At 66.0% G+C, this 55980-nt stretch carries 53 protein-coding genes, 1 tRNA gene, 1 pseudogene and 1 riboswitch (1 of these 56 cut by a window edge); of the genes and pseudogenes, 32 read left to right on the plus strand and 23 right to left on the minus strand.

What is annotated here, in order from left to right; translation table 11 throughout:
• The 3 genes in view from tkt to I6N89_RS00855 are tightly spaced (at most 31 nt apart) and all read right to left on the minus strand, a layout consistent with a single transcriptional unit that may run on beyond the window.
• Positions 1–480, minus strand: the 5' portion of a protein-coding gene (gene tkt / locus I6N89_RS00845) for a transketolase (protein ID WP_207016342.1). It extends 1506 nt beyond the left edge of the window; the window shows 480 of its 1986 coding nt (coding positions 1–480); its start codon is at positions 478–480; its stop codon lies beyond the left edge, outside the window.
• An 11-nt stretch (positions 481–491) separates the two neighbouring features.
• Positions 492–1364, minus strand: coding sequence for a phosphoribulokinase (locus I6N89_RS00850; protein WP_207016343.1), 873 nt, complete (start codon positions 1362–1364; stop codon positions 492–494).
• 31 nt (positions 1365–1395) lie between these two features.
• Complete coding sequence (locus I6N89_RS00855; protein ID WP_207016344.1) at positions 1396–2403, minus strand: class 1 fructose-bisphosphatase; 1008 nt, start codon at positions 2401–2403, stop codon at positions 1396–1398.
• A 100-nt stretch (positions 2404–2503) separates the two neighbouring features.
• Here I6N89_RS00855 and cbbR point away from each other — a divergent pair, with 100 nt between their 5' ends.
• On the plus strand, positions 2504–3436 hold the full coding sequence (gene cbbR / locus I6N89_RS00860) for a LysR family regulator CbbR (RefSeq protein WP_207016345.1): 933 nt from the start codon (positions 2504–2506) through the stop codon (positions 3434–3436).
• A gap of 40 nt (positions 3437–3476) precedes the next feature.
• On the opposite strand, the gene I6N89_RS00865 is transcribed toward cbbR, so the two are convergent.
• Complete coding sequence (locus tag I6N89_RS00865; RefSeq protein WP_207016346.1) at positions 3477–4718, minus strand: NAD(P)/FAD-dependent oxidoreductase; 1242 nt, start codon at positions 4716–4718, stop codon at positions 3477–3479.
• A gap of 241 nt (positions 4719–4959) precedes the next feature.
• Here I6N89_RS00865 and I6N89_RS00870 point away from each other — a divergent pair, with 241 nt between their 5' ends.
• The 8 genes from I6N89_RS00870 to I6N89_RS00905 all read left to right on the plus strand — a co-directional run bounded on the left by I6N89_RS00870 (position 4960) and on the right by I6N89_RS00905 (position 12425).
• Positions 4960–6210, plus strand: a complete 1251-nt coding sequence (locus I6N89_RS00870; protein WP_207016347.1) for an efflux RND transporter periplasmic adaptor subunit — start codon at positions 4960–4962, stop codon at positions 6208–6210.
• Between the two features lies 1 nt (position 6211).
• Positions 6212–6931, plus strand: coding sequence for an ABC transporter ATP-binding protein (locus tag I6N89_RS00875; protein ID WP_328805825.1), 720 nt, complete (start codon positions 6212–6214; stop codon positions 6929–6931).
• A 3-nt stretch (positions 6932–6934) separates the two neighbouring features.
• A complete protein-coding gene (locus I6N89_RS00880) occupies positions 6935–8140 on the plus strand; it encodes an ABC transporter permease (RefSeq protein ID WP_207016348.1) in 1206 nt (401 codons plus the stop codon).
• Positions 8141–8445: 305 nt separating this feature from the next.
• Entirely contained in the window at positions 8446–8784 is a 339-nt protein-coding gene (locus tag I6N89_RS00885) for a DUF883 family protein (protein WP_207016349.1), read from the plus strand.
• Positions 8785–8792: 8 nt separating this feature from the next.
• Positions 8793–9113 (plus strand): hypothetical protein, encoded by a 321-nt coding sequence (locus I6N89_RS00890; RefSeq protein WP_207016350.1) that lies wholly within the window; start codon positions 8793–8795, stop codon positions 9111–9113.
• Positions 9114–9251: 138 nt separating this feature from the next.
• Positions 9252–9902, plus strand: coding sequence for a protein-L-isoaspartate O-methyltransferase family protein (locus I6N89_RS00895; RefSeq protein WP_207016351.1), 651 nt, complete (start codon positions 9252–9254; stop codon positions 9900–9902).
• A gap of 38 nt (positions 9903–9940) precedes the next feature.
• Positions 9941–11353: a TolC family outer membrane protein gene (locus tag I6N89_RS00900; RefSeq protein ID WP_207016352.1), complete on the plus strand. Its 1413-nt coding sequence runs from the start codon at positions 9941–9943 to the stop codon at positions 11351–11353.
• 70 nt (positions 11354–11423) lie between these two features.
• Complete coding sequence (locus I6N89_RS00905) at positions 11424–12425, plus strand: hypothetical protein (protein WP_207016353.1); 1002 nt, start codon at positions 11424–11426, stop codon at positions 12423–12425.
• 124 nt (positions 12426–12549) lie between these two features.
• Here I6N89_RS00905 and I6N89_RS00910 read toward each other — a convergent pair whose 3' ends face one another.
• Positions 12550–12876 (minus strand): DUF6280 family protein, encoded by a 327-nt coding sequence (locus I6N89_RS00910; protein ID WP_076702781.1) that lies wholly within the window; start codon positions 12874–12876, stop codon positions 12550–12552.
• A 216-nt stretch (positions 12877–13092) separates the two neighbouring features.
• On the opposite strand from I6N89_RS00910, the gene efp reads away from it, so the two are divergent.
• Positions 13093–13656, plus strand: a complete 564-nt coding sequence (gene efp / locus I6N89_RS00915) for an elongation factor P (protein WP_207016354.1) — start codon at positions 13093–13095, stop codon at positions 13654–13656.
• A gap of 96 nt (positions 13657–13752) precedes the next feature.
• Positions 13753–14220, plus strand: a complete 468-nt coding sequence (locus I6N89_RS00920; protein ID WP_207016355.1) for a GNAT family N-acetyltransferase — start codon at positions 13753–13755, stop codon at positions 14218–14220.
• A gap of 52 nt (positions 14221–14272) precedes the next feature.
• Here the strand turns inward: I6N89_RS00920 and I6N89_RS00925 are convergent, their stop codons facing one another.
• From I6N89_RS00925 to I6N89_RS00940, 4 genes are all read right to left on the minus strand, one after another.
• Entirely contained in the window at positions 14273–15070 is a 798-nt protein-coding gene (locus I6N89_RS00925; RefSeq protein WP_207016356.1) for a fructosamine kinase family protein, read from the minus strand.
• Positions 15067–15801: a YgfZ/GcvT domain-containing protein gene (locus I6N89_RS00930; protein WP_207016357.1), complete on the minus strand. Its 735-nt coding sequence runs from the start codon at positions 15799–15801 to the stop codon at positions 15067–15069. The genes I6N89_RS00925 and I6N89_RS00930 overlap by 4 nt, the downstream gene beginning before the upstream one ends.
• A gap of 63 nt (positions 15802–15864) precedes the next feature.
• Complete coding sequence (locus I6N89_RS00935) at positions 15865–17613, minus strand: ABC transporter ATP-binding protein (RefSeq protein ID WP_207016358.1); 1749 nt, start codon at positions 17611–17613, stop codon at positions 15865–15867.
• Positions 17610–18305, minus strand: coding sequence for a fused DSP-PTPase phosphatase/NAD kinase-like protein (locus tag I6N89_RS00940; protein WP_207016359.1), 696 nt, complete (start codon positions 18303–18305; stop codon positions 17610–17612). The genes I6N89_RS00935 and I6N89_RS00940 overlap by 4 nt, the downstream gene beginning before the upstream one ends.
• 141 nt (positions 18306–18446) lie before the next feature.
• On the opposite strand from I6N89_RS00940, the gene I6N89_RS00945 reads away from it, so the two are divergent.
• Positions 18447–19643 carry a pyridoxal-phosphate-dependent aminotransferase family protein gene (locus I6N89_RS00945; RefSeq protein ID WP_207016360.1) on the plus strand — a complete coding sequence of 399 codons (1197 nt, stop codon included), beginning with the start codon at positions 18447–18449 and terminating at the stop codon, positions 19641–19643.
• 285 nt (positions 19644–19928) lie between these two features.
• Here I6N89_RS00945 and I6N89_RS00950 read toward each other — a convergent pair whose 3' ends face one another.
• From I6N89_RS00950 to I6N89_RS00960, 3 genes are all read right to left on the minus strand, one after another.
• Positions 19929–20117, minus strand: a complete 189-nt coding sequence (locus tag I6N89_RS00950) for a histidinol phosphate aminotransferase (protein WP_207016361.1) — start codon at positions 20115–20117, stop codon at positions 19929–19931.
• A 96-nt stretch (positions 20118–20213) separates the two neighbouring features.
• Complete coding sequence (locus tag I6N89_RS00955) at positions 20214–21329, minus strand: pyridoxal phosphate-dependent aminotransferase (protein WP_207016362.1); 1116 nt, start codon at positions 21327–21329, stop codon at positions 20214–20216.
• 63 nt (positions 21330–21392) lie between these two features.
• Entirely contained in the window at positions 21393–21722 is a 330-nt protein-coding gene (locus tag I6N89_RS00960; protein WP_207016363.1) for a DUF1992 domain-containing protein, read from the minus strand.
• A gap of 459 nt (positions 21723–22181) precedes the next feature.
• Here I6N89_RS00960 and I6N89_RS00965 point away from each other — a divergent pair, with 459 nt between their 5' ends.
• From I6N89_RS00965 to I6N89_RS00985, 5 genes are all read left to right on the plus strand, one after another.
• On the plus strand, positions 22182–23468 hold the full coding sequence (locus I6N89_RS00965; RefSeq protein ID WP_207016364.1) for a lipoprotein-releasing ABC transporter permease subunit: 1287 nt from the start codon (positions 22182–22184) through the stop codon (positions 23466–23468).
• A complete protein-coding gene (locus tag I6N89_RS00970) occupies positions 23461–24144 on the plus strand; it encodes an ABC transporter ATP-binding protein (protein ID WP_207016365.1) in 684 nt (227 codons plus the stop codon). The genes I6N89_RS00965 and I6N89_RS00970 overlap by 8 nt, the downstream gene beginning before the upstream one ends.
• Before the next feature lie 133 nt (positions 24145–24277).
• Positions 24278–24694, plus strand: coding sequence for a c-type cytochrome (locus I6N89_RS00975; RefSeq protein ID WP_207016366.1), 417 nt, complete (start codon positions 24278–24280; stop codon positions 24692–24694).
• 176 nt (positions 24695–24870) lie between these two features.
• On the plus strand, positions 24871–25566 hold the full coding sequence (locus tag I6N89_RS00980) for a GntR family transcriptional regulator (protein ID WP_207016367.1): 696 nt from the start codon (positions 24871–24873) through the stop codon (positions 25564–25566).
• A gap of 39 nt (positions 25567–25605) precedes the next feature.
• Positions 25606–26343, plus strand: coding sequence for an SDR family NAD(P)-dependent oxidoreductase (locus I6N89_RS00985; protein ID WP_207016368.1), 738 nt, complete (start codon positions 25606–25608; stop codon positions 26341–26343).
• 83 nt (positions 26344–26426) lie between these two features.
• Here the strand turns inward: I6N89_RS00985 and I6N89_RS00990 are convergent, their stop codons facing one another.
• Complete coding sequence (locus I6N89_RS00990) at positions 26427–28154, minus strand: thiamine pyrophosphate-binding protein (RefSeq protein ID WP_207016369.1); 1728 nt, start codon at positions 28152–28154, stop codon at positions 26427–26429.
• 217 nt (positions 28155–28371) lie between these two features.
• On the opposite strand from I6N89_RS00990, the gene I6N89_RS00995 reads away from it, so the two are divergent.
• From I6N89_RS00995 to thiC, 12 genes and pseudogenes are all read left to right on the plus strand, one after another.
• Positions 28372–29748: an acyclic terpene utilization AtuA family protein gene (locus I6N89_RS00995; protein WP_207016370.1), complete on the plus strand. Its 1377-nt coding sequence runs from the start codon at positions 28372–28374 to the stop codon at positions 29746–29748.
• Complete coding sequence (locus I6N89_RS01000; RefSeq protein WP_207016371.1) at positions 29745–30059, plus strand: DUF4387 domain-containing protein; 315 nt, start codon at positions 29745–29747, stop codon at positions 30057–30059. The genes I6N89_RS00995 and I6N89_RS01000 overlap by 4 nt, the downstream gene beginning before the upstream one ends.
• Before the next feature lie 54 nt (positions 30060–30113).
• The gene (locus I6N89_RS01005; RefSeq protein ID WP_207016372.1) at positions 30114–31109 is read left to right on the plus strand and encodes a TRAP transporter substrate-binding protein; all 996 of its coding nucleotides are present in this window, start codon (positions 30114–30116) and stop codon (positions 31107–31109) included.
• A gap of 33 nt (positions 31110–31142) precedes the next feature.
• Positions 31143–31724 (plus strand): TRAP transporter small permease, encoded by a 582-nt coding sequence (locus I6N89_RS01010; RefSeq protein WP_207016373.1) that lies wholly within the window; start codon positions 31143–31145, stop codon positions 31722–31724.
• A 5-nt stretch (positions 31725–31729) separates the two neighbouring features.
• Positions 31730–33007 carry a TRAP transporter large permease gene (locus I6N89_RS01015; RefSeq protein WP_207016374.1) on the plus strand — a complete coding sequence of 426 codons (1278 nt, stop codon included), beginning with the start codon at positions 31730–31732 and terminating at the stop codon, positions 33005–33007.
• 55 nt (positions 33008–33062) lie between these two features.
• A complete protein-coding gene (locus I6N89_RS01020; protein WP_207016375.1) occupies positions 33063–34472 on the plus strand; it encodes an MmgE/PrpD family protein in 1410 nt (469 codons plus the stop codon).
• Positions 34472–35623, plus strand: a complete 1152-nt coding sequence (locus I6N89_RS01025) for a thiolase family protein (protein WP_207016376.1) — start codon at positions 34472–34474, stop codon at positions 35621–35623. The genes I6N89_RS01020 and I6N89_RS01025 overlap by 1 nt, the downstream gene beginning before the upstream one ends.
• A complete protein-coding gene (locus I6N89_RS01030) occupies positions 35620–36042 on the plus strand; it encodes a Zn-ribbon domain-containing OB-fold protein (protein ID WP_207016377.1) in 423 nt (140 codons plus the stop codon). Before I6N89_RS01025 ends, I6N89_RS01030 begins: the two co-directional genes overlap by 4 nt.
• Positions 36039–37658: a class I adenylate-forming enzyme family protein gene (locus tag I6N89_RS01035; RefSeq protein ID WP_207016378.1), complete on the plus strand. Its 1620-nt coding sequence runs from the start codon at positions 36039–36041 to the stop codon at positions 37656–37658. Before I6N89_RS01030 ends, I6N89_RS01035 begins: the two co-directional genes overlap by 4 nt.
• Positions 37655–38377 carry an enoyl-CoA hydratase/isomerase family protein gene (locus tag I6N89_RS01040; RefSeq protein WP_207016379.1) on the plus strand — a complete coding sequence of 241 codons (723 nt, stop codon included), beginning with the start codon at positions 37655–37657 and terminating at the stop codon, positions 38375–38377. Before I6N89_RS01035 ends, I6N89_RS01040 begins: the two co-directional genes overlap by 4 nt.
• Positions 38378–38688: 311 nt before the next feature.
• A pseudogene (locus I6N89_RS25380) lies at positions 38689–38814 on the plus strand (IS5/IS1182 family transposase); the annotation flags it as partial.
• 554 nt (positions 38815–39368) lie between these two features.
• Positions 39369–39485, plus strand: a riboswitch (TPP riboswitch).
• A 101-nt stretch (positions 39486–39586) separates the two neighbouring features.
• The gene (gene thiC / locus I6N89_RS01045; protein WP_207016380.1) at positions 39587–41407 is read left to right on the plus strand and encodes a phosphomethylpyrimidine synthase ThiC; all 1821 of its coding nucleotides are present in this window, start codon (positions 39587–39589) and stop codon (positions 41405–41407) included.
• A gap of 93 nt (positions 41408–41500) precedes the next feature.
• Here the strand turns inward: thiC and I6N89_RS01050 are convergent, their stop codons facing one another.
• Positions 41501–41959, minus strand: a complete 459-nt coding sequence (locus I6N89_RS01050; RefSeq protein ID WP_328805826.1) for an NUDIX hydrolase — start codon at positions 41957–41959, stop codon at positions 41501–41503.
• A gap of 244 nt (positions 41960–42203) precedes the next feature.
• Between I6N89_RS01050 and I6N89_RS01055 the strand changes: the two genes are divergently transcribed.
• On the plus strand, positions 42204–42539 hold the full coding sequence (locus I6N89_RS01055; protein ID WP_207016381.1) for a tyrosine-type recombinase/integrase: 336 nt from the start codon (positions 42204–42206) through the stop codon (positions 42537–42539).
• Positions 42540–42608: 69 nt separating this feature from the next.
• Here the strand turns inward: I6N89_RS01055 and I6N89_RS01060 are convergent.
• The 9 genes from I6N89_RS01060 to I6N89_RS01100 form a co-directional block, all read right to left on the minus strand.
• A tRNA-Cys gene (locus tag I6N89_RS01060) sits at positions 42609–42682 on the minus strand.
• Between the two features lie 571 nt (positions 42683–43253).
• Positions 43254–44279 carry an IS110 family transposase gene (locus tag I6N89_RS01065; protein WP_007793130.1) on the minus strand — a complete coding sequence of 342 codons (1026 nt, stop codon included), beginning with the start codon at positions 44277–44279 and terminating at the stop codon, positions 43254–43256.
• 34 nt (positions 44280–44313) lie between these two features.
• Complete coding sequence (locus tag I6N89_RS01070; protein ID WP_207016382.1) at positions 44314–45423, minus strand: hypothetical protein; 1110 nt, start codon at positions 45421–45423, stop codon at positions 44314–44316.
• A 24-nt stretch (positions 45424–45447) separates the two neighbouring features.
• Positions 45448–46989, minus strand: coding sequence for a hydantoinase B/oxoprolinase family protein (locus tag I6N89_RS01075; protein ID WP_207016383.1), 1542 nt, complete (start codon positions 46987–46989; stop codon positions 45448–45450).
• On the minus strand, positions 46986–49085 hold the full coding sequence (locus I6N89_RS01080) for a hydantoinase/oxoprolinase family protein (protein ID WP_207016384.1): 2100 nt from the start codon (positions 49083–49085) through the stop codon (positions 46986–46988). Before I6N89_RS01080 ends, I6N89_RS01075 begins: the two co-directional genes overlap by 4 nt.
• 39 nt (positions 49086–49124) lie before the next feature.
• Positions 49125–51065, minus strand: a complete 1941-nt coding sequence (locus I6N89_RS01085) for a TRAP transporter permease (protein WP_207016385.1) — start codon at positions 51063–51065, stop codon at positions 49125–49127.
• A gap of 98 nt (positions 51066–51163) precedes the next feature.
• A complete protein-coding gene (locus I6N89_RS01090) occupies positions 51164–52117 on the minus strand; it encodes a TAXI family TRAP transporter solute-binding subunit (RefSeq protein WP_207016386.1) in 954 nt (317 codons plus the stop codon).
• 86 nt (positions 52118–52203) lie between these two features.
• On the minus strand, positions 52204–52782 hold the full coding sequence (locus I6N89_RS01095; RefSeq protein WP_207016387.1) for a thiamine pyrophosphate-dependent enzyme: 579 nt from the start codon (positions 52780–52782) through the stop codon (positions 52204–52206).
• Positions 52783–52784: 2 nt separating this feature from the next.
• Positions 52785–53330 (minus strand): thiamine pyrophosphate-binding protein, encoded by a 546-nt coding sequence (locus tag I6N89_RS01100; protein ID WP_207016388.1) that lies wholly within the window; start codon positions 53328–53330, stop codon positions 52785–52787.
• A 346-nt stretch (positions 53331–53676) separates the two neighbouring features.
• Here I6N89_RS01100 and I6N89_RS01105 point away from each other — a divergent pair, with 346 nt between their 5' ends.
• Positions 53677–54345, plus strand: coding sequence for a GntR family transcriptional regulator (locus I6N89_RS01105; protein ID WP_207016389.1), 669 nt, complete (start codon positions 53677–53679; stop codon positions 54343–54345).
• Between the two features lie 118 nt (positions 54346–54463).
• A complete protein-coding gene (locus tag I6N89_RS01110; RefSeq protein ID WP_207016390.1) occupies positions 54464–55939 on the plus strand; it encodes an aldehyde dehydrogenase in 1476 nt (491 codons plus the stop codon).
• The last annotated feature ends 41 nt before the right edge of the window (positions 55940–55980 follow it).

Here is a 55980-nt window from a genome sequence, read left to right on the forward strand (position 1 = left end):
GCCGGCGATCACATAGGTGAAGTGATCGACGAGATCGGTGCCGAACCGCGCGTTCATCATGCGCTCGGCCAGCGCCATGCCGACGGCGGTGGAGATGCCCTGACCGAGCGGCCCGGTGGTGGTCTCGATCCCCTTGGCGTGGCCGTATTCCGGATGACCGGCGGTGCGGCTCCCGAGCTGGCGGAAGCGCTTGAGCTGCTCCATCGGCATGTCGTCATAGCCCAGCAGGTGGTTGATCGCATAGACCAGCATCGAGCCATGGCCCGCGCTCATCACGAACCGGTCGCGGTCGGGCCAGTTGTCGTGTTTCGGATCGACCGTCATGAAGCGGTTGAAAAGCACGGTGGCGACATCCGCCATGCCCATGGGCGCGCCGGGATGGCCGGAATTCGCGGCCTGCACCGCGTCCATGGCGAGCGCGCGGATGGCATTGGCCATGAGGTCTTCGGTGGTCGAGGCGATGGGTTGCTGAATGGTCATGATGCTCTCCTTCACGCGCGCTTGGAGTCGTTGACGAGCCGCTGCACCATCGGGGTGAAGATCAGCTGCATGGCGAGGTCCATCTTGCCGCCGGGGATCACGATGGAATTGGCCCGGCTCATCCAGGAGTTCTGGATCATCGAGGTGAGATAGGGGAAATCGATGCCGCGCGGGTTCTTGAAGCGGATCACCACGAGGCTTTCATCGGCGGTGGGGATCCAGCGGGCAATGAACGGGTCGGAGGTATCGACCACCGGCACGCGCTGGAAATTCACATCCGTTTCAACGAATTGCGGGCAGATGCAGTGCACATAGGCGTGCATCCGGCGCAGGATCGTGTCGGTGACCGCCTCGGTGGTGTAGCCGCGCGAGGCCTTGTCGCGGTGGATCTTCTGGATCCATTCGAGATTGATCACCGGCACCACGCCGATCTTGAGATCGGCCAGCGCCGAGAGATTGACCTCGTCGTTCTTCACCGCGCCGTGCAGCCCTTCGTAGAACAGCAGGTCGCTGTCATCGGCAAAGGGCTTCCAGTCGGTGAAATGGCCGGGCGGCGTGCCGTGGCGCTCGGCCTCGGCATCGTCATGCACATAGTGGCGGGTGCGCCCGGTGCCGGTCTCGCCATAAGTGCGAAAGATCTCTTCCAGTTCGCCCAGCTCGTTGGCGTCATAGGAGAAATGCGAGAAGGTCTCGTCGCCGGCCGCCTTGCGGCTGTCCAGCTCGGCCTTCATGTCGGCGCGGTTGTAGCGGTGAAAGGCGTCGCCCTCGATGCTCACCGCCGAGATGCCCTCGCGGCGAAAGATCTGGTCGAAGGTCGCCTTGACCGTGGTCGTGCCCGCGCCGGAGGAACCGGTGACAGAGATGATCGGGTGTTTCTTGCTCATGGAAGGTACAGTCTTTCTGTCCGGAGGCGGGTCAGACGCGGAACAGGCCGCGATTGCCGAAGAGGGCGGAGACTTCCTGTTCGGGAAGGTCGAAATAGGCGCCGACGCGGTCGACCTTGGTGGCCGAGCCGAAGACGAAGGGCGTGCGCGCGTGCAGGCTGTCGGGGATCTTGTCGAGAATGCGCGTGGTGCCGTCGGTGGCATGGCCCTGCGCCTGCTCCACCAGCATGGCGATGGGGGCGCATTCATAGACCATGCGCAGCCGGCCCATGGCATAGCCGGGGCGGGCGTCGCCGGGATAGAGAAAGAGCCCGCCGCGCGCCAGGATGCGGTGGGTTTCGGCCACCAGCGAGGCGATCCAGCGCATGTTGAAATTGCGGGCGCGCGGGCCTTCGGCGCCAGCGAGGCAATCGTCGATATAGGCGCGCACCGGTTGCGGCCAGTGGCGGTAATTCGAGGCGTTGATGGCGAATTCCGTGCTTTCCTGCGAAATCGTCAGGGCGCTGTTCACCAGGGTGAAGAGGCCGGTCTCGGGGTCGAGGATGTAATCCTGCACGCCGTCGCCGAAGGTGACGAGCATCATGCATTGCGGCCCGTAGATGATGTAGCCGGCGGCGATCTGTTCGTGACCGGGGCGCAGGAAGCTGGCGGCGCCGTCCTCTCCCGCCTCGCGGATGGAAAAGATCGTGCCGATGGAGACATTGGTCTCGATATTGGACGAGCCGTCCAGCGGGTCGATGGCCAGCGCCAGCGGGCCGTCCGGGTCGATCTCGGCCACGGTCTCCTGTTCCTCGGAGGCGTACCAGCGCACGCCGCTGCCTTTCAGCTCGGTCGCGAAGGCCTCGTCGGCCATCACGTCGAGCGCCTTTTGCCGGTCGCCATCGGCATTGTCGCCGACGGTCGCGGCAAGCTGGCCCCCGAGCGGGCCGCGGGCGATGCGGCGGGACAGATCGCGGCCGACCCGACCGAGCGCCTCCATGGCGGGGCGCAGACGGGCCGGGATCGGCGCATCCGGGGAATAGGGGTTGCGGTCGGTCATCAAGGCCTCCTCCTCCTCGACGGGTGACTTCGGCTTGATCATGAGGATCGCGGCTTGTAAGAAAATTTAAAAATTCTGACCCGTGTTTTGGAAAAATTGAATGCGCCGACTGGCCTCGCTGACCTTCAAACAGCTTCGCGCGCTGGAAGCCGTTGAAAGAACGGGCTCAATTTCCCGCGCGGCGGAAGAGCTCGGTCTCACGGCGCCGGCGGTGCACAGCCAGCTCAAGGCGCTGGATGCGACTTTCGGATGCGCCATGCTGTCGCGGGAGGGGGCGGGGCCGTTTGTTGCGACGCCGGAGGGCAGGGTGCTTTTGCAGGCCCATGAAAGGGCCGATGCCGGGTTTCGTCTGGCGCTGCGCCGAATCGATGCGCTCCAGACCGGGCTGGCCGGCACGGTGGTGCTGGGCGTGGTCTCGACGGGAAAATATTTCGCGCCCGGCATCGTGGCGCGGCTGCGCAAGAGCTGCCCCGAGATCGAGGTGCTGTTGCAGATCGGCAATCGCGACACGATCATTTCGGCGCTTCAGGACGGGGCGCTGGATCTGGCGATCATGGGGCGACCGCCGCGCGATCCGCCGCTTCAGGCGATTTCGCTGGGCGATCACCCGCATGTGCTGATCGCGCCGCCGGATCATCCGCTGGCCCACGCGCCGCGCATCACCCCCGAGGACGTGCTGAAAGAGACCATCCTGATGCGCGAGCCGGGATCGGGTACGCGGATCCTGGCAACGCGGTTTCTCGACCGGATCGGCGAGGGCAAGACCTATGAGCGCTCCGAGATGGGCACCAACGAGACCATCAAGCAGGCGGTGATCGCCGGGCTGGGGCTGGCGCTGATCTCTTATCACACGGTGGTGGAGGAACTGCGCAGCGGGCGGCTGGTGGCACTGGATCTGCCGGGGCTGCCGATCGTGCGGCACTGGTTCCTGCTGCATCCGGAGGACGCGCCGCTCAGCGGGGCAGCGCGCACGGTCTGGGACTTCATCGCAGCCGAGAAGGACAGTTTCCTGCCGCGCTGGCCCCCGGCCTGAGGCCCAAGATTTTTCGTACGAAAAATCTCGCGCGCGGGGGTCAGTGGAATCGGCCAGGGGCGTAGGGCGCGAGGTCGATATTGGGCGTGCGGCCAGAGATGAGCTGTGCCAGCAGCCGCCCGGTCTTCGGCCCGCCGGTCAGCCCGACATGATCGTGGCCGAACCCCATATAGGCGCCTTTCAGCGCCGGCGCCTCGCCGATCACCGGCAGCGAATCCGCCATGGACGGCCTGTGTCCCATCCAGCGCACGGTGTTCTTCCAGCTCAGTCCCGGGATCGCCGCCCGGATCTGACGTTCGAGCAGCGCGAAGGGGGCCTCGGAGGCCGGCAGATCCAGCCCGCCGAGCTCGACGATCCCCGCAAGTCGCAGCCGCCCCTCCATCGGCGTCGCGACGAATTTCCCGCTGGCGACCATCACCGGCGCGCGTGGCATGACCGAAGGTTCGCAAAGCTCCAGGTGATAGCCGCGTTCCGATTGCAGCGGCGGCCTGACACCGAGCTTTGCCGCCAGCGGGCCGGACCAGACCCCCGCCGTCAGAACGGCGGCATCGCAGGCCACGCTCTCGCCGCCGATCCGGACGCCGCTGACGGCGCCGCCCGCCTGCGCGATGTCGGTCACCTCGCCCGTGATCATTCGCGCGCCCAGCGTCTGCGCATGGGCGGCCAGCGCCTTTACATAGCGGCCCGGATCGGAGATCCGCCCGTGTCCGGGAAAACGTGCGGCACAGGTGAGCGCCGGGCTGAAGATCGGATCGTAGTCGCGCAGCGCCTGACCTTCCAGGAGTTCGCATTCGAAGCCGTTGTCGCGCTGTACCGAGCGGCCAAAGCCGGTGTCCTCGAAGGCGGCGCGGCTCTTGTAGAGATGGATGTAATCCGCCGCGTGCAGCCAGCGCTCGGCGCCGGTGCCGGTGGCCAGCGCGACGTGGTCGTTGTAGCTGTCGCCGATGATCGGCCGGATCGCCGCCGCGCGTTTGCGCACCGCGTCGGCGTTGGCATGGGACATGTAGCGCCAGAGCCAGGGCAACAGCCTGGGCAGATAGGACCATTTCAGAAACAGCGGTTCGTTCGGATCGAGCAGCATCCTGGGCGCTTTCAGCCAAAGCCCCGGCCCTGTCACCGGCAGCACCGAGGACGAGGCCAGCACGCCGGCGTTGCCGTGGCTGGTGCCTTCGCCGGGGCCGGCCTTGTCGATCAGGATCACCCGATGCCCGTCGCGCAATAGCCAGAGCGCCGCCGAAACCCCGACAATTCCCGCGCCGATCACTGCCACTGTCTTTGTCATTCTGCCCTCTCGCCGGCTCGTCTCGGCTTTCCGGGGCGGATCAAGCGCGTAAATCCACGGCCTGTCAACGGATCGCGGGCCCCGCGGCTGTGGTGGCGCCTCGTTTTGCCGCCAAGCTGTGCGACTGCGGCATTCCGCCTCGCTTGCGGCGGATGTGTTTTGCTGCTGCGTAAGAAAGAACGCGGTGCCTGGCTCCTCCGGAGTGGAGAGGCTGCACCGGGAAATGTCGAGGAACGGAACCATGGGACGCAGCAGCACGGAAATCGCGGAGAGGCTTCAACAGGCGAAACAGCGGCGCAATCCGCTCTGGATCGGGATCGCCGTGGCGATTGCGTTGGCGGCGGGCGCGTGGCTCTGGCTTGGTCGTGCGCAATCGCAGGACGGGCTGCGCTATGTCAGCGAGCCGGTGCGCCGGGGCAGCTTTCAGGTCGATGTGACCGCCACCGGCACCGTGCAACCCACCACCGAGGTCACCGTTTCCTCGGAGATGTCGGGCACGCTGGCCAGTGTCGAGGTCGATTACAACGACCGGGTGAGCGTGGGGCAGGTGCTTGCGCGGCTCGACGACACCAAGCTGCGCGCGCAACTGACCAATGCCGAGGCCTCGCTGGCCTCCGCCACGGCCAAACTCGTGCAGGCGCAGGCCAGCGCCCGCGAGGCACAATCGAATTACGACACGCAGAAGCGGCTGGACGAGCGCGGTGTCACCACCCACACTGATCTCATCGCCTTCGAGGCGGCGCATGACCGCGCCCAGGCCGCCGTCGAGATGGCGGCGGCGGATCTCAAGCTCGCCGAGGCCAATCTGGTGCTGGCGCAGGCGGATCTGGAGGACGCGGCCATTGTCTCGCCCATCGACGGCATCGTGCTCGACCGCCTGGCAGAGGCGGGCCAGACCGTCGCCGCCAGCCTTTCGGCGCCCGAGCTCTTCACCCTGGCCGAGGATCTGCGGCGGATGGAGGTGCAGGTGGATATCGACGAGGCCGATATCGGTCGCGTCTCCGAGGGCAATCCCGCCACCTTCACCGTCGATGCCTATTCCGGCCGCCGTTTCGAGGCGCAGCTTGCGCAGCTACGCTATGCGCCGGAGGAGACCGACGGCGTGGTTACCTACAAGGGGGTGCTGACCGTCGACAATGACGAGCTGCTGCTGCGCCCGGGGATGACGGCCACGGCCACCATCGCCGTGGCACAGGTGGAGGACGCGCTGATCGTGTCGAACTCGGCGCTGCGCTATGTGCCGCCGCAGACTGCCAGTGCCGAGAGTGGCGGCGGTGGTGGCGGGCTTGTCGGGCTGGTCATGCCGTCACGCTCGATGCTGGACAGCGCCGCCGGCCGTGCCGATGCCTCCACGGTCTGGGTGCTGCGCGATGGCGCGGCCACCGAGATCGCCGTCGAGACCGGGCAGAGCGACGGCCGCAGCACCGAGATCCGTTCCGGCGACCTGGCCGAGGGCGATCTCGTGATCATCGACCAGACAGAGGCGCAATGACATGGGCGAGGAGACAACCGGCCCGCTGATCGCCCTGCGCGATGTCAGCCGCGTCTATGGCGAGGGCGAGGCCGAGGTGCGGGCGCTCGACGGGGTCGATCTGACCATCGGTGAGGGCGAGTTCATCGCCATCATGGGGCCTTCGGGCTCGGGCAAATCCACCGCGATGAACATCATTGGCTGCCTGGACCGGCCCACCGGCGGCAGCTACCTGTTCCACGATGTGGAGGTGGGCCGGCTCGACCGCGACCAACGCGCGATCCTGCGGCGCGAATATCTCGGCTTCGTCTTTCAGGGCTTCAACCTGCTGCCGCGCTCGACGGCGCTGGAGAATGTCGAGCTGCCGCTGATCTACAAGGGCGTGCCGCCCGCCGAGCGCGCCGCGCGGGCACGCTCGGCACTGGAGAAGGTCGGGCTTGCGGGCCGCGAGCATCACCAGCCCTCGCAGCTATCGGGCGGCCAGCAGCAGCGCGTCGCCATTGCGCGGGCCATTGTCGACAACCCGATGGTGCTGCTCGCCGACGAGCCGACGGGCAATCTCGACACCCACCGCTCGCGCGAGATCATGGAACTGCTGGTGGCGCTCAACCGCGATGACGGCATCACGATCATCATGGTGACCCATGAGGAAGACATGGCGGAATATGCTCACCGCATCGTGCTGTTTGTCGACGGGCGGGTGCAGAGCGAAGATTACCGGCCGGCGGAACGGGAGGGTTAGATCATGCTTTGGGAAACCGTGCGCCTGGCGCTTCTGGCGATCACGCGCAACGCGCTGCGCTCCTTTTTGACGGTGCTGGGCGTGGTGATCGGCGTCGCCGCCGTTATCGCCATGGTGACCATCGGGCAGGGCTCTTCGGAACAGGTGACCTCGGATGTGGAGAGCCTCGGCAGCGACGTTTTGATGCTGCGCCCCGGCAGCAGCTTCGGCGGCCCCGGCGTGTCGGAGACCGTCGCCGAGTTCACCCTGCGCGATGCCGATGCGCTGCGCGAACTGAGTGTGCTCTCGGCGGTGGCCCCGGTGGTCAACAGCCCCGCCACCGCCGTCTACGGCAATGCCAACAGCAGCACCACGGTGACCGGCAGCAGCAACGATTATCTCGACGTGGCGAATTGGACGATCCTGCGCGGGCGCGGCTTCAGCCCCGCCGAGGAAAGCTCGGGCGCGGCGGTCTGCATCCTCGGCGAAAGCGTGAGGCAGGAGCTTTTCGGCAATGCCGATCCCACCGGCGAGACGATCCGGATCAAGACCGTCTCCTGCGACGTGATCGGCTATCTCGAAGCCAAGGGCGCGGGCATGATGGGGCAGGATCAGGACGACCTGATCCTGATGCCGATCCGCGCCGTGCAGCGGCGGCTGGTGGGTTCCACCGACGTGTCGAGCTTTCAGCTGGCGCTGGCGCCCGGGGTTTCGGCGGATCGCGGCACCCGCGAGATCGAAGCGCTGATGCGCGAGCGCCGGCGGATCCAGATCGACGAGGCCGACGATTTCCGCGTCATGGACATGGCGCAGATCGCCTCCATGCTGACCTCGGTGAACTCCGTGCTGACCGGGCTTTTGTCGGCGGTGGCGGCGGTGAGCCTGCTGGTCGGCGGCATCGGCATCATGAACATCATGCTGGTCTCGGTCACCGAGCGCACGCGCGAGATCGGCATTCGGCTCGCGATCGGAGCCACGGCGCGGCAGGTGCTGACGCAGTTTCTGGTCGAGGCGATTGTGCTTTCGGTGCTGGGCGGGGTGATCGGCATCCTGCTAGGCTTTGCCATCGCCTTCGCGGCGGCGCGGTTGATGGCGATCCCCTTTACCCCGAGCATCGAGATCGTTGGCCTGGCCTTCGTTTTTTCGGGGCTGGTGGGGGTGGTCTTCGGCTATTTCCCCGCCCGCCGTGCGGCCCGGCTCGATCCGATAGAGGCGCTGCGGCACCAATAACTAAGCCCGGTTCCTAGTTCAGCTTTTGCTGTCGAATTTCGAAATCAACGGGCGACGGCATGCCGTTGTTCGTGTGCTTGCGCTTGGTGTTGAAGAAAAGGCCGATCTATTCGAACACGTCGCGCCTGACGTGGTCTCGTGTCGGATATGTCCGTCGCCTGATCCTTGCCGGTTTCAGAATCTGGAAGACGCTCTCTGCGACGGCATTGCGGCACATGGCGGGCAGGAGCCTCGCGATATCCGGAACCTTGTGTCGCGCCGCCGCGTTAAACGGTTGACGATGTTCCAGCGATGGAGATGGACCAATGGCACAGACCGCCGCAAGCAATGGAAAAAGCGCCACAACGGAGCGCGATATCGACGCGCTGAGTGAGCAGATCGCGACGCTTCGGAGCGATATTTCGAGCCTTACCGAACTGGTCGGGGAAATCGGCACACGCCGTGGCCGCGACGCGAAACACCGGGTGGAGGCGAAGGCAGAGGCGCTGCGCGGGCAGGGCGAGGATGCGCTGCGCGAGGCCGGGCGCAAGGCGGCGGAGTTCGAGCACGAAGCCGCCGACCGTATTCGCACGACGCCCTTTCAGGCTGTCGGGCTGGCCGCTGCCGCAGGCTTTTTGATCGGCTATCTCGGCGCGCGTCGATAGGAGCCGAAATGCTGTTTGCACTCGAAGCAAGACTGCGCGCGGGCCTGTCGCGGCTCGCGCGTTCGCTGGCCGGCGCATTGTGCCTGCTCGTCGCGGCGGCGTTTCTGACCGCTGCGGCATGGATGGCGCTATCTGCTGCACACGGGGCACAGATCGCTGCGCTGGTGATCGGCGGCGCCTATCTGCTTTTCGGTGCCGTCTTGATCGCGTCAGCGGCGCGTCGGCGCCCGGCCGCTCCGCCTCCGGCGTCGGTCGGTTCGCTTGCAGAGGCATTTTTGGCCGGGCGCGCGGCCGGTCAGGCCATGGGACGCGGCAGCGACCGCGGGTAACCCGTTTATTGCATAACGGGCAAATTCAAGTGTGACTCTCTTGTGCCGGTCGAAATTTGTCTGGTTTAGGGTCATTGCGGCATTCGGAAGAGTGTGGCACAACCGTTCGTGTCGATACTGAACGGAAGAGTTTAGCTCATGACCGACTTTGCCACGCGCCGCCGTATGATGGTGGATACGCAGGTTCGGCCCTCGGATGTCACGAAGTTTCCGATTATCGAGGCCATGCTGAAAATCCCCCGCGAGGCTTTTGTGCCGGACGGCCGCCAGGAGGCCGCCTATGCGGGCCGCAATGTTCCGTTGGCCGACGGGCGCGTGGTTCTGGAGCCGCGCACGCTGGCCAAGATGCTGGACGCGCTCAATCTCGATAACGATGACCTGGTGCTCGATATCGGCGCAGGCATGGGTTATTCCTCAGCCGTGATCGCGCGGATCGCCGAGGCCGTGGTCGCCGTCGAAGAGGACGAGACGCTTGCCGAAGAGGCGCAGGGGCTTCTCAGCGAACATTCCGACAATGTGATCCTGCATACCGGCGCGCTGGTGGACGGTGCCGCCGAACACGGGCCGTATGACGCCATCGTGATCGAGGGCGGCGTCGAGGAGCTTCCCGCGACACTGACCGAACAGCTCAAGGATGGCGGTCGTATCGCGTGTCTGTTCATGGAGGGTGCGCTTGGGACTGTCAGGATCGGCTGGAAAGTCGATGGGGCGATCACCTGGCGCTTTGCGTTCAACGCGACGGCGCCGGTGCTTCCGGGATTCAAAAAACAAGTGGCCTTCGCGCTATAATAGGCGACCAGGCGATAAGCGGGCAGAAGGAGACACTCATGGCGCGCAGAACAGTGTTCGGAATGGTGGCGGGGCTATGCCTCGCAGCGACAAACACGGTCCCGGCAGCAGCCGAGACGCTGGCAAGCGCGCTATCGAGCGCCTATGTCACCAGCGGATTGCTTGATCAGAACCGTGCCGTGTTGCGTGCCGCCGATGAAGATGTGGCGCAGGCAGTTGCCGCGCTGCGGCCGGTGCTGAGCTGGTCGGGCAGCGTGGCGCGCAGCTACGGATCCTCGCGCAGCCAGCCCGTCGGTGGCAGTTGGCAGTGGCGGGCGGCGTCGACCACGACCGCGAGCATCGACCTGATCGCCTCCATGACGCTCTATGCCGGCGGCTCGCGGGTCATGAGCTTCAACGCCGCGCGCGAGGCGGTGCTGGCGACCCGCGCTTCGCTCGTCTCCGTCGAGCAGGATGTTCTCTACAATGGCGTTTCCGCCTTCATGGAGGTGCGTCGCGCCACCGAGACGGTCATGCTGCGCCGCAACAACGTGCGGGTGATCGGCGAAGAGCTGCGCGCCGCGCGCGACCGGTTCGAAGTGGGCGAAGTCACCCGCACCGACGTGGCCGCAGCCGAGGCCCGCCTGGCCGAGGCGCGCAGCGCACTGGCCGGTGCCGAGGGCGATCTGGCGATCAGCCGCGAGACCTATAAATCCGTGATCGGCCACTATCCCGACGCGCTGGTACCCCCGACTGGTCTGCCGCGGCTGCCGGGCGCGGTGGAGACCGCGAAAACGCTGGCGATGCGCAATCATCCGGATCTGATCCAGCTGCGGCACACGGTGGCGGCAAACGACATCTCCGTCGAGATCGCCGAAGCCCGTATGGAGCCCACCGTGTCGCTGCGTGGTACCTGGGGTGTGGACGAGACTTTCGATTCGCGGTCTGCGTCGCGCGGGGGATCGGTGTCCATCGGCGTTGACGGCCCGATCTATCAGGGTGGCGCGCTGTCGTCCGGCGTGCGCAAGGCGATGGCGAACCGCGATGCGTCGCGCGCGCGGCTCTATACCGCCGGCAAGAACGTCGAGCGCACGGTGGGCAGCACCTACGCCTCCTTGCGCATCGCTCAGGCCTCGCTGGTGTCGACCCGCGAGCAGGTGCGCGCCGCGCGCGTCGCCTTCAACGGCATCCGCGAAGAGGCGACGCTCGGTGCGCGCACCACGCTGGATGTGCTTGACGCTGAGCAGGAGCTGCTCGACGCCCGCGCCGCGCTGATCTCGGCCGAGGTCGATCAGACCGTCGCTGCTTACGCGGTGCTGGCATCGGTGGGGCAGCTCACCGCCGAGTCGCTGGCGCTCAGCGTGCCGCGCTATGATCCGGCGGAATATTACAATCTGGTCAAGACCGCGCCGGTGCGCTCGCAGCAGGGCGAAGATCTCAACCGTGTCCTGCGTGCCCTCGGCAAAAACTAGGGTTTTCCACATCTGTTGTCTGGAATCGCGCCTCGCGCTACAGTTTGCGCGAGGCAAGAGTGGAACATAAATGTCAGATCCCGTGACGAATGTGGAAATCGAGGACGTGCTGTCCTCCATACGGCGCTTGGTGTCTGAGGATACGCGGCCCAAGGCACCACCGTCCGCGCCCGAAAAGCCGGAGCGGCTTGTGCTGACGCCGTCGCAGCGGGTGCCGGACGCGGAGGAGGCGGCCGCTACACCGTCCGAGGAAACGGCGGTGTTGCTGACAGAGCCGACACTTGTTCCTGAACCCGCCCCGGTTGTTCCTGAGCCCGACGCAGTGTCCGGGCTCTCGTCCGATAACGCCGACGAGCCAGAGGCGGCGGAACCGGCCCAGGCTGCGGCGTGCGAAGAGCGAAACGAGGAGCTTTCCGCCATTGGCCGGCTGGTCGAGGCGCAGGTGGCCCGTGTCTTTGCCGAAACCCAAGAAGAGGACGGCGCGCTGGCCGCGCCCGAGGCGGTCGAGGTCACCGCGCCGGCGCTTGCCGAGGCGGGGGCCGGCGAAAATGCTGAAAACGCCGCGGAGATAGCGGCGGAGGAGACCGAAGAGCCGAGCTCGCAGGCCGGATCCGCTGACGATGATGGCGGGCTCGCCCGCAAGATCGCCGAGCTTGAAGCGATGATCTCGCGCGGGTTCGGCAACTTCGACGCGGACGAGCCGGAGGAAGAGGGGGCCAATGCCGCCTTCGTGCATCACCCGCGCGAGCCGCTGGCTTGGGAGGATCACTTTGCCGATGCCTTCGAGCCGGCGGAGCCCGAACCGTCTGAAGCGACCGTTCTGCGCGGTCCGCCTTGGCGGGGTGAGCCGGAGCGCGCTCCGCGCGCGCAGGCGCCCGTATCCACACCGGAGCCCGAGCGCGGCGCGACGGATCTGCCGACAACGATCGACGAAGACATGCTGCGTGAGATGGTGGCGGGAATCGTCCGGCAGGAATTGCAGGGCGCTCTGGGCGAGCGCATCACCCGCAATGTGCGAAAACTCGTGCGCCGCGAGATCCACCGCATGCTGGAAAGCAAGGGGTTCGACTGATCGCGCAGCCGTCGGCCAACCCGGCCCGGGGGCGGGGCGTTGTCATCTCTCTTCAAAGTTCGAAAGGCGCGCCCTGATCGGGACGCGCCTTTCTTTTGTCCAGCAATGGCTTGCGGGGCGAAGCTCAGGCGGCTTCGCGCTCCGCGGCAGCGGCTGCATTGCGGCGTTCGCTTTCTTCGCGCGATAGCGCGACCGAGGTGCGCACACCTTTGCCCACGAATTCCATCAGGCCGGCGACGACACGCTCGTTGGGGTCGATGCCGGCACAGCTGAGCACCTCACGGCCATCGCGCGAGCGTGCCCAGCGGGCAATCTGTTCGGGACCATTGCCATATTTCTTGTCATCGGCGATGGCGTCGTCGAGCGCAGCCAGAACCACAGCGGCAAAGAGCTTGCGCGCGCGGTTGCCTTGTTCGGCATTAAAGGCTGTGCTGTCCACGAAATCCTTCATAATTCGACCTTTGATTATTGCTCTTGTCTTTTCCGGCGTGTGAGGCGTTATGAACCATTCCGTTCGATTCGGATACACCTCAAACGCATGACACCTATGCGTTGATCGCATGGGTTTGTTTGAGCGCACACGATATATCGTTGTCTTGCACGGGCACGACTGGCCAGATATAGGAGCGGCCAGACAATCATCAACCTTTTGCCAAAGATTAGTCCCATGCCCAAGATCAACGGTAACGAGATCCGCCCCGGCAACGTGCTGGAGCACAATGACGGCCTCTGGGCCGCCGTGAAGGTGGACCATGTGAAGCCCGGCAAGGGCGGGGCGTTCGCGCAGGTCGAGCTGCGCAACCTTCGCAACGGTTCCAAGCTGAACGAGCGCTTCCGCTCCGCCGACAAGGTCGAGCGCGTGCGGCTCGAACAGAAGGACATGCAGTTCCTCTTCGAGAGCGACGGCATGCTGACCTTCATGGATACCGAAACCTACGACCAGGTCGCGCTGCCGGCGGAAATCCTCGGTGAGCGTCGCCCGTTCCTTCAGGACGGCATGACCATCGTGGTGGAGTTCTACGACGCAGAGGCGCTGAACGCGACGCTGCCGCAGAAGGTGACTTGCAAGGTCGTGGAGACCGAGCCGGTGGTCAAAGGCCAGACGGCGGCGAACAGCTTCAAGCCCGCGACGCTGGACAATGGCGTCAAGGTCATGGTGCCGCCCTTTGTCGGGCAGGACGAGGATATCGTCGTGAACACCGAAACCATGGAATATTCGGAACGCGCATAACCCGCGCGCCGATGTTCTTCCGTCCCCGTGCGATCCGGGGGCGTATATCGAGACAGTGACCAGGGCCTCCGGCGCAAAGCCAAGGAGGCCCTTTTCATGATCGACCATTTCACCGAGACCGACCTGCCGGATATGGCGGTGCTGCTGCGCGGGCTGAACGCGCAGCACGCGGCACGTCTGCCGCAGCGGTTCCACGAGCGTGCCGACGCGACGGCGCTCGGCGGTTTCCTGCAGGAGCGCATGGGGCAGGGGGCGCGGGCGCTGGTCTACCGCGCCGGGGGCGTGGCGCGCGGCTACCTGCTCTGGCATCCGCGCGATGTGCCGGCGAGCGCGGTGGACTGCGCGCGGCGCGTGGCGGTGCTGGAGCATATCGCGGTGGCGCCCTCCTGGCGGCGGCGCGGTATCGGGCGGCGGTTGGTGACGCGGTTCGAGGCGGAGGCGGCGGGCAGCGGCTGCGACGCCTGGGTGACGGCGGTGCACGACTTCAACGCCGCCTCCGCCGCGCTGATGCGGCAGGCGGGAGCGGCGCGGGCCATCGACATTCTGGAAAAGCCGCTGGCATAGGCGCAAGATCCTTCGAAGGATCTTGCAAATCTCTTCGAAGAGATTTGGGCGCTCAGACCCCGGTGGCGCTCAGCAGCCGTGCCACCATGCCCTGATAGCTCGCGCCGAAGAGCCGGAAATGCACCAGCGCCGGGAAGAGCTGATAGATCGCCCGCCGCTCGGCCCGGCCCGGTTCCTGCGGCCCGTAGCCTTGCCAGAACGCGTCCGGCGGGCTGCCGAAGAGCTCCAGCATGGCCAGATCCACCTCAGCATGACCGTGATAGCAGGCCGGGTCGATCATCCAGGCGGTACCGTCGCCGAAGAGCGCGTTGCCGGTCCAGAGATCGCCATGCAGCAGCGCCGGCGTCGGGCTGGCGGGCAGACGTTCGGGCAGCGCCCGGGCCAGCGCCTCGAGCCGCCGCGCCTGCGCCATGGGCAGCACCGGCAGGAAGGGCAGCAGCCGCCGCCGCGCCCAGAAATCCGGCCAGTTGTCGGCATGGCCGTTGGGGATCGGCTGCGGCCCGAAGGCGTAGTCCTCCGGCCAGCCATATTGCGCGCCACGGCAATTGTGCAGCCGCCGCAGCCCTTGCCCCAGCGCCTGCCAGCCGGCGGGGGCGGCCGGCGCTTCGTCCAGCCATTGCAGGCAGAGCAACGATCCGGCCTGATGCAGCACCTCGGGCACCGGCGCCTCTGCGGTGGCCATGGCGGCGAGCATGCGCGCCTCGCTGTCGACCCGCTCGCCGCGCTTCACAGCCATCACCCGCCCGTCCTCGAGCGTGACCTTCAGCACCTCGGAGAGATCGCCGCCATGCAATGGGCGCGCAGAGGCGATCCCGGTGCCGAAAACCTGTGCGAGCCCGTCCAGGCTCATGGCGCGTAGCGCACCACGGCGCCATCCGCCCGCATCTCGTCGCTCGCTCGGTCAAAGCGCAGATGCGCGATTCCCTTGCCTCCGGCCTGGGTGAAGAGCGTGCCCGCGAGTTTCTCGCCGGCGACGATCTCGGTGCCCGGCGCGGCGCTGCCCTCGACACCGACCGTGACCAGCCCCTTGCGCAGGGAAGTCTTGTGCTTCATCCGCGCGGTCACTTCCTGACCGACGAAACAGCCCTTGTGGAAATCCACCCCGTGCAGGCGCTCGAACCCGGCCTCCAGAATGAAGGTGTCGGGGGTCAGCTCCACGCCGCTTTCGGGCACGCAGGCGGCGACGCGCAGCGCCTCCCAGTCGGCGGCATCGCCGGGTTGCCCGTCATAGCCGCGCCAGCCGAGCGACGGGTCGCGCGGATCGGCAAAGGCGCCCTCGGGCGGGGTGCCGGTGCCCCGGGTGACCTCGATATCTGTCTCGGCAATCTCGACCTTGCTGCGCAGCTTGTAGAGCGACAGTGCGCGCATCAGATCATCGGCCAGATCCGCCGCCACGTCGATCAGGATATCCTCGCCCGCCGGCACCAGCAGGAAATCCGAGCGGTACTTGCCCTGCGGCGTCAGCAGCGCTGCATAGACCATGCCGTTTTTCAGCTGCGTGACGTCATTGGTCACCAGACCTTGCAGAAACTGTTCGGAGTCCGGGCCGCTCAGTCGCAGCACCTTGCGTTTGCCAGTCATCGCGTTCTCCCGTCTGTCTCCCGCTATGTAACGGCAAGGGCGCGGGGTTGCGAGGGGCCGGGATCAGCTTTCGGTGAACTGCATGGCATGAAGCCGCGCATAGGCGCCGTTTCGGGCAAGCAGGTCGTCATGCGTGCCTTCTTCGACGACGCGGCCCTGATCCATCACCATGATCTTGTCCGCATGGCGCACGGTCGACAGCCGGTGCGCGATGACCAGCGTGGTGCGGCCTTCGGCGAGGCGTTCCAGCGCCTGCTGCACCACCGCCTCGGATTGCGCATCAAGCGCCGAAGTCGCCTCGTCGAGCAGCAGAATCGGGGTGTCGCGCAGCAGCGCGCGGGCAATGGCGACGCGCTGGCGCTGCCCGCCCGAAAGCGCCGAGCCGCGCGGCCCCACCGGCGCGTCGAGCCCGCCTTCGAGCCGGGGCAGGAAATCCGCCACATGCGCGGCTTTCAGCACCTTGTCCAACTGCTCTTCCGAGACATCTTTCCGCCCCAGCAGGATGTTCTCTCGCAGCGATTCGTCGAAGAGCAGCGCCTCCTGACTGACCACTGAAAACAGCCCGCGCAGATCGCCAAGCCGCATCGTCGCCACCGGCACGCCGCCGATCTCGACGCGACCGCTTTCGGGCTCGGCAAGCCGGGTCAGCACGTTGAACACGGTGGATTTGCCCGCACCCGAGGCGCCCACCAGCGCAGTGGTCTTGCCGGGCTCGGCGACAAGGCTGGCGCCGCGCAGCACCGGCGCCTCGCCATAGGCCAGATGCACGTCGTCCAGCACCACGCCGGGCACGCCCTGCGGCGCCGGCTGCGGCGTCTCGGGATCGCGCAGCGCCGGCACCATGTCGAGCAGCTCCTTCAGCCGCTCGATGGAGGCGGCGGCGATCTGCCAGTTGCCGCTAACGGCACCCAGCCGGCGCAGCGGCTCGAAGGCCAGCGCGATGGCGGTGAAGAAGGCCATGAAATCGCCCACGGTCTTGGATCCGGCGAGGATCTCGCCGCCGCCATAGAACAGCACCCCCATAAAGCCGATGCCCGACATGATGTCGATCAGCCCGGGGATAGAGCTTTGCCCAAGCGCGGCGCGGGTCTCGGCATTGATGCGCTTGTCGGTGAGCTTGCGGTAGCGCGCCGCCTGATACTCCTCCAGCCGGTTGAGCTTGACCGGCACGATGCCGTGGAACACCTCGTTGAGCCGGGTGGAGAGCCTGGCGGCGATATCGCGGGCGTGGCGGGCATTGCCTCGCACATAGCGCTGCACCAGGATCGACGGCAGCACCATCAGCGGCGCGCCGACCAGCGCCACCAGCGTCCAGCGCCAGTCGATCCCCAGCGCCACGCCGAAGAGCGAGATGAGCGCAATCACGTCGCGCCCGGCGCCGGTGATGATGATGCGCCAGACCTTGCTGATCTGGCCGACATCGCCCTCGACCCGCTGCATCAGATAGCCCGGCCCGTAGGCCTGGTGGAAACTGCCGTCGAGCGTCATCAGATGCCTGAGCAGGTCGTTGCGGATATCGCCCACGGTGCGCTCTGAGACCTGCGTCATCAGAACCTTCTGCGCGACGCTGGCCAGCGCCCGGATCATGAAGCTGGCAAAGATCACCAGCCCGACCCACCACAGCGCATCCGCGTTGCCGCCGACAAAGACATTGTCGAACATCGGCTTCATCATGTAGCTGAGCAGCCCGAACATGGCGCCTTCGACGCTCATGAAGATCAGCGCCACCACCAGCAACAGCCGGTAGGGCCAGAGATAGGTCCACCAGAGCCAGAGAAACAGCCCGCGGGGTTTCTTGGGCGTGTCGGTCACGCCAGCTCCTCCGGCGGGCGGCGGGCGTCGAAACCGGCCTGAACCGGTTTGCTGTCGTATTCGGTGGCGATCCACTGCTCGAAGGGGATCGGATCGCGGCGGTTGCGCGCCGCGTAGACGTCGAGAATATAGCCCTGAATGCCGGTGCGGGTGAATTCCAGATGGATGTATTTCAGCCCGAGCTGCTTGCGCGCCTCTTCCACCGGCACGCCCTCGAACACCATCAGATAGACGGCAGAGGCGAACCCGGCGCGGTCGGCGCCGGATTTGCAGTGGAACATCATCGGGCGTTCCGCCGTGCGCATGGTCTCGATCAGGGTGAGGATGCGCTCGCGCTTGGGCGCCATGCGCGCCCAGAGCTTGGCATGCAGCAGCGTCAGCCCGAGTTTCTCGCAGCTCTCCTTTTCAAAGAGGTAATGCGAGTATTTCTCTTCGCCGCGCAGGGTGATCACCGTCTTGATGCCCATGCGGGCGTATTTCTCGAACCGGCGATGCGTGGGCTGGTTGGAGCGCCATACCCCCGGCGCGATCTGCCAGAAATTTGTCCAGACGCTGCGCAGCCAGGCGTGATCGAAGAGATTGTAATGCAGGGTCGATAGCGCCCGGGCCCCGGGCGACGAGATGTCCTTGCCGAAGGACCGGCGAAACCGCCGTTCGGCCGTTTCGATCTTTTCCCAGAGCTGCGCGAGCATTGTGCCGTCCCGTTGATCTGGCGGGGGTTTAGTGGGCCTGTTCCGTCAAGGCAAGCATAGCGCCGCATTGACGCCACCGCATCGCTGGTTAGGTTGGCCGCCGTGCCGCCATTTCAAGGGGCGCATTCACGGAGAAAATCGATGTCGCTTGCCCATGGTCGCCCGTATCTGGCCATTCCCGGCCCCTCTGTCATGCCCGACGCGGTGCTGCGCGCCATGCACCGCGCCTCGCCCAATATCTACGAGGGCGAGCTGGTCGAGATGGTGCGCGGGCTGGTGCCGGATCTGAAATACGTGGCGCAGACCGAGGGGTATGCGACGATCTATACCACAAACGGTCACGGCGCCTGGGAGGCGTCGCTGTCGAACGTGGCGAGCGAGGGCGACACCGTTCTGGTGGCGGCCACGGGGCGCTTTGGCCATGGCTGGGCGGATGTCGCCACGGGGCTTGGTCTCGAGGTGCAGCTTATTGATTTCGGGCGGAAATCGCCGCTCGATCCGGCGCGGGTGGAGGAGGCGCTCACCGCCGACAAGGCGCATCGGATCAAGGCGGTGCTGATGAGCCATGTGGACACCGCGACCTCGGTGCGCAACGACGTGGCGGCGGTGCGCGCGGCGATCGACGCGGCGGGTCACCCGGCGCTGCTGATGGCCGATTGCATCGCCTCCATGGGCTGCGACCGGTTCCTGATGGACGAGTGGGGGGCCGATGTGGCGGTGACCGGCTCGCAGAAGGGGCTGATGGTGCCGCCGGGAATGAGTTTCGTGTTCTTCAACGACCGCGCGGCGGCGCGGCGGGCAGAGGTGAAGCGGGTCAGCCGCTACTGGGACTGGGTGCCGCGCGCCGAGCCGGAATTCTTCTACCAGTATTTCGGCGGGACGGCGCCGACGCATCATCTCTACGGGCTGCGGGCCTCGCTCGACATGATCCGTGCCGAGGGGATCGAGGCGATCTGGGCGCGCCACGCGACGCTGGCCCGGGCGATCTGGGCGGCGGCGGATGTCTGGGGCGCGGAGGGCCCGATGGAGATGAACATCTCTGATCCGGCGCAGCGCTCGCACGCGGTCACCGCGCTGCGGCTGGGCGCGCCCTATGGCGCGCAGCTTCGGGAATGGACGGACAAGCGGGCGGGGGTGACGCTGGGCATCGGGCTCGGCATGTCGGAGCCCGAGGATCCGATGGGCACCGGGTTTTTCCGCATCGGCCATATGGGCCATGTGAATGCGCATATGGTGCTGGGGTTGCTGGGCGTGGTGGAGGCGGGTTTGAAGTCGCTGGGCATCCCGCATGGGCGCGGCGGTGTCGCGGCGGCGGCGGAGGTGATCGGCGCGGCCTGAGCTTTGCGCGGTGCGGTGGGCAGATTGCCCACCCTACGGTCGTGCGTTGCCCCGGGCGCGGGACAAGGCCGAAGGCCGCCGCGCCATCGCCGGCCCGTCCCCCGGGCTGGCGATTTGGTGACGCTAGCGCAAAGTGTCGGGGTCTTTCGGACTTGGCCGGGATAAATCGAGAGGTTCAGAGGTAATTTCGCCATCCCCCGGGCCGGCGATGGCGCGGCTTACCAACCGTAGGGTGGGCAATCTGCCCACCGCACCGCGCAAACCTCACTCGTGCCCACAGCGCACCTATCCCCGCCGCCTCAGACGCCGTTCCAGCCGGGTGATCAGGTGATTCACCGCCAGTCCCAACAGCAGCACGGCGCCCAGACCCCACTGCACCCAGAGCACAGCGAAAATCCACAGCATGTTGATGAACAGAAACACCAGCGCGGGGGTGGTGAAATCCGGCGCGGGCTGGCGGGTACGGTCGTCCATTGCGGGGCATCCTCTCGGCAGCGGCTCTTGGCGCAAGTTAGCACAGCCTGCGCCCGGCTCACCCGTCCGAAGCTCACCTTTGCGTGCGCCGCGCGCTCATGCGGCGGTTTCGGAGGCCTCTGCCAGCGCCTTGGGCAGTTCCTCGGCGAGGACATTCAGATCCGCTCCGGTGCCCGCGCTGATCCGCAGGCAGCGGTCCTGCGGCGCGACGAAGGGCATGCGCACAAAGACCCCGCGCGCCACCAGTGCCTTCAGTACCGCGCGGGCGAAATCGCCGTCGCGGCCGCAATCCACCGCGACGAAATTCGTCGCGCTCGGCAGGCAGGTGAGCCCGTTCGCCGCGGCGATCTCCACGATCCGCGTGCGCGCCGCGCCGACCCTGTCGCGGATCTCTGCCAGCCAGGCATCGTCGCGCAGCGCCGCCAATACGCCGGCCTGGGCCGAGCGGTTCATGGCGAAATGGTTGCGCACCTTGTCGAAGGCGCCGATCAGCGGCTGGGCGCCCACCGCATAGCCCACCCGCGCGCCCGCCATGCCATAGGCCTTGGAGAAGGTGCGGAAGCGGATCACCCGGGGATCCTCGGGGTCGATCCTGGGCGCGGTGCCCTCGGGGGCGAACTCGATATAGGCCTCGTCCAGCGCCAGTACGGTGCCGTCGGGCAGCGTGTCGAGCGCCGCCTCGATTGCGGCGCCGTCATGCCAGCTGCCCATCGGGTTGTCGGGATTGGCGAGATAGACGATCTTGGCATCGACCTCGGCGGCTTTGGCGAACAGCGCCGCGATATCCTCGGCATCGTCGCGATAGGGCACCTTGTGCAGCGCGCCGCCATAGGCGTTCACATGGTAGCTGAAGGTCGGGTAGGCGCCATCGGAGGTCACCACCGCATCGCCCGGCTCCACCAGCAGTCGCACCAGATAGCCGAGACAGCCGTCAATGCCCTCGCCAAAGACGATATTGGCGGGCGTGCAGCCGAGCCGTGCCGAGAGCTCGGCCTTCAGGTCGAAATGGCTGGGGTCGGCATATTTCCAGATCTCCGCATCCGCCGTACGCAACGCCTCCAGCGCGCGGGGTGAGGGGCCAAAGACATTCTCGTTGGCGCCGAGCCGGGCGCGGAAACGGATGCCGGCGGCGCGCTCATGCTCTTCCGGGCCGACAAAGGGCACGGTGGCGGGCAGGCGGGAGATGAGGTCTGGAAAGCGCGGTCCGATCATGGACGGGGCCTTTACGCCTCGCCGGCCAGCCCGGTCAAGAAAAATGCAGCGTCAATTCGATGCTTAGCGCAGGAATTTGCGGCGGGCGTCGCGGGCGATCTCGTGGCGCATCTGCAAATCGGCGAGCTGCGCCATCAGGCGTTTTTTCTCCGCCGGGTCTTGTGTGGCCTGCCAGGCCGCGCGCACAGCGTCGAGCTGGGCCTTCAATCGAAGCTCTTCCGGGAGCGCCCCGGCCTCTGCCATCATCCGGAATCCCACCGCCTCACCCGCGTCGAGCATGGCGTCGCCGGGCCGGTCGGGCAGCGGTTTGCCCTCGCCGGCGAGGCCCGAGAGCTTGCCCTCGGCTTCGGCCTTGCGGATCTGCTGTTCGGTGAGTCGGGCCCAGCGTGACATGGGGAGAGGTTAGGGCGGTCGAATTGAGGCATCAATGGTTTGGAGCGCTCATCTTGTTTGTGACGAGGAGCTCGCTCTTGCAGCGCCCAAACAGTGCGCCCGGGCGCGGAACAAGCCCGAAGGGCGCCGCGCCATCGCCGGCCCGTTCGGGCGGGCTGGCGATATGGTGACGCCAGCGCCGCGTGTCGAGGTCTTTCGGGCTTGGCCGGGATAAATCGAGAGGTTCGTAAGTCGGATCGCCAACCCACGGGCCGGCGATGGCGCGGCTCGCGACGGTGCGGCGCTTTGGCGCCAAGCATGGAAGCCGCCCAGTCCAAAATCTTCAGATTGTCAGCGGTGGCGCCTCGCCATGATTGCCGGCAGCTAGCCGCCGGCAATCACGGTCTCCTGCCTTGACCGCACCGGGCGGAGCCGTCAGGTTCTCGCGCGAGCAGCGGCAATCACAAAGGCGCCCGTCGAATGGCAAGCACACCGCCCCCCTTCGCCCGTTTCGAATGGATGATCGCGTGGCGCTATCTGCGCGCCCGGCGCGCCGAGGGCGGCGTCAGTGTGATGACCTGGATCAGCCTCATCGGCATCACCCTCGCGGTTTTCGCGCTCATCGCCACGCTGGCGGTGCGCTCGGGCTTCCGGGCGGAGTTCGTCGACACGATCCTCGGCGCCAATGCCCATGTCACCGTCTATGCCGGCCAGCGCGAGGACGAGTTCGGCCGCACCGTGCGCACCTTCCCGGATTTCCGCGAGCGCGCCGAGCGGGTCGCCGAGGTGCCGGGGGTGAGCCGCGTGGCGCCGCTGGTCAAGGGGCAGGTCATGGCCAATGCCAACGGGCGCAATGCCGGGGTCGAGGTGTTCGGCATCGATGGCGCCGATCTCGCCGCGATCCCGCGCGTTGCCGATCCCGAGACCGGGCGCGGCTCGCTCGACCGCTTCGACGAGGGGCTCGCCATCGGCTCGGGCGTGGCGCGCGAGCTGGGGCTGGGCGTCGGCGACCAGATCAAGCTGATCTCGCCCGACGGGGTGAAGACCGCCTTCGGCGTCTCGCCACGCGTCAAGGTCTATGAGGTGGTCTATGTCTTTACCGCCGGGCGCTACGATATCGACCGCACCCGGGTCTATATGCCGTTCTCCGAGGCGCAGCTCTATTTCAACCGCGAGGGCGTCGCCGACGAGCTGGAGGTGATGACCGCCGATCCCGAGAATGTCGAGCAGGTCGCCGTGCCGGTGCAGATCGCAGCGGGCGAGGGCGCGCTGATCTGGACCTGGCAGGATGCCAGCGGCGCCTTCCTGCGGGCGCTGGAGGTGGAGGACAACGTGATGTTCGTAATCCTCTCGGTGCTGGTGCTGATCGCCACGATGAACATCGTCTCGGGGCTGATCATGCTGGTGAAGAACAAGGGCGGCGATATCGGTATCCTGCGCACCATGGGGCTGACCGAGGGCTCGGTGCTGCGGGTGTTCTTCATCTGCGGTGCCTTCACCGGGGTGATCGGCACATTGCTGGGCGTGGTGCTAGGCTGTCTCTTCGCGATCTATATCGACCCGATCTTTTCCTTCGTGAACTATGTCGCGGGCGGCGGGGTCTGGGATCCGGCGGTGCGCGGCATCTATTCGCTGCCCGCCAAGCTGCAACTGGACGATGTGCTGAGCGCCATGGCGCTGTCGCTGGGGCTGAGCTTTGTCGTCACGATCTTTCCCGCCCGCCGAGCGGCGCGGATGAACCCGGTGGAGGCGCTGCGCTATGAGTGATCCTGTCCTGCGCCTCACGGGCATCGAAAAGCGCTACAATGCCGGCAAACCCAACGAGGTGACGGTGTTGCGCGGCGCCGACCTGGAGGTCGCGCGCGGCGAGGTGGTGGCGCTGGTGGCGCCCTCCGGGGCGGGCAAGTCGACGCTGCTGCATATCGCCGGGCTGCTGGATACCGCCGATGCGGGCGAGGTCGCCATCGCCGGCGAGGTGCTGGGCGGTCGCTCCGACCGGCGCCGCACCGTGGTGCGCCGGCAGGAGGTGGGCTTCGTCTATCAGTTCCACCACCTGCTGCCGGAATTCACCGCGCTTGAGAACGTGGCGCTGCCGCAGCTTGCCAATGGCGTCGCGCGCCGCGCCGCTGATGAGCGCGGGCTCGCGCTTTTGCGCAGCGTGGGGGTGGACGGTCGCGCGGCACACCGCCCCGCGGCGCTTTCGGGGGGCGAGCAGCAGCGTGTGGCCTTCTGCCGCGCCATGGCCAACACGCCAAAGCTGCTGCTGGCCGACGAGCCCACGGGCAATCTCGATCCGGCAACCTCGGACACGGTGTTCGGCGCGCTCATGAGCCTGGTGCGCGACACCGGGCTGTCTGCGGTAATCGCCACGCATAACCTGGAGCTCGCGGGCCGAATGGACCGGCGCGTGCGGCTGGAAGAGGGGCGGCTGGTCGCGGTCTGAACGCGGCCGCGGCCCTCTGGCGCCCTCGGCGCGGACTTGCCGTCGCGTTGCCGGGCGGGATCTTCGCAGGGGCTTGATCTGCGGCGCGGAGCGGGCGAGACAGGGGCCAGAGGCAAAGCAGGGAGAAACAGGCATGACACGGCTGCTGATCGGAGCATGGCTTGGCGCGGCGCTTGGCATTGCGGCCTGCGTGCCCAATGAAATGCCGCAGGCGAGCGACGGGCGTGGCCTTTTCATGGAGTATTGCGCCGTCTGCCATGGCGAGGACGGCAAGGGCGATGGCGAAATGGCGCGTGCCACGACCACGCCGCCGAAGAACCTCACGCTGATCTCGCTGCGCCATGGCGACCGGTTCCCGCGCGCCAAGGTGCTGTCGACCATCGACGGTTATGCGCGCTCCGATCTCGACGGGCCGGGCATGCCGGAATTCGGCGAGCTGCTCGATGGCGACCTTGTACCGCTCGACACCGGCGACGGCACGATGACGCCGACACCGCGCAAGCTGGTGGCGTTGCTCGAATACCTGGAATCGATCCAGCAGACGCGCTGAGCCGCGCGCCGGGCGCGGCGCCAGTCTTCCGGAGCGAACCTTTCGCAATGACCGTGATACGGATCGAAGCTCCCCACGAAAACGGATCGTGGGGGCGGGATGGCGTGCTTTGCGATTGACGAAAATTTACGAGGCGTCTACACCTTGGCATACAAAGTGGAATGCAAGCGGTGAAGATGTCCAAAGACGCAAATGCGGCGCTCAAGTCCAATCGTATCTCGTCCGCGCAAAGGGCCTATCAGGGCATGCGCGAGCAGCTGTTGCGCTTTGAGATCCACCCGGGCCAGAAAATCAACGAAGTGACCATGGCGGCGCGGCTGGAAACCAGCCGCACACCGCTTCGAGAAGCGCTGAGCCGCATGGTGGCCGAGGGGTTGCTGGTCACCGGTGACCGCGGTTTCGCGGTGCCGGATCTCGAGCCCGAGACGGTGCAGGGCCTTTTCGAGGCGCGGCTTGAGCTCGAATGCAGCATGGCGCGCCTGGCCTGCGAGCGGGCGACGCCCGAGGCGCTGGCCGCCTTGTCGGAATTCCTCACCGAAAGTGCCGCGGAATCCCCGAACGCTTCGGTGGACCGGCTGATGGAGCTCGACATCAAGTTCCACGATTCCATCGCTGCGATGTCCGGTAACGAGGCGCTGCGCGCGATGCTGGCGAATGTGAACGACCGCATCTATCTCGTGCGCTGGATCGCGATGGAGGGGCGGCGCAACAGCACGCAGGCGCAGCACCGCGAGATCCTCGAATGTGTCATGCGCGGCGACAAGCAGGGTGCCTCCGAGGTCATGCGCAACCACATCATGCACCGCAATGACGAGATCCTCGCGGCGATCAAGTCGGCCTATGGGCATGTGTTCACCATGGGCAGCAACTGATCCGTCTTGCGCGGGCGCCGAGCGGGGGACATTCCGATCATGCAGAGCTATATCGTGTTGGGGTCAGGGTCCGGGATCGGAGCCGAGCTGGCGCGCATGCTCGCCGGCCCCGGGGTCTGCCTGCTGCTTCATACCGGGCGCAATGTCGGCAACCTGTCGGCGGTGGCGGATACCTGCCGGGCCGCCGGCGCCGAGGTCGAGACCTGCCTCGGCCTGACCGGCGAGGCGCCGCTCTTTGACGCGGTGTCGGCCTGGCTCGGGGCGGTGGAGGGCGGGCTCACCGGATTTGTCTTTGCGGCGGGATATGCCAAGCGCGGCACGATCGACGATACCACGCCGGAGGCGCTGAGCGACGCGCTCATGGCGATGCCGCAGGCGTTTCACCGGATGGCGCAGATCGTCGCGCCGCATCTGCGCGACAAAACCGGGCGGATGCTATGCGTCAGCGCCTTCGGCGCGCATCGCACCAAGACCCACAGCTTCGCCCCGACTGCCCCGGCCAAGGCCGCGCTCGAGGCGCAGGTGCGGGTGTTCGCGGCCAATTTGGCGCCGCGCGGAATCAGCGTCAACGCGGTGGTGCCCGGCTATGTCGAAAAAGAGCCGGGCACGCCGTCCTCTCTGACGGCGGAGGAATGGGCAGCGGTGACCGCCGGCATCCCGATGGGCCGCGTCGGGCGGCGGCGCGAGATCGCGGCGCTGGGGAAATTCCTGCTCTCCGAGGATGCCGGCTATATCACCGGCCAGTCCCTGCATGTGAATGGCGGCCTCACACTCTGAGGCCCTGCGCGCCTTCCCAGGTCGAAAAAAAGCCGCGACCGTCTGCACGGCCGCGGTAGTAGGGAGAGTGGGTCGGTTCGGTGTCAGCCCATCCAGGCAGACACCGGCACGTTGGTTTCCTGAAGCGTCTGGCTGACAATATCGACGAGCGCCGGACCATCATGCGCCAGCGCCTCTTTCACCGCCTGATCGACCTGGGTCGGATCGCTGACGGTCCAGGATTTGATGCCGTAGCCTTCGGCGATCCGCGCATGATCGGTCTGCGAGAAATCCACCGAGAAATAGCGAGAGCCATAGCCGGAATTCTGGCTGGCCTTGATCCATCCGAAGCAGCTGTTCGAAATCACGATCATCTTCAGCGGCACGTTCATCCGGGTGAGCGTTTCCATCTCGCCCACGGCAAAGCCGAAACTGCCGTCGCCCATCACCGAGACCACGGTCGTGTCCGGCCGCCCATACCAGGCGCCGATGCCGGCGGCGAGCGAGAAGCCGAGCGCGCCATGGGCGCGGTTGGTTATGAAATGCCGCCCGGCTTTCGGCAGGCGGTAATAGCCCGAGAAATAAGGGCAGGGGGTGCCGGGGTCGGCGACGATGACGCCATCTTCGGGCATGTGGGCCTGTAGCGCCGCCAGCAGGCGTTCGGGGCGAATGGGCGTGTCTGTCGACTGCGCGAGCTGGTTGAAGCGTTCCCATTTCTTTGCGCGCATTGCGTCGAGCGTGGCGGCCAGCGCGCCGCCTGAGGCCAGATCGCGGTCCTTCAGCGTGTCGATGAGCGCCGCGAGCGCCAGCTTGGCATCCGCCACGATGCCCGCGTCGCAGCGGTAATTCGCACCCACCACCATCGGATCGAGGTCGATATGCACCACTGGCACGTTGCGGCCCGGAACGGTGCCGTGTTCGGTCGTGGTGGAGCCCGCGCGGCAGCCGACAAAGATCACGCAATCGGCGCCCTGAACGACCTCGCGCGTGGCATCGGTGCCGCCATTGGCGCCGACCACCCCCACCGCAAGCGGGTGCATGTCCGAGATCGCGCCATGACCCGACACGGTCGAGGCCACAGGGGCCTTGAGCAGCGTGGCCAGCTCTTCCAGCTCTTCCATGGCGCCGCTGCTGATCACGCCGCCGCCGACGATGAACACCGGGTTCTTCGCCGCCATGATGACTTCGGCGGCTTCCTCAACGGTCTCCTGCTCGGGGCCGGCGCGATAGGCGGGATAGGCGCCATGACGGGGCAGGGCCCAGATCTTCGCCGGGTCCAGCGTCTGTTTCTGGAGATCGTAGGGCAGGGCGATATGCGCCGCGCCGGGGCGGCCGGTGGTCGCTGCGCGGAAGGATTTGCGGAACACGTCCGGGATCAGATCGACATGGTCGATGGTGGTGGCGGCTTTGGTCAGCGGGCGGAACATCGCGGTCTGGTCGAGCTCGGTCAGCGGGTAGCGTCCGCGCGCGGTCACCGGCACGTCGGAGGTGATGCACACCATCGCGGAGGAGCTTTCGTTCGCCTCGATCACACCGGGAAGGATATATGTCGCGCCGCCGCCCGAAGGGCCCTCGCAGACACCGACCTTGCCGGTCACGCGGGCATAGGCATCGGCCATATAGGCCGCCGAGCGTTCGTCGCGGCTTAGGATATGGGTGATGCCGTGATTGAGCCGGGCGAGCGCGTCATAGAAGGGCAGGCTGGTGTCGCCGCAGAGGCCGAACACATGGCTGACGCCGTGCTCGGCAAGCGACAGAACCGCAGCTTCGGCACCGGTCACGGTATCGTTGGACAGGCGCCCTTCGGCCCGGTTCGAGAGATCATCCTTCATGAAGTTCACCTGAGTTCATTTCTGCATACAAACTCGAATACCACTCGTCATATCGAAACGGCAAGGGTAAAAAGTACAACAAATTCAATATTTTGAAAAAATAAAAAAGAATATTGACGCATGTGATTTTGTGGCGCACAGTTCTGCATACAATTCGGCGCTCCGCGATGAATGCGCGTTGCGCGTCGATCTTCGAAGACTGTGAAGAGCGGGGAAAATGGACGAAATCATTGGAGTGGCGCCCTCGGGGTCGCTGGGCAGCGGCTATCCGAAAGAGGCCTTGCGCAAGGCGCTGGATGAAGGGGCGCATTTCATTGCGCAGGATGCGGGCTCGACCGATATGGGCCCCTATTATCACGGCGCTGCCAAGCCCTTCCTGCCCCGGAGCACTTATAAGCACGATCTGGAAATCATGCTGGTCGAGGCGATCGAGCGGGGCATCCCTCTGATCGTCGGCTCGGTCTTTACCGCAGGCGGGCGCGAGCAGCTCTATGAGGGCGCCGCGCTGATGAAGGAGATCGCGGCAGAGCGTGGGCTGTCCTTCAAGATGGCGGTGATCGACGCCGAGCTCGACAAGGACGACCTCAAGCGCCGCATCTCCGAGGGCGGTCAGCCGGAGACGCTGGGCCCCGAGGCGCCGCTCGACGCGGCGATGATCGACCGCTGCGGCCCGATCTGTGCGCAGATGGGGGTGGAGCCGATCATCAAGGCGCTGGAAGAGGGCGCTCAGGTCATTCTCTGCGGGCGGGCCTGCGACGACGTGCTGTTCGCGGCGCTGCCGATCATGAAGGGATTCGACAAGGGGCTTGCGCTGCATATGGGCAAGATCCTGGAATGCGGCGGGATTTCCGCCGAACCCTGCGATCTGGCCGAGCCGATGATCGGGCGGCTGCGCAAGGATCACTTTCTGGTCCGTCCCGGCGCGGATGAGTTCAAATGCACGCCTGTCTCCACCGCCGCGCATTCGCTCTACGAGCGCGGCGAGCCCTGCCTTCAGCTGGGGCCGGGCGGTATGAACGATCTGACCGACGCGACCTTCACGCAGGAAGATCCGCGCACCGTGCGCATCGAGAAAAGCCGTTTCGTGCCGTCGGATGTCTACAAGGTGAAGCTGGAGGGTGCCGAACTCATCGGCTACCGCAGCATCGTCATCGTGGGTGTGCGCGACCCGATCATGATTTCGCAGATCGACGATGTTCTTGCCGAGGTGCGCAAGCGCAGCGAGGGCCGCTTTGCCGGGCGCGAGTGGCAGCTGAATTTCCGCATCTATGGCCGCAACGCGGTGATGGGCGCGCTGGAGACCGAGACCGAGGCACAGCCGCATGAGATCGGGCTGATGATCGAGGTGGTGGCCGAGGATCAGGAATTGGCCAATGCGGTGGCGATGTTCACGCGTGGCACGCTCCAGCATATCGGCTATCCGGGCATCGTGACCACGGCAGGCAACCTGGCCTATCCGTTCTCGCCCTTCAACGTGCCGGTGGGGCCGGCCTACCGTTTCGCCGTCTACCACCTGCTGCCGCTGGAAGACCCCTGCGAGATCTTCCCTATCGAGATGATGGATGTGGTCAACGAGATGGAGGCCGCGCAATGAGCCGTCTGGTGGAACTGGCGCAGGTCGTGCGTTCGAAGAACGCGGGGCCGTTCGAGATCACCTTCGACATCCTGTTCGAAGACGATGCCCGCTATCACAAGGTCCGCGACAGCGGCGTGATCACCAAGCGCGCCATCGCCGATCTTTACGGGATTTCCGATAACGCGGTGCTGGTCTGCACGCCCTACGATCCGGCGCGCGCGATCAAGATCACCATCAGGCGGCCGCTCGGCTCGGGCGATTTCGGCGACACCGACGTCTATGGCTGTCAGCAGCATGTGCCCCTCACGGGCATCGAGATCCCCGACTGAGAGCGGGGACTCACCTCAATAAGAACCGATAAAGCAAACAACAGGGATAACGTTATGAAACATGCCATTTTGTCGGCCGTCACGGCCGCAGCACTCGTGTTGCCTGCCGTTGCAAGCGCCGAGATCACCCTCCGCCTCGGCGAGACCACCGCGCCGAACCACCCGCAGACCCAGCGCGACGTGCGCGTCGCCGAGCTGGTGTCGGAAAAGACCGGGGGCGAGGTGGTCATCGAGACCTTCCCGGCGGGCCAGCTGGGCAACGCGCCGGCGCAGATGGAATCCATGATGACTGGCGGTCAGGACATGTTCGGCGGCACCGCCGTGTTTGCGGGCGGCTATGAGGACAACTGGCGCGTCCTGTCGCTTTACTTCCTGTTCTCCTCGCCCGAACATATCGCCGCCTTCGAGAAGAGCGACATTTTCGACGAGATGAATGAGGATCTGATCGAGGCGACCGGCGTGCGCGCGCTCTCGGTCGCCGCCGTGCGCGGCCCCTCGGCCTTTATCTCCAAGACCGAGATCGCCGGTGTCGAGGACATCAAGGGCAAGAAGGTGCGGATTCCGGGCGTCGAGGGCTATGCCCTGTCGCTGGAGGCACTGGGTGCTGTTCCGACGCCGGTGGCCTGGACGGAAACCTATATGGCCTTCAGTCAGGGCGTCATCGACGTGGTGCAATCGAGCCTCTCGGGCATCAAATCCGAACGCTTCACCGACAGCGGCAGCTATGTCGTCAATATCGGCCACAACTGGGAGCCGACCGGCCTCTTTATCGCCGAAAGCGCCTGGGAGAAACTCTCCGAAGAGCAGCAGACCGCGCTGATGGACTCCATCGTGCAGGCCAATGACGAGGCCTGGGCAAAAGCCGCCGAGGGCGAAGAGGCGCTCAAGGACGATCTGCGCGCCGCGGGTGCCGAGATCTACGAGGGCGATCAGGGGCCGTGGCGCGAGTCGATCCTTGAAAATCTGGTGCCGACGCTGGCCGCCGAGGGCTTCTGGACGATCCCGGATCTGTTCCCGCGCATCGTCGCGCTCGACCCCGCCGCCAACTGACCGGCAGCGCCGCAGCATCGCGGGTACATGTCAATGCGCAAGCACTTTCGAACCGTCGTCAGCCTCCTGGATGTCCTGGAGGCCGGCGCATGTTTTGCGGGGCTCGTCACGATCCTCGCGCTGATCTCGGCCAATGTCTTCATGCGCTATGTGATGGGCGCGCCGCTCGCCTGGACGCATGAGGTGGTGATGTATCTCTTCACCATCTCGTCGCTGATGGGCATCTCGACGGCCTACCGGCGGCAACGGCATCTGCAATTGCAGGGGCTGCTCACCTTTCTGCCCGCGCCGGGCGCCCGCATCGTGCGGATCGCGGTGTTCTTCGCGCTTCTGGCGCTGCTGCTGTTCCTGGCCTCCAAGGCCTGGGATCTGAACCAGCTTTACAGCCGGTTCAAAAGCCCGCTCAACCGCATGCCGCGTTCGATCCTCAGTACCGGGCTGCTCTGGGCGCTGGGCTCCATGGCGCTCAGCACGCTCTATTTCATCGTGGAGCTGCTGGCCGAGGGGCGGATCCGCCGGATCGACATTCTGGAACGCATGGGGATCGCCGGAGACCTGTCCCGCATGAAGGGGCCCGACGCGCATCCCGACGAGGCCATGGAGGCCGAAAGCTGATGGAAATGCTGTCGCTTCTCGGCGTTCTCGCCGTGTTTCTCGTGCTGGGCGCACCCATCGGCCTTGCGCTGATGATGGCCGCCACCGCCTATACCTTCGTGGGCGGGTTCAGCCCCTCGGTGGTGGTCGAGCGTTTCCTTGGCACCATGGACAGTTTCACCTTTCTGGCGATCCCGTTCTTCCTGCTCGCCGCGAACGTCATGAACCAGATCGGCGTGACCGAGCGGATTTTCGGCTTCGCCAACGCGCTCATGGGGCATCTGCGCGGCGGGCTCGCGCAGGTCAACGTGCTGGCGAGCATGGTGTTCGCGGGCATGTCCGGCTCGAACTCCGCCGATGTGGCGGGGCTCGGCACGATCGAGACCAAGGCCATGATCAATGCCGGCTACGACCGGTCTCTGACCGCCGCCGTCACCGCTGCCTCCTCGACGCTGGGACCGATCATTCCGCCGTCGATCTCGATGGTGGTCTGGGCCGGGATGGCTGAAGTCTCGGTGGGCCGCATCTTTGCCGGGGCCATCGTGCCCGGCGTGGTGATGGGCGGCTCGATGATCGCGCTCATCTGGGTGATGGACAAGCTCGGCTATATCAACTGCCCGCGCGCGCCCAAGGCCAGCTTCGGCGAACGCGTCGCCGCCTTTCGCAACGGCGCCGCCTCGCTGCTGGCGCCGCTGATCATCCTGGGCGGCATCCTCGGCGGCGTCACCACCCCGACCGAGGCCGGGGCCATGGCGACGCTCTACGCGCTTTTCCTCGGTCTGCTCTACAAGCAGCTCACGCTGAAAAAGCTCCTGCGTGCCATCGACGATACGGTGATCGCCACCGCCTTCATCCTGCTGATGGTGTCGGGCGCCCATGCCTTCGGCTGGGCTGTCGCCATCGAGAAACTGCCCGAGGCGTTCTCGGCGGGGCTGATGTCGCTCAGCGACAACAAATACGTGATCCTGCTGATCCTCAATATCGCGCTTGCGATCTTCGGGATGCTGATCGAAGGGGTGGCGGCGTTGGTGATCGTGGCGCCGACGATGCTGGTGCTTGGCGCGATGCTAGGGCTCGATCCGATCCATGTGGGGGTGTTTGTCGACATCAACCTGCTGATCGGTCTGCTGACGCCGCCTGTGGCGCCGAGCCTCTTCATCTCCGCCGCTATCGCCAACACGCCCGTGGGCGGGGTGATCAAGGCCATCCTGCCCTTTTACATCCCGTTGTTCGGAACGGTGCTGATCGTCACCTATTTCCCGCAGACGGTGCTGTTCCTGCCCAACCTCATCTGGGGCCAATGATCCGCCGGGCCGCGCCCGTCCGCGGCCCGGTCATTCGACTTCTGGAGACTGTCCGATGAACCAACAGGTGACCGATACCGCTTCGCTCACGCCCACCCGTCAGCTTGCCAGCTTCCTCGCGGGGCTGCGCGAGGAGGATCTGCCCGCCTCGGCCTATGCCGCCGCCAAGATCATGGCGACCGATCTCGTGGGCTGCGGCCTTGGCGCCGTGCAGAGCGCCGAGGCGCAGATGGCCGCCGCCACCTTCGCCGAGCTGGGCAGCAAGCCCGAATGCACCGTCTATGGCATGGACCTGCGGCTTTCCTGCGCCGATGCGGCCTATATGAACGGGCTCGCCTCGCATGTGCTGGAGCTCGACGACACCCACCGCAATTCGATCACCCATGTGGGCGCGGCGGTGATCCCGGCGGCGCTGGCCATGGCCGAGCGCGAGAATGTCTCGGGCCGCACCTTTCTTGCCGCCGTGATCATCGGTTACGAGGCCTGCCTGCGGGTGGCCAACGCGGTGCAGCCCTCGCATTGGCGGCGCGGCTATCTGTCGATGGGCACCTGCGGCACCTTCGGCGCGGCGGCGGCGGTGGGCCATATCCTCGGGCTCGACGGCGAACAGATGGCCGATGCCTTCGGGCTTGCCGGGGTGACGGCGGCCGGGATCAACAGCTCGATCTATGGCGAGGGCGATATGGGCAAGCGCCTGACGCCCGGCCATGCGGCCCATGCGGGCACCTTCGCGGCGCTGATGGCGCAGAAGGGCTATACCGGCAGCCGCAACGTGCTGGAGCAGCCCAAGGGCTTCTGCTCCACCATGTCCGACGAATACGACATCGGCGCTATAACCCGTGGTCTGGGCGAGAGCTGGGAGGTGGAATACACCAGCCTCAAGCCCTATTCCTGCTGCCGCTACAACCATGCGGCCATCGACGGGCTGCTGGACATCCTGGGCAACACGGACATCGCCGAGGCCGATATCGCCCATATGAATGTGCGCACCTTCGGCATTGCCGTGCACAACCGCCCGCACCGGATCCGGCCCGAGACGCTGTTCGACGCGCGCATGAGCATTCCCTTCAGCCTTGCCGTGACGGTGCGCAAGCGCGCGGTGAGCGATGACGATTTCTCCGAAGACCTGATCGCCGATCCGAGCCTTCAGGCGCTGGCGGGCAAGGTCTCGGTCGAGGAAGACCCGGAGGCCAGCGCGGTCTTTCCCCGCGAATGGCCCTGCGAGATCACAGTGACCACCGCGAGCGGCGCCACGCACAGGCGCAACATCCCTTTCCCGAAGGGCGAGCCCGAAGCAGCGATGACCCCCGCCGAGGTGGAGGCGAAATTCCTCGGCCTCGCCGCCCGCGCGCTGCCCGCGGCGCAGGCCGCGCGGCTGGTCGATGCGTTCGACGGTCTTGAGGATCTGGCCAGCATCCGCGACCTGACGGCGCTTCTGGCCCCGTCTGGCGGGGTGTCGCTCTGATGCGCTCCGAGACGGTCGGCCTCATCGGCTATGGAAGTTCGGTCTATGAAAAGACCGCCACCCGTTCGGAACAAGGCTATATGGCGCTGGCGGCGCGTGCGGCGCTCGACAGCGCCGGGCTTTCCCCGCGCGATATCGACGGGATCAGCGTCAGCTCCACCACGCTGCCGCCCGACAACGCGGTGACGCTGGCCGAGCATTTCGGCCTCAGCCCGCGCTGGACCAGCATGGGCAATGCCGGCGGCGCCGGGTCGGTGATCAATGTCATGGATGCGGTGCAGGCGGTGGAAAGCGGGCGTGCCTCCTGCGTGCTGTGCCTTGCGGGTGCCGCGCAGGACACCGAGTTCTTCAAGGACCGCATCAACCGCTTCAACCGCTCGGTGGCGGATTATCTGGCGCCGCACGGGTTTGGGGGGATGAACGGGCTTTTCGGCATCATCATGCGCAAGCATATGGAGACCTATGGCACCAGGCGCGAAAGCCTCGGTCGGATCTCGGTCGATCAGCGCGCCAATGCCGGGCAGAACGACAACGCGCTCTTGCGCAAGCCGATGACGCTGGAGGAGTACCTCAACGCGCCGCTCATCGCCGATCCGATCCGGCTTTTCGACTGCGTGCTGCCCTGCGCGGGCGCCGAGGCGTTGATCGTGGCGCCGCTCGACCGGGCGCAGCCCGGCAAGGGGGTGCGCGTCGTCGCGGCGGCGGAGCGCCACAACCACCCGGTGGGTGAGGTGAGCCCGCTGCGCGGCGGCTGGGAGACGTTTCGCGAGGGGTTTTACGACGAGGCGGGGTTCGGTCCGGAGGATGTGCAGTTCATACAGGCTTATGACGACTACCCGATCATGGTGGCGGTCCAGATCGAGGATCTGGGCTTTTGCCCGAAAGGCGAGATCGGCGGATTTCTCGATGCGCACTCGCTGCGCTGGGACGGAGATCTGCCGCTCAACACCGGAGGCGGCCAGCTGAGCTGCGGCCAGACCGGCGGCGGCGGCGGCATGATCGGCATCACTGAGGCGGTGCGCCAGCTGCGCGGCGAAGGCGGCGGGCGGCAGGTGCCGGGCGCGCGGCGCGGGCTGGTCTCGGGCTATGGCATGGTGGGGTACGGGCACGGGCTGTCGGCCAGTGCCATGATGCTGGAGGCGGTCGCATGAGCCTCAATCCCGCTTACCCCCCGGTGCGCCGCACTCCCGAGAATGCGCCGATGCTCGACGCCTGGCAGCAACGCGGCGAGATCCTCCTGCAACGTTGCGACAGCTGCGGCGCGCATCTTTTCTATCCTCGGGCGGTCTGTCCGTCCTGCTGGGCCGAGACCACGGGCTGGGTGCCCGCCTGCGGCACCGGGCGGATCGTCTCTTTCTCCGTGGTCCACAAAGGGCTGCCGGATGTGTTCATGGCCGAGGCGCCGATCCTGCTGGCCGAGATCGAGCTGGCCGAGGGTGTCCTGATGATCGCTCGCGTGCTCTGTGCCGATCCGGGCCGCGTGACCTCCGGCATGGCGGTCGCGGCGCTGCCGCTTGCCGAGGCGCGGGCGTTTCCGCTTCCCACCTTCCGGCTGGAGGGCGCCGGGTGACAGAGACGCTCGACACGATACGGCAGCGCCATGCGGCGCTGGAAAAGGAGCCGCTGCCGGAAAATCTCGGTGCGCTGCTCGATGCGGCGGCGGAGCAATTTGGCGACCGCACTTGCTGGGTACAGCTCGACGCAAATGACGAGGCGGGCGATAGCCTGAGCTTTGCCGAGATCCGCGACGCGGTGGCCCGCTGCGCCACCGTGCTGGCGGCGCGCGGCGTGGGGCAGGGCGCGCGGGTGGCGCTGATGCTGCCGAGCTGTCCGGCCTTTGTGATCACATGGCTGGCCTGCGCCCGCCTGGGCGCGGCCATCGTGCCGGTCAATCCCGGCTACACAACCGAAGAGCTGGGTCATCTCGCGGCGCTCTCCGAGCCGGGCTTTGCCGTGGTCGACCGGCAATATTCCGATATCTTCACCGCGGGGACGGGCCTGCCGGAGACCGCTTGCCTGCGCCATGACATGGATGCCGGGAACAGCGACTGGCACAAGGCCGTGACCGACGCCATGCCGATGCGCGACTGGCCGGAGGTCGGTGCGGAAACGCTGGTCAATCTCCAGTTCACCTCCGGTTCCACCGGACGGCCCAAGGCCTGCATGCTGCCGCAGAGCTATTGGCTGGTGCTTGCCGCCGCGCGGGCGGTCCAGGGCCCGGCGCTCACGCGCATCCTGCTCGACATGCCGTTCCACTACATGGGCGGACAATGGCGGTTTCTGCTGGCCCTGCGCATGGGCGCGACCGTGTTTGTTGCGCCAAGGCAAAGCCTTGCGCGGATGATCGATCGACTGGTGAAGCATGAGATCGGGTTCTGTTCGGTGACGCCTGCCTTTGCCAAGCAACCTCTCGATCCGCGCCGCGAACGCCTTTCGCTGCGCTGGGCCGGAACCATGGCCATGGCGCCCGATCTGGTGCCGGAGGTCAGCCTGCGACTGGGCGGTGCCCCGGTACGCGAGATGTACGGCACCACGGAAACCGGCGCCATCGCCGCGATGCCGGTGGAGATCGAAGGCCGGACCGGCTGCGGCATTGCCGCGCCCTTCCGCAGCCTGTCGATTCGCGACGCGGAAGGCCGGGCATTGCCGGCAGGTGCGGCGGGCGAGCTCTGGGTGAAAGGGCCGGGGATCATGCTGGGCTATTACCGCAATCCCGCAGCCAGCGCCGAGGTGCTGCGCGACGGCTGGTTCCGCACCGGCGATCTGTGCCGGATGGACGAGGACGGGTTTCTGACCATCGTCGGCCGGATCAAGGATACGATCCGGCGCAGCGGTGAGAACATCGCCGCGAGCGAGGTCGAGCAGGTGCTGTCCGGGCTCGGTTTCCTCGAAGAGGTTGCGGCGATTGCCGAACCCGATCCGATGCGCGGCGAAGAGGTTATGGTCTGCGTCACGCTTGCGCCGGGGCAGCGCCCGGAGGACTGGCCGGTCGAGCGCATCGCCGGGCGCATCGCCGAGGAGGCCGCGGCGCGGCTCGCGCGGTTCAAGCATCCGCGCTATGTCACGCTGATTTCCGCCATGCCGCGCACCGCCTCGGGCAAGATGGCCAAGGCCGAGCTGCGCAAAGATCTCGCGGCCTGGCGCGTCGCCAGCTTCGACACCGCTGTCCGGGCAGAGCGGCCGTGAGCGGCGACGGGAGGTTGCTGGAGACGGACGAGGGCGCGGCCCGTATCCTGGTGCTCAACCGGCCACGGGTGAGAAACGCGCTCGATACCGCGCTATGTGCGGCGCTGCTTGAGGCGCTGGCGCGTGCAGAAGCGGCGCCCGGGGTGCGCGCCATCATCCTCACCGGTTGCGACGGGGCGTTCTGCTCCGGCGCGGACACGCGCGAGTTTCCCGACCCGCTCGGTGCGCGCAGGTCCGATTTCGCGCGCCGGACCCATCTTCTGGCAGAGTTGCAGACGCGGCTGAGCGTCTGCCCCAAGCCGCTGGTCGCCGCCTGCGATGGGCCGGCCATTGGTGTCGGTGCGAGCCTTGCCATGTGCTGCGATCTGGCCGTCGCATCGCGGGGGCTGCGGCTGGGCTTTCCCGAGTTCCGTCACGGGATACTGCCCGCAATGGTCCTGGCGGCGCTGCATCGCTGCTTGCCTCCGAAACCTGCGTTTCGGCTGATCGCGCTTGGCGAGCTGCTATCGGCGGAGGCCGCCCATGCGTATGGGATCGTGTCGCATCTGACCGAGGACGGCGAGGCGCTCGGCACCGCGCTGGAGCTCGCGGGCAGGCTGGCGCGGATAGACGCGGGGCTTTACTGGCGCGGCAAGGCGCTTTTCGCAGAGACCCGGGATACGTCCTTCGACGAGGCCCTGAGCCTCGGTGTGCGCGCAACTCTTGCGGCCCGGCGATAGGCTTTGAAATGTAGCCCACCCCTAGGCGGGGCGTCCCGACATTTTTCACCTGTGGCGGCGCTCCACTATTTCAGCTCGTCCGCGCCGATTTTTGTCGGGAAAATCGACTATGGATGGCATGATGGCTTTGCCATCGTAACGGCGCTCTTGCACATATCGGTGAGATTTATTCAGTTCGTGAGTCGAGTGGTTTAGATTTGACGTATGGCAAAGCCTTTCTCTGCCTGCTTCTGCGCGACGAACCTGTCCCTTCGTGCGTCCTTCCATTCTCGCGAATGAAACGCTCCGTCAAACCGTGGGATCAGACATTTAAGCTTTTCGGTGAGCGTATGCTCGCACGCGATCCCACCCGGCAGGCCGCCGAAAGCCTGATCTGCCTGGCCACCATGAACCGCTGCTCGGCCCTCGGAAGAGCCGAGACCGAAGCTGTCGCCTGAAGCCTACGGAGGAAGGGGGGCGTTCCGCTCAAAGCCATTCACGCGACAAGCCCGTTTTGACCGGTCGGGCAAGGTCCGTTTTCTGGATCCGGATGCCGAGTGCGCCGGCGCAGCAGATCATCGGCACTGGCGGCAACGACATCCTCACCGGCAAGGGCGGCAATGACGTGTTTGTTTTCGAATATGAGGATCGCGCCTCTACCCTGCCTGTGACCGATTTCGGACGGGGGACCGGCTGGCGCTCGAGGACCGGTTCTTCTTTTCCAGCGGCGCGGGAAGCATCAATGTACGCGCGGCGCCCGAACAGGGCTTTCGCGACGCGCCGGCCTCCGGCGCCGCCGACCATGACCGCACAAGCGGCGAGCTGACGCTGGCCGGCCTTAAGGTCGTCGGGGAGTCGCAGATCGACCTGGATGATATCCTGTTGTTCCGAGACATCCGCCCCTCAATGAAACATGACGTGCCGTCGGGGCCGGGCGGCGCGTTTCCTGTTGGCACCGCCACCGCATGACCGCCGAGCATTGACAAGAGGCGCCTGCGGCGCGCAAGGTGCGGTCACTCACCCGGGGGGTCCCGACAAGGGGCTGAGATACTGCTGGCGTTCGCAGCGCAGTGACCCGATGAACCTGATCCAGTTCACACTGGCGTAGGGATGGTGCACCGGCTGCATGGGCGTTTCGCCCGATACGTCACAGGCGTATCCTCGTTCGGCCAACCTCCATTCGACGCGGAACTGGGTCTCCAATGCTGAAAGCCATGGAGGCTCCGACCGATGAAAGACCTGTCCCCCACCGTAACCACGGGCCCGCTGCCCGCCTCCCGCCGCGTCTGGCACCGGGGCGAGCGGCACCCTGACATTCGCGTCCCCATGCGGGAAATTGACCTGCACCCGACCGCGGGCGAACCGCCGGTGACCGTCTATGACAGCTCCGGCCCCTATACCGATCCCGATGCCGAGATCGTCATCGACCGCGGCCTGCCGCGCCTGCGTGAGGCCTGGGTTGCCGCGCGGGGCGATACCGAAAGCTATGACGGCCGTCATGTGACCCCCGCGGACAATGGCTTTGCAGAGGGTGCGCGACTGGTGCCTGAATTCCCTGTGCGCCACGCGCCGCGCCGGGCGGTACAGGGCCGGGCGGTGACGCAGATGGCCTATGCCCGCGCCGGCATCGTCACGCCCGAGATGGAGTTCGTGGCGATCCGCGAGAATCTCGGGCGCAAGGCTGCCAGGGAGGCTTTGGTGCGCGACGGCGAGAGCTTTGGCGCCGAGATCCCGGACTTCATCACGCCGGACTTCGTGCGCGAGGAGATCGCGAAGGGGCGCGCGATCATCCCTTCGAACATCAACCATCCCGAGGCCGAACCCATGGCCATCGGGCGAAATTTCCTGGTGAAGATCAACGCCAATATCGGCAATTCCGCCGTCACCTCCTCGATGGCGGAAGAGGTGGAAAAGATGGTCTGGGCGACACGCTGGGGGGCGGACACGGTCATGGACCTGTCGACGGGGCGCAACATCCACAACATTCGCGACTGGATCCTCCGCAATTCGCCCGTGCCGATCGGCACCGTGCCGCTCTACCAGGCGCTGGAGAAGGTGAACGGCATTGCCGAGGATCTCAGCTGGGAGGTGTTCCGCGACACGCTCATTGAGCAGGCCGAGCAGGGCGTGGATTACTTCACCATCCATGCGGGCGTGCGGCTGCACATGATCCCGATGACCGTGAACCGGGTGACGGGCATCGTGTCGCGCGGCGGGTCGATCATGGCCAAGTGGTGCCTGCATCACCACCGCGAGAGCTTTCTCTATGAGCATTTCGAGGAAATATGCGATATCGCAAGGGCTTATGACGTGTCCTTCAGCCTTGGTGACGGGCTGCGCCCGGGCTCTATCGCCGATGCCAACGATGAGGCGCAGTTCGCCGAGCTGGAAACGCTGGGCGAGTTGACGCAGATCGCCTGGGCGAAGGAGTGCCAGGTGATGATCGAGGGCCCGGGCCATGTGCCGATGCACAAGATCAAGGCCAATATGGACAAGCAGCTCGCCACCTGCGGCGAAGCGCCGTTCTATACGCTCGGGCCGCTCACCACGGATATCGCGCCGGGCTATGATCACATCACCAGCGGCATCGGCGCGGCGATGATCGGCTGGTTCGGCACGGCGATGCTCTGCTACGTGACGCCCAAGGAGCATCTCGGGCTTCCGGATCGGGACGACGTGAAAACCGGCGTCATCACCTACAAGATCGCCGCCCACGCGGCCGATCTGGCCAAGGGGCACCCGGCGGCGCAGGTCCGCGACGACGCGCTGTCGCGCGCGCGGTTCGAGTTCCGTTGGGAGGACCAGTTCAACCTCTCGCTCGATCCCGAAACCGCGCGCTCGATGCATGATGAGACGCTGCCCAAGGAGGCGCATAAGGTGGCGCATTTCTGCTCCATGTGCGGGCCCAAGTTCTGCTCGATGCGTATTTCTCACGACATCCGTGCCGAGGCGCAGAAGGAAGGTATGAGCCGCATGGCAGAGAAGTTCCGCGAGGGCGGCGCGCTTTATCTGCCGCTCGACCAGACCGATGCGGTGACCGGGGAGAGCTGAGCCGCCGAGGCCGTCAGGCCCCGTTTCAGCCGCACGCGCCCTGCGGGCGTGTGCGGCACCGGCCGCAGCTGACCGGCCGGTGAAAAGCCCAGGTCAGGCGTTCGGGTCTCGGAGCTCTGCCGCCGCCAGTTGCGCGACCCGCTCGACATCGGCGCTCAGCGCCAGATCGCCGCCGCCGAGCGTCTCCAGTGCGACCCAGCGCGCCTCGAGCGCATCGTCGCCTGCGATCGGCGTTCCGGAGATCCAGGCGCAGCGCAAGGCGATCAGGATGAAATGCCGGCGAAGCCCGCCATCCGGCGCGCGGTCGAACGCATCGAGCGCGGTAAGAACGCTCCGCGCTTCCGCGCGCAGGCCGGTTTCCTCCCACAACTCGCGCAGTGCGGCCTGCTGAAGCGTTTCGCCCGGCTCGATCTTGCCGCCGGGAAAGCCCCACAAACCGGCATCGGGTGGATTGGCGCGACGCACCAGGAGCACCTGGTCGCCGCGGATGACAACGGCGATGACCGCGGCAATGGGGCGCTCGGCGGAGGGCGGCATATCGGCTGGCGTCACGGCGGCCTCTTGCTCTGTGGTCGGCGAGGAACATGGCGCGCAAGTCCCACAGATTCGCCGGCATGGTCGGGATCACGTTCCGGAGGCTTCTGCGCGGTCTGCATGCGCCAGTTTGCCTTGCGCTTTCTGGCCTCGCGCCGATGCCCCTTCGGCGCAACGAGCCTAGCAGCCTGCGCGCGAGACACAATGGCGCGCGAGCTGCGGCGCTCGTCGAAGAGCAAGGGCACTGCGGAGTGAGGTGTCCATGCCGCTCCTGTGCGCCGCTGCGGCGCTGCTGGTCAGCGAGCTGGGCAAGCCGCTCTCGGCACGTTGGGCATCAAGGCAGACTACAAAGTGGCGGCGCGAAGCGCAGGTGGAGCCGTGGGGAGATGGCCAGGAGAAGACTCTGGCGGATACACGAGGCCCTGCTGCGACGCGCCTTCTCAACGCTGAGCTATCGCTTCGACAGATAGCGACGCTGATGGGGTGGTCGGATCGCTATGCATCGCGGGTCATTGAAATCTACGCACGAGTTAGCCCCGACGAAAGTGATGCCGTTCTTGCCCGCCTGGAAGCTGCGAAAACGTGCCGCGAAATGTGAAACTGAAAACGCATCTGTAAACGGCAGTGCCGCTACAGAGAGACGAGTGACGCAAGTTCTTGAAAATATTGGAGGCGAGTACCGGAATCGAACCGGTGTACACGGATTTGCAATCCGCTGCGTCACCACTCCGCCAACTCGCCTATTGAACGACTTAGGTGTGTTGCGTGGTGGGCTGCCACACCGTCTGCCGCACCTTCTATTTTCGTTCTGTTCTGTTCGCAAGCCGAAAATCAGGGTCGCCGCGGGCGCGCTTTCCGTGATCTGGCCGACTGCCGGAGATCTCCGGTGTCAGGCTCGACCATGCCTTTGCTCTGAGGTGCCCCTAGATTTGTAGATACTTTGCCCCCTTACTTTGAGCCGAGGAGGCGATCATCGGGACAAGCAACTACAGCGACGTGTTCAAGCGGGACGCGGTGCATCCGCCGCCCGGCAGGGTATTGCGCGGCAATGTCCCGTGTATGGACGCCCCCGGGGCTGCAAGCGATTTTTTGACTTTGGCAACAGCATTGCGGTCGAGTTCCTTCGTGTATCCGGCCTCTGGTTGCGACCTTCAATGCCGCGGGCCCTCATGGTGAGTTCGAGGAACAGGTCCAAAACGAGAGGCCGTAGTACAAGCTACTCGGGACATTACTGGTTTTCCCATTCCTGATCTCGTCGACGCTTTGCCATGACCTCCATTCAGAACCACCGCACCCCAGCCTGCCTTCGCGCTCAGGCGTTGGCAGGGGTCTCGTAGACGCCGCCATGAGCCATGATCGCCCAGGCCATCCGCGCCATCTTGTTTGCCAGCGCAACTGCAACCAGCATTTTAGGTTTGCGAGCCAACATACGGGCCAGCCACGACCCATCTGGCGCGCCGCCGCGTTTTTGCGCGGCTTGGATCGCGGACATTGCACCGATGATCAGCAAACGCCGCAGGTCGCGCTGACCCATTTTTGATATCTTGCCCAGCCTTGTTTTACCGCCCGTAGAATGCTGGCGTGGTGCCAGCCCGATCCAGGCTGCGAAGTCGCGCCCCTTGCTGAACATCTCTGGCGGTGCCGCCAGCACGGCAATCGATACCGCCGTCACCGGGCCGATCCCCGGCATGGTCATCAACCTGCGCGCCACATCGTCCTGTCGGGCAATCTGTCGAAGTTGCCGGGTCAGCGCGTCAATGCGCGCGCTTAGCCCGGCGATGAGATCGAAGAATATTTGGCAAAGGCCGGTGACTTCGGGCGGCAATCGTTCTCCATTCTCAGCCACAGCCTTTTCCAACCGAGGCAGATGCTGAGGGCCTTTCGGCGCGACAATCCCATGTTCAGCCAGATGCCCTCGCAATGCGTTGATCGCCTGGGTACGTTGCCCTGTCAAAAGATCGCGGGTCTTGAGTACCATCGACTGACCTTGTTGCTCGGTTGTCTTGGTCGTCACAAAGCGCATGGTCGGTCGGGACGCTGCTTCAGCGATGGCTTCGGCATCATTCGCATCGTTCTTTTGCCGCTTCACATAGGGTTTGACGTATTGCGGGGCGATGAGCCTGACATCGTGGCCAAGTCTGGAAAGCTCCCGGCTCCAGTGATGCGCACCCGCGCAAGCCTCCAAAGCGATGGTGCAAGGCTCAATCTGACCGAAAAACTCTAGCACCCGCCCTCGCGGCAACGCCTTGCTAAAGACCTTAGATCCATTTGCCGCCGCGCCATGCGCGTGAAACGAACTCTTGGCAATATCCAGCCCTACAATGCTAACCTTCTCCATGGACGCTTCCTCCTCGTAGCGAATTTCGACACCGCTACCTTGGCACAGCGATGCCGTGAGGGGGCGTCCACACCATCAAGAGCGGCAACATCACCGCGTCGAGCCAGACCTCCGGCACCAGCGGCGGGATCGCGGCCGCCATGAAACCCGCCGCCCCGAGGATCATGATCTCGGGCGCACCGGCGGCGAAGCGGCTGTCCAGACATTGCCGGATGCCGCCGAGAACGGCGGACGCGACCGGCGCCCGGGCACTGCGGGCCTGCATCGCCGTCCAGAGCACGAAGATCAGCAGGCTTGCGATCATCACCCCGACCAGCAGCGGGAAGCCGAGCAGCGCGTGCAGCCCCACGATCACCGCGACCATCACCGCCACCAGCGTCACAACCTCGGCCAGCGCCGCGCGGTCGAGCACCGTGTCGCGCGCCCGCGGCGGCGTCCCGGGAACCAGCCGCCGTTCGAGCAGGCTGAAGAGCCAACCCAGCAGGATCAGCGCCATCGCCATGGAGAAGGTCATCGGCACCAGCCCGGACCAGGTGACGCCAGGTACTACGGTGGTGATCACCACCTGCGCGGCGGCGGTCGGCGCCCAGAGCATCGTCGGCCCAAAGCCCCGCAGCACCGCCAGCGCCATGCGGCGGCGTTCCAGCGCCGGAGCGCCGGAAGCGGCGATCATCGGTGCCAGCAACCCGAATAGCCCGACATTGAGCAGGAGCCCGATGAATTGAGCCGCCAGCGACAGCCCCAGATCGCGCCGTCCGCGCGGCATCGCCGCCACGTCCCGCGCCAACCGGACAAGCGCGGGCGATTGCGACGCCGAAACCCGCAGGAGCAGCAGCGACACGATCAGTGAGGCGAGCCCGGCGCTCTGCCACAGCGCCCGCGCCAGCTCCGGCCACTGGCCGCGCAGCGAAAGCGCGCCGGCAAGCAGGGCGCAGACCGTCAGAAACACCGCGTGCTGCCGCCGCAAATGCGGCGCCAGCAGCGGCAGCGTGCAGAGGTAGAGCAGAATGGGCACCCCGCGCGGAAGGGTCGGGATCAGCATTGCGGCAAGCGTGGCGACCATGGTCAGGCCAAGCCCTGCGCCGGCCAGCCGGAGCAGGGCCGGTTGCGTCGCCAAGTGCATTTGCAGCTGCGATACCGTCATGCCGTCCCTGCCGTCGCGCGCGGATCACGCGGCGCCGAAACCGCCCCCGCCCGAGGTTTCCATCTCGACCCGGTCGCCCTGGGTCAGCGTCCAGTGCTTGGCCGGATCCACCGGTTCGCCATTGAGTTTCAGCGAACCTATCTTTCCCTCGCCGCCGCCATGCAGCCCCGGCGGCGCAGATTTGATCCGGGTCATCAGGAAGGACACGGTCGCGGGGGTCTCGCCGCAGAACTCGAAGGCCAGCGCGAGCCCGTCGCCGCCGCGATGCCTACCCTCGCCGCCGCTCTCTCGCCGCACCTTTCGGTGCAGAATGCGGATCGGCGCCTCGTTCTCCATAACCTCGATAGGCGTGTTGCCCAGATTGGCAGGAAAACTCAGCGTCGACTGACCGGGCCGCGAGGCGGTCGCCCCCTGCCCGGCATTGAGGAAGTTCACCGCCGCATATCGCCGCCCCTCCGTTTCGCCCGAGATGGTGAAAGACGAGTTGGCAGAGCCGGGCGCCATGACCTTGTCGGGCAGCACATCCGCGAGCGCGCCCATGAAGGCCACGGGCAAAAGATGACCGATCATGCCGCGCGCGCCGCTGGCGGCGGGGTATTTCGGGTTGAGGATCGTGCCCTCGGGCGCCGAGGTCGAGACCGGCTGAAAGCTGCCCTCGTTGTTGGGCGTGCCCGGCGACAAGAGCGCCTTCACCCCGAAGGCGGTGTAGGAGAAGGTATAGATCGGCACCACGTTGACCGAGCGCGGGAGCTGTGCCGAGGAACCGGTGTAGTCGATATGCACCGCATCGCCGCGCACCTGAACGTTGTTCTGAATGACGATCCGCTCCTCGAACCCGTCATGTTCCAGCCGGTAGGGGTAATCCCCATCCGGCAGATCGCGGATCGCGGCGCGCATCGCCGCCTCGGAGCGCGTGCGGATCTCGTGGCCGAGGGCGTCAAGCGGAATGCCCGCCTCGTCCAGCAGGTCGCGCAGCCGGGTTTCGAGCATGCGGCAGGCGGCGACCTCGCCCCAGACATCGCCCATCGTCTGCTCCGGCACGCGCACATTCTGCCGGATCATCGCAACCAGCGTCTCGTTCACCTCACCCGCCGAGACGAGCTTGAGGAACGGGATTTGCAGCCCCTCCTCGAAGATTTCGCGGATGCCGCTGTTGCGCAGCTGGCCGCCGATATCGGGCATGTGGCTGGTGACCGCGGCAAAGGCGATGAGTGCGCCGTCGCGGAAGATCGGCACCGCGACGGAGATGTCGTGGATATGGCCGGTGCCCTTCCACGGGTCGTTGGTGATCAGCACATCGCCGGGTTTCAGCGTCTCGGGCGGGAACTTTGCCAGAAAATGCTTCACCGTCGCGGGCAGCGTGCCGATAAAGGACGGGATGCTCATGGAGCTTTGCGCCAGCGAGCGGCCCTGCGCATCTGTCAGCACCACGGCAAAGTCGTTGGCCTCACGCACCAGCGTCGAGAACGAGGTGCGCACGAAGGCGGCGGCGGCCTCGTCCACCGCGCTCACCAGCCGGGTCCAGAGGATTTCCAGAGTGACGGGGTCGATATTGGTCTTGCTCACGGCTTCACTCCGAGTTGGGCCTTGATGGTCAGGTCGGGAAGGATCTCGACGCGCGCGTCACAGGAGACGACGAAGGTCGATTCCCGCTCTTCGATGATGCAGGGACCGGCCAGTACGCTGCCGGCGGGAAGCGCGTAGCGTTCGTAGACGGAAACCTCCTCATAGCGCTCGCGCTCTGGCACGTAGATCGGGCGGGTCTTGGGCGCGGGCGCCGCACCCTCCTCCACCGCCGACCAGACGAATTCGCGCGCCCGCACCGAAGAGCTGCCGCTCAGCCGCCAGGTCACCGCCTGTATCGACGCGCTGGGAACGGTGGTACCGTAGAGATCGCGATAGGCCGCTTCGAAACCGTCCTTCAGCACCGGCGCCAGCTGCGGCCCGATATCGGCATAGGGCACGCGCACGTTCATCGTGCTGCCCTGCCCGGCATAGCGCATCTCGACGGTCAGCTCCCATCCCAGCGCGTCGGGGTTGGCGCCGGCCTCGGTGAGCTCGCGCACGGCATCCGCATGCAGTCCCGCCAGCACCGAGGCGACCTCGTTCCAGTCGAGCGCATCCAACAGGCCCGGACGCGACCACGAGCGGTCGGCGCGGGCGGGTGCCGCGAGCAGCCCGAGGCAAGAGCCCGCCCCCGCTGCGATGGGGCAGAGCAGTGTGGAAATTCCGAGCCGCCGCGCCACCTCGACCGCGTGCACCGGTCCGGCGCCGCCTGTTGCCACCATGGTGAAGCGGCGCGGGTCGTGGCCCTTTTCGGCAATATGCACGCGCGCGGCGGCGGCCATGTTTTCATTCACGATATTGACGATGCCGGCCGCAGTTTCCTGGGCGTTGAGGCCGATACCGCTACCCAGCTCGTCAAGAGCCTCTTCGGCAAGATTCTTGCGCAGCGCCATCTCTCCGCCAAGGAAATTGCCCGGATCGAGATAGCCGAGCACCAGGTCCGCGTCGGTGACGGCGGGACGGGAGCCACCACGTCCGTAGCAGACCGGGCCAGGCACCGATCCGGCGCTTTGCGGACCGACCTTGAGCAACCCCAGCGCATCGACGCCCGCAAGGCTGCCGCCACCCGCACCGATCTCGATCAAGTCGATGGAGGGGATTAGGATCGGCAGGCCGGAGCCCTTCTTGAAGCGCCGCACCCGCGCCGCCTCGAAGGAATGGGCGATGTCGGGTGCGCCGTTCACCGCGACGCAGGCCTTGGCGGTGGTGCCGCCCATGTCGAAGGCGAGGACGTAATCCTGTTCCGACAGCAGCCCAGCGTTCACGGCGCTCAGCACGCCGGCGGCGGGGCCGGATTCAAGCAACAGGATCGGGGTCTCCGCCGCCGCCTCGGCCGAGGTGAAGCCGCCAGAGGACAGCATGATGCGCAGGCTGCCCGAGATGCCCGCGTCGGCCATGCGCTGCGACAGCATCCCCATGTAGCGCTCGACCAGCGGCTGCACATAGGCATTGGCGGCGGTGGTCGACATGCGCTCGTACTCGCGCAGCTCGCGGGCCACGCCCGAGGAGATCGACACGCTCATGTCCGGCAGCGCCTCGGCCAGCGCGTCGCGCACGCGCTCCTCATGGGCGCCGTTCACATGGCCGTGCAGCAGGCAGACCGCCACCGCCTCCACCCCGTGCGCCTTGAGCTCTTCGGCCAGCGCCGCCAGTTCGGCCTCGTCGATGGGGGTGAGCGGGGTGCCCTTGGCGTCAAGCCGCTCGGTCAGCTCGAAGCGGTTCTCGTCCGGGACCAGCGGCTCGGGCAGTTCGAGGTCGAGATCGTAGAGGTCGTAGCGGATCTCGCGACGGATATCGAGCGTGTCGCGGGTGCCCGCCGTGGCGATCAGCGCGGTGGGCACGCCTTTGCGTTCGATCAGCGTATTGGTGACAAGCGTCGTGCCATGCACCACTTCGCGTACCTGCGCCGCCGTATCGCCGCCGCCGACCTTCGCGAGAAGCTGCGCCACGACGCTCGAGACGCCCTCGCCGGGATCGTCCGGGGTGGTCAGGCACTTTCCGACCCAGATGCGCCCGGTGGCCTCGTCCTCGGCGATGCCGTCCGTAAAGGTTCCGCCGATGTCTACGGCGATCTTGAGATCGATGGGGTGAGACATGAGTTCTTCAACCTCGCTTGGTAGTTCCGCGCTTACGCGTCAGCTTTCGGAGGTCGCCGCGCTGGCGCGGCGGCTCCGCAGATAGAGAAAGACCATCAGGGCGGCGCCGATGGCCGCGCCGATGTATCCGGTGGTGATTTCGGGTATGAACAGGCAGAAGCCCGAGACCAGCAGCATACCCGCCCGTTCGGGCCAGCCCAGCCGCCCGCAAAACCAGCCTTCGGAGCCGAAGACCCAGGCGGCAATGCCAAAGCCCGTCAGAAGCACCGATTCCGCCAGGCCCAGCGACGTCCAGTCGATCAGCAGCAGCTCGGGATGCATGACCAGCGCAAAGGGGATCACCAGCGCGGGCATGCCCATGCGCAGCGCCGCAAGCGCGATGGCGGTCGGCTTGGCGCCGGCGATGCCTGCCGCCGTGAAGCAGGCGATGGCCACGGGCGGTGTGATATTGGACATGACGCCGAACCAGAACACGAAGAAATGCGCCGCCAGCGGCTGGGCGCCCAGCGCCACCAGCGCCGGGGCCACGGTTACGGCGACGACGATATAGATCGCAGTGGCGGGCAACGCACAGCTCAGCAGGATTGCAGCCAGCGCCGTGAGCAGCAGCGCCACCACGAGATAGCCGCCCGAGAACAGGTCGATATAGGAGGTGAATACCTGCGCCGCGCCGGTGATTGTGACGACGACCACGATCAGCCCGGCGACGAGACAGGCGACGGCGACGGGCACCGTGGCGATGGCACCGGCAACCAGCGCCTCGAGAAAGCGGGCGGGACTGAGCCATGTCGCCCGGCGCAGAAAGCTAACCGCGATGATCGCGACGATGCCCGTCATAGCGGACCAGATCGGCGTCTTGCCGTCGAGCAGCATATAGAGCAGCACCAGCACCGGCAGCAGCAGATAGCCGCGCGACAGAAGCACCGATTTCAGCGAAACCATTTCGCTCTCGTCGACGCCGCCGATATTGTTGCGCAGCGCCGAGACATGCACCACGAGGATCAGCCCGCCGAAATAGAGCAGCGCCGGAACGATCCCCGAGAGCACCACCAGATAATAAGGCATGCCGACGAAATCGGCGAGCAGGAAGGCGGCGGCGCCCATGACCGGGGGCATGATCAGCCCGCCGGTGGAGGCGATGGCTTCGACGGCGCCGGCGACATGGGCCGGAAAGCCCGCGCGTTTCATCAGCGGGATGGTGATCGTGCCGGTGGTCGCCACATTGGCCGAGGCGGTGCCGCTGATCATCCCGGTCAGCGCACTGGAGGCCACGGCCACCTTCGCCGGGCCTCCTGTGGCGCGGCCCGAGATTGCCAGCCCGATATCGGTGAGCGCGCCGGAGGCTCCCACCGCTGTCAGGAAAGCTCCGAAGAGGACGAAGAGCGCGATATAGGTCTGGGCGATCTGGAAAACGCTGCCGAATAGCCCTTCGTCGACCATATAGATCCTGAGCAGCAGACGTTCCGGGCGGATGCCGAAATGCGCCAGCGGTCCGGGCATCGACTGGCCGTAGATCGCGTAGAGCAGAAAGATCACCGCGAGGGCCGGCATCCAGATGCCCAGCACGCGACGCCCTGCTTCGAGTGTCACGACGACGGCGGCCAGAGCAAAGGCCATATCGGTTCGCGACATGCGCATCGTGCCGGAAATAAAGTCATGATAGACCACGTAGATATACAGGCCGCAGGCGACGCCGGTGACGGCGAGCCCCCAGTCGAGCACCGTAGGGCGGTCGCGCCGCGACCGGTCGCTGGCGGGAAAGCAAAGAAAGACGATGGCCAGCAGCATCGCGGCAAAGATGCCGGAACGGCGCATGATGTCGAGCAGCAGCCAGCTGTTGATAGAGAACACGAACAGCGACATCCCGGCACAAAGCGCGATGACGGTGATCGCGGGCAGACCGGAGAGCTTTCGCGCGCTCGATGTGCCAGCCGAGAATTCGGCTTTCTGGATCAGATTGAAGAGGCGGTCTGTTGGCACGTTTCAGGACTTTCGCGAAGGAACAGGTCGAACTGCGGCCGCCGGAAGATGGCGGCGGGACTGCGCCGGGACAGGCCCGGCGCAGCCAACTTGCCGGATCAGTCCGCGCCGAAGAAAGCGGCGGCGGCCGGGAGTTTCTTTACGTCGAGCTGCCCGAATGCCTTGGCGTTGCGCTCGAAGGTGACCGAGTTGTAGATGGCGTGCATGCCGCCCAGCTCTTCGAGATTGCCATACATCGTCTCGAGGATCTCGGTCGCGGTCGCCTCTGGGAAGTCTTCGGGAACCATGAGCAGCGCCATGTGGGCCGTGGTGTCGAGCGCCGCGTCCTGACCCGGGTAGGTGCCGGCGGGCACTTCGAAGGGGATCTTCCAGCTGATATTCTCAAGCACCTTGGATTGTTCCTCGGGGGTCATCCCGTAGATGCTGAACTTGTCGCCAGCGACGGTTACCGCCTCGGTCACAGAGGTGGCGGGGATGCCGGCGGAGACCAGCGTCGCGTCGATGATACCGTTTTGCAGCGCCGCGATGGCCTCGGACTGGCCGAGATATTCCACCTGGATATCGTCGAGCGTCAACCCGGTGGAGGCAAGCACCGCCTGGGTCGAGAGCAGCGTGCCGCTGCCGGGACGACCCGCGGCGATGCGCTTGCCCTCGAGATCGGCGAGGCTTTCGATGCCGGAATCGTTGGCGACGAGGATGTGATCGACGCTGGAAAACAGCGGCGTCAGCATCGCCATGCCCTCGAAGCCGTCGCCCTCGAACGGGCCCTTTCCGGCAATCGCGTTCTGCGCCACGTCGATCTGAACGAAGGCCATGTTGACCTCGCCGTTGCGCAGCAGCGACACGTTCTCGACCGAGCCAGCCGACGAGATCGCCGAGGCGCGCATCTCGGTCTTGTCGCCGATCAGGTTGGTCAGCGCGATGCCCGCCGGGTAGAAGGTGCCGCCGCTGGTCGCGGTGGCAAGGTTGATAAACTTCACCTCCTGCGCCCCAGATGGAGCGGCAAGGTTCAGTGCTGCGGCCGCGGCCAAAAACAGGGTTTTCAGTTTCATGATGTCCTCACTGTTGTCAGGGTCCGGTTCATTTTTTGTTGTATTCCCCGCCGATCTGCCCGGATTCCGTCGGCGGATGGTATCCGTTACGCCGTCATCGCCTCCGAGAAGGTGATCCGGATTTTCGCCGGGTCGCGGTCGGTGGTGCCAACCGCCTTGGCGGCATCCGTGGGAACCCCGATCAACGAGGGCCCGCTACGCGCAAGGGCCGCGGCATAGAGCCGGTCGAAATCCGCCGCGCCTTCGGCCCAGTGGCTTTCGGTCAGCCCGGAAGAGCGGGCGATCCCGATCAGGTCGGCGCCGCTTGCCGTTGCGGTCTTCTGGCCGCCGGTGATCTGGTACATGGCGTTGTCGAAGACGATCATGGTCAGGTTCGCGGGCGCGCAGATCGCGATGGTCGACAGGCAGCCGAGCTGCATCAGCAGCGATCCATCGCCTTCGAGTGCCACAACCTTGCGCTCGGGTTGGGCCAGCGCAACGCCCAGGGCGATAGGAAAGGCCAGCCCCATGCTGCCAAGCATATAGAAATTCGCCGGGCGCGGCCCCGAGGCCCAAAGGTCGAAATTGGTATTGCCGATGCCACCGATCACCGCGTCGCGGTCGTCGAGCGCGGCAACGGCGCGGCAGATGGTTTCGTGTCGGTTGAGCAGTGTCTCGTTCATCATGGTCATTTCTTCGCGGACTTGCCGCCGGTCAGCAACGGCGAGAGGATGAGCGCGGTGGGCGTGCGGGTCTGGAGCGCCTGATCAAAGGTGCGCTCGGTGACAAAATCCATTTCCTCGGCACGGGTAAGGGTGACATGGTCGACGCCGGAAGCGTCCAGGATCGGACGCATCGTCTTGGCGACCTGAAGCTGCACGCGGTTGAACTCGCCCAGCACACCGCGTTCTGAAATCACCATGAGCACAGGCACCTGGTAGGGCACCGGAAGCGAGGCGATCACATTGGCCAGCGTCGCAAGCCCGCTGGTCTGCATCAGCACCACCGAGTTGCGGCCTGCGAGGATCGACCCTGTGGAGATGCCGATGGCCTCCTCCTCGCGGGCGCAGACCACGACCTCGAAGAACGGATCCGCCTCGACCGCCTCGATCAGCGGACGCAGGACGGTGTCCGGAACATAGGTCACAAGCTGCACATCGCAGAGCTTGAGTTTTGCGATCAGGGTTTCGTGCCAGGCCATTGCCCCGCTCCCCTTGCCGCCGGAATCCAGCATTGTCGTTCCTCCTGCACGGGGCTCTGCCGCGCTCGTCAAAGTGTCGTCTCTCCAACGCTAGACAGCCGCCACCGGCAAAATCAACAAAATTGTTGTCAATTTAGACAACTTTTATGATAACGATCTCCAAGTGACTGAAATCGCGGCTCGCAGAGGTCGCTCATCAACATGAACAGCGGCATTGCGTCGTCAGAACTTCTGGAAAAGGCCGCAGATTTGCGCAACGGACTTGAGTGCTATAGGCGAACCGGGAACACTGGCATCATTCTGTGCGGGTGTATTGCCGGAAAATCGGCCGCCGGGGCGATGGGCCGCTTTCCGACGCGGCCGGTAAGGAGAAATGCGAGTGGACGCAAAGAAGAAGGCCGAGAAACTGGATGCGGCGTCGTTTATTCGCGATGCGATCACCCGCGGAGACTATCAGCCGAACGAACGCCTGATCGAAAACGACCTGAGCAAGCGCATCGGCGTGAACCGCAGCCTGATCCGCGTCGCGCTGGCCCGGCTCGAACAGGAAGGCCTAGTCGTGATCGAGCCGAACCGGGGCGCCCGCGTGCGGCTGATCTCGGACCGCGAGGCGATCGAGATCGTCGAAACCCGGTGCGCGCTCGAACTGCTCATTGTCCGCTATGCCGCCGAACGTGCCACCGAGGAGGACAAAGAAGAGCTGCGCCGGATCGTCGGGGAGATGGAAGCGCTGTTCCTCTCGGACGATCTTATCCGCTACTCGCGCACCAACGGTCTATTCCACCGCAAGCTGCACGAGATCGCGCAGCACGAGACAGCAACCAAGATGCTGGGCATGCTGCGTTCGCAGATGGTGCGGTTCCAGTACCGGGCCATACTTGTACCCGACCGCGCGCGCAAATCCCTCGCCGAACACAAGGCGGTCTTTGCCGCCGTCGAGGCCAACAGCCCCGACCGGGCCGAGCACGCCATGCGCCGGCACCTGAAGGGCGTGATCGATGGCATCCGCGATGCCATCGCAGCCAGCCAGGCCATGGCCGACGTCTGACAACGAGGGCAGACGCCCTTATCCGAACACTTGAAGCAGGCGTGGCCCGCCGCGCCCTCATCTCGAGGGGCGGCGGGCCACGCCTGCTTTTCCGTTTCCAAACAACCCGGAGATTCCCGTGACCGAGACTTTCGACCTCTATATCGGCGGCACATACGTCAGCAGCGACGCCCAGGAGCGTTTCGACAGCATCAACCCCTATACCGGGACGGCCTGGGCCAGCATCCCACAGGCCAGCGATGCACAGGTCGCCAACGCGGTCGCAGCCGCGCGAACCGCCTTTCCGGCCTGGTCGCGCAGCACCGGCAAGACCCGCGCTACCCTGCTGAACCGGCTCGCGGATCTTCTCGAGGCCGAAGCCGACCGTTTCGGCCTCATGGAAAGCACCGACAACGGCAAGGTGATCCGCGAGACCCGTGCCCAGATGGGCTTTTCGGCGCGGCAATACCGTTTCTTCGCGGGCTATGCGGACAAGCTCTGGGGACAGACCATTCCGCTGGACGACCCGGACGTGTTCGATTTCACCACTCGCGTGCCGGTCGGTGTGGTGGTGCTGGTCACCGCGTGGAATTCGCCCATGGCGCTGCTCTCCAACAAGCTTGCCCCGGCGCTTGCGGCGGGCAACACAGTGGTGATCAAGCCTTCCGAGCACGCCTCGGCCACCACGCTCGCCTTCGCCGAGCTGATTGAGCGCGCGGGCTTTCCGCCCGGTGTCGTCAACATCGTCACCGGCGATGCACGCACCGGGCAGGCACTGCTCACTTCGGGCCGCATCGATCACATGAGCTTCACCGGCAGCCCCGAGGTCGGGCGCAAGATCGCCGCCGCCGCGGGGGCGGCGCTTGTTGCGGTGACGCTGGAGCTTGGCGGCAAGTCTCCGAACATCATCTTCGCGGATGCCGATCTCGACAAGGCGGTGGTGGGCGCGCTGGCCGGGATCTTCGGCGCCACAGGGCAGACCTGTATCGCCGGCTCGCGGCTGCTGGTGCAGCGCCCGGTTTACGACGAGGTGGTCTCGCGGCTTGCGGCGCGTGCAGCGGCGATCCGGCTGGGCGACCCCACCGACCCCGAAACCGAGATGGGCACCACCGCGAACCGCCCGCAATACGACCGGATTCTCGACGCCATTGCGGCGGCGCAGGACGAAGGAGCACAGCTCGCGGCGGGGGGGCGCCCGGCAAACGGCGAAAATCTGGGGAACGGCCTGTTCATCGAGCCGACCATCTTCCGGGACGTGCACAACGACATGCGGCTGGCACAGGACGAGATCTTCGGCCCGGTGCTGGCAGTGCTGCCCTTCGACACCGAGGAGGAGGCGCTGGCCATCGCCAACGGCACCCGCTACGGGCTGGCATCGGGGGTCTGGACGCAAGATATCTCGCGCGCTTTCCGAATGACGCGCGCGCTTGAGGCAGGGGTGGTCTGGGTGAACACCTACCGCGCCTCTGCGGTTCAGGCCCCGTTCGGCGGCGTCAAGGAATCGGGTTTCGGGCGCGAGCGCGGCGAGGTCGCGCTTCAGGAATTCACCGCGATTCGCAACGTGATGATCAACTTCTCCGACGAGGAACGCGATCCGTTCTCGGTGCGCGGCTGACGCGGTGGCGGCTGCGCGCCGGCGCAGGCGCGCGATGATTG

The sequence above is a fragment of the Salipiger abyssi genome, from assembly GCF_017311415.1.
Lineage (GTDB): Bacteria > Pseudomonadota > Alphaproteobacteria > Rhodobacterales > Rhodobacteraceae > Salipiger > Salipiger abyssi_A.

Excerpts from the sequence above, each read along its gene's own strand:
- I6N89_RS00940 (WP_207016359.1), bottom strand. The coding sequence starts at position 18,305 with ATGCTCGCGCAGCTCTGGGAAAAGATCGAAACGGCCGAACGGCGGTTT.
- I6N89_RS01065 (WP_007793130.1), bottom strand. The coding sequence starts at position 44,279 with ATGGAGAAGGTTAGCATTGTAGGGCTGGATATTGCCAAGAGTTCGTTT.
- I6N89_RS00945 (WP_207016360.1), top strand. The coding sequence starts at position 18,447 with ATGTCGCTTGCCCATGGTCGCCCGTATCTGGCCATTCCCGGCCCCTCT.
- I6N89_RS00985 (WP_207016368.1), top strand. The coding sequence starts at position 25,606 with ATGCAGAGCTATATCGTGTTGGGGTCAGGGTCCGGGATCGGAGCCGAG.
- I6N89_RS00920 (WP_207016355.1), top strand. The coding sequence starts at position 13,753 with ATGATCGACCATTTCACCGAGACCGACCTGCCGGATATGGCGGTGCTG.
- I6N89_RS01090 (WP_207016386.1), bottom strand. The coding sequence starts at position 52,117 with ATGAAACTGAAAACCCTGTTTTTGGCCGCGGCCGCAGCACTGAACCTT.
- I6N89_RS00850 (WP_207016343.1), bottom strand. The coding sequence starts at position 1,364 with ATGAGCAAGAAACACCCGATCATCTCTGTCACCGGTTCCTCCGGCGCG.
- I6N89_RS00870 (WP_207016347.1), top strand. The coding sequence starts at position 4,960 with ATGGGACGCAGCAGCACGGAAATCGCGGAGAGGCTTCAACAGGCGAAA.
- I6N89_RS01080 (WP_207016384.1), bottom strand. The coding sequence starts at position 49,085 with ATGTCTCACCCCATCGATCTCAAGATCGCCGTAGACATCGGCGGAACC.
- I6N89_RS00960 (WP_207016363.1), bottom strand. The coding sequence starts at position 21,722 with ATGTCACGCTGGGCCCGACTCACCGAACAGCAGATCCGCAAGGCCGAA.
- thiC (WP_207016380.1), top strand. The coding sequence starts at position 39,587 with ATGAAAGACCTGTCCCCCACCGTAACCACGGGCCCGCTGCCCGCCTCC.
- I6N89_RS00925 (WP_207016356.1), bottom strand. The coding sequence starts at position 15,070 with ATGAGCCTGGACGGGCTCGCACAGGTTTTCGGCACCGGGATCGCCTCT.
- I6N89_RS01055 (WP_207016381.1), top strand. The coding sequence starts at position 42,204 with ATGCCGCTCCTGTGCGCCGCTGCGGCGCTGCTGGTCAGCGAGCTGGGC.
- I6N89_RS00990 (WP_207016369.1), bottom strand. The coding sequence starts at position 28,154 with ATGAAGGATGATCTCTCGAACCGGGCCGAAGGGCGCCTGTCCAACGAT.
- I6N89_RS01095 (WP_207016387.1), bottom strand. The coding sequence starts at position 52,782 with ATGATGAACGAGACACTGCTCAACCGACACGAAACCATCTGCCGCGCC.
- I6N89_RS00955 (WP_207016362.1), bottom strand. The coding sequence starts at position 21,329 with ATGATCGGACCGCGCTTTCCAGACCTCATCTCCCGCCTGCCCGCCACC.
- I6N89_RS01100 (WP_207016388.1), bottom strand. The coding sequence starts at position 53,330 with ATGCTGGATTCCGGCGGCAAGGGGAGCGGGGCAATGGCCTGGCACGAA.
- I6N89_RS00905 (WP_207016353.1), top strand. The coding sequence starts at position 11,424 with ATGTCAGATCCCGTGACGAATGTGGAAATCGAGGACGTGCTGTCCTCC.
- I6N89_RS00970 (WP_207016365.1), top strand. The coding sequence starts at position 23,461 with ATGAGTGATCCTGTCCTGCGCCTCACGGGCATCGAAAAGCGCTACAAT.
- I6N89_RS01070 (WP_207016382.1), bottom strand. The coding sequence starts at position 45,423 with ATGACGGTATCGCAGCTGCAAATGCACTTGGCGACGCAACCGGCCCTG.
- I6N89_RS00890 (WP_207016350.1), top strand. The coding sequence starts at position 8,793 with ATGCTGTTTGCACTCGAAGCAAGACTGCGCGCGGGCCTGTCGCGGCTC.
- I6N89_RS00980 (WP_207016367.1), top strand. The coding sequence starts at position 24,871 with ATGTCCAAAGACGCAAATGCGGCGCTCAAGTCCAATCGTATCTCGTCC.
- I6N89_RS00950 (WP_207016361.1), bottom strand. The coding sequence starts at position 20,117 with ATGGACGACCGTACCCGCCAGCCCGCGCCGGATTTCACCACCCCCGCG.
- cbbR (WP_207016345.1), top strand. The coding sequence starts at position 2,504 with ATGCGCCGACTGGCCTCGCTGACCTTCAAACAGCTTCGCGCGCTGGAA.
- I6N89_RS00995 (WP_207016370.1), top strand. The coding sequence starts at position 28,372 with ATGGACGAAATCATTGGAGTGGCGCCCTCGGGGTCGCTGGGCAGCGGC.
- I6N89_RS00975 (WP_207016366.1), top strand. The coding sequence starts at position 24,278 with ATGACACGGCTGCTGATCGGAGCATGGCTTGGCGCGGCGCTTGGCATT.
- I6N89_RS00865 (WP_207016346.1), bottom strand. The coding sequence starts at position 4,718 with ATGACAAAGACAGTGGCAGTGATCGGCGCGGGAATTGTCGGGGTTTCG.
- I6N89_RS00910 (WP_076702781.1), bottom strand. The coding sequence starts at position 12,876 with ATGAAGGATTTCGTGGACAGCACAGCCTTTAATGCCGAACAAGGCAAC.
- I6N89_RS01000 (WP_207016371.1), top strand. The coding sequence starts at position 29,745 with ATGAGCCGTCTGGTGGAACTGGCGCAGGTCGTGCGTTCGAAGAACGCG.
- I6N89_RS00900 (WP_207016352.1), top strand. The coding sequence starts at position 9,941 with ATGGCGCGCAGAACAGTGTTCGGAATGGTGGCGGGGCTATGCCTCGCA.
- I6N89_RS00895 (WP_207016351.1), top strand. The coding sequence starts at position 9,252 with ATGACCGACTTTGCCACGCGCCGCCGTATGATGGTGGATACGCAGGTT.
- I6N89_RS00875 (WP_328805825.1), top strand. The coding sequence starts at position 6,212 with ATGGGCGAGGAGACAACCGGCCCGCTGATCGCCCTGCGCGATGTCAGC.
- I6N89_RS00965 (WP_207016364.1), top strand. The coding sequence starts at position 22,182 with ATGGCAAGCACACCGCCCCCCTTCGCCCGTTTCGAATGGATGATCGCG.
- I6N89_RS01025 (WP_207016376.1), top strand. The coding sequence starts at position 34,472 with ATGCGCTCCGAGACGGTCGGCCTCATCGGCTATGGAAGTTCGGTCTAT.
- I6N89_RS01005 (WP_207016372.1), top strand. The coding sequence starts at position 30,114 with ATGAAACATGCCATTTTGTCGGCCGTCACGGCCGCAGCACTCGTGTTG.
- I6N89_RS01010 (WP_207016373.1), top strand. The coding sequence starts at position 31,143 with ATGCGCAAGCACTTTCGAACCGTCGTCAGCCTCCTGGATGTCCTGGAG.
- I6N89_RS01020 (WP_207016375.1), top strand. The coding sequence starts at position 33,063 with ATGAACCAACAGGTGACCGATACCGCTTCGCTCACGCCCACCCGTCAG.
- I6N89_RS00885 (WP_207016349.1), top strand. The coding sequence starts at position 8,446 with ATGGCACAGACCGCCGCAAGCAATGGAAAAAGCGCCACAACGGAGCGC.
- I6N89_RS01015 (WP_207016374.1), top strand. The coding sequence starts at position 31,730 with ATGCTGTCGCTTCTCGGCGTTCTCGCCGTGTTTCTCGTGCTGGGCGCA.
- efp (WP_207016354.1), top strand. The coding sequence starts at position 13,093 with ATGCCCAAGATCAACGGTAACGAGATCCGCCCCGGCAACGTGCTGGAG.
- I6N89_RS00930 (WP_207016357.1), bottom strand. The coding sequence starts at position 15,801 with ATGACTGGCAAACGCAAGGTGCTGCGACTGAGCGGCCCGGACTCCGAA.
- I6N89_RS00880 (WP_207016348.1), top strand. The coding sequence starts at position 6,935 with ATGCTTTGGGAAACCGTGCGCCTGGCGCTTCTGGCGATCACGCGCAAC.
- I6N89_RS00855 (WP_207016344.1), bottom strand. The coding sequence starts at position 2,403 with ATGACCGACCGCAACCCCTATTCCCCGGATGCGCCGATCCCGGCCCGT.
- I6N89_RS01030 (WP_207016377.1), top strand. The coding sequence starts at position 35,620 with ATGAGCCTCAATCCCGCTTACCCCCCGGTGCGCCGCACTCCCGAGAAT.